This is a genomic window from Leclercia sp. UBA5076, assembly GCF_002416465.1.
In the GTDB taxonomy this organism is placed as follows: domain Bacteria; phylum Pseudomonadota; class Gammaproteobacteria; order Enterobacterales; family Enterobacteriaceae; genus Enterobacter.
Genome location: NZ_DIAO01000008.1, coordinates 280,022 through 336,413, shown reverse-complemented (window position 1 = coordinate 336,413; position 56,392 = coordinate 280,022). Strand labels below are relative to the sequence as shown.

Annotated in this window: 61 protein-coding genes (2 of these 61 cut by a window edge); 41 read left to right on the top strand and 20 right to left on the bottom strand. The window is 55.8% G+C overall.

Annotated elements, in window-relative coordinates; translation table 11 throughout:
* On the bottom strand, positions 1-566 hold the 5' portion of the coding sequence (gene mdtG / locus B3X29_RS09110; RefSeq protein ID WP_103179058.1) for a multidrug efflux MFS transporter MdtG. Its footprint begins 685 nt before the window's first position; only the first 566 of its 1,251 coding nucleotides appear in the window; it begins with the start codon at positions 564-566; the stop codon falls past the left edge of the window.
* Positions 567-712: 146 nt separating this feature from the next.
* Complete coding sequence (locus tag B3X29_RS09105) at positions 713-1,639, bottom strand: Kdo(2)-lipid IV(A) acyltransferase (RefSeq protein ID WP_103179059.1); 927 nt, start codon at positions 1,637-1,639, stop codon at positions 713-715.
* A gap of 220 nt (positions 1,640-1,859) precedes the next feature.
* Here B3X29_RS09105 and B3X29_RS09100 point away from each other — a divergent pair, with 220 nt between their 5' ends.
* Positions 1,860-2,909: a rhodanese-related sulfurtransferase gene (locus tag B3X29_RS09100; protein WP_290526730.1), complete on the top strand. Its 1,050-nt coding sequence runs from the start codon at positions 1,860-1,862 to the stop codon at positions 2,907-2,909.
* Positions 2,910-2,948: 39 nt separating this feature from the next.
* Here B3X29_RS09100 and B3X29_RS09095 read toward each other — a convergent pair whose 3' ends face one another.
* The 9 genes from B3X29_RS09095 to mdtH form a co-directional block, all read right to left on the bottom strand.
* Entirely contained in the window at positions 2,949-3,524 is a 576-nt protein-coding gene (locus B3X29_RS09095) for a YceI family protein (protein WP_103179061.1), read from the bottom strand.
* Position 3,525: 1 nt separating this feature from the next.
* A complete protein-coding gene (locus B3X29_RS09090; protein WP_103179062.1) occupies positions 3,526-4,092 on the bottom strand; it encodes a cytochrome b in 567 nt (188 codons plus the stop codon).
* A 261-nt stretch (positions 4,093-4,353) separates the two neighbouring features.
* Positions 4,354-4,467 (bottom strand): YceO family protein, encoded by a 114-nt coding sequence (locus tag B3X29_RS09085; RefSeq protein WP_103181065.1) that lies wholly within the window; start codon positions 4,465-4,467, stop codon positions 4,354-4,356.
* A 56-nt stretch (positions 4,468-4,523) separates the two neighbouring features.
* Entirely contained in the window at positions 4,524-5,642 is a 1,119-nt protein-coding gene (solA, locus tag B3X29_RS09080) for an N-methyl-L-tryptophan oxidase (RefSeq protein WP_159339151.1), read from the bottom strand.
* Between the two features lie 116 nt (positions 5,643-5,758).
* Positions 5,759-6,013, bottom strand: a complete 255-nt coding sequence (bssS, locus tag B3X29_RS09075) for a biofilm formation regulator BssS (protein WP_103179063.1) — start codon at positions 6,011-6,013, stop codon at positions 5,759-5,761.
* A 273-nt stretch (positions 6,014-6,286) separates the two neighbouring features.
* A complete protein-coding gene (gene dinI, locus B3X29_RS09070) occupies positions 6,287-6,532 on the bottom strand; it encodes a DNA damage-inducible protein I (RefSeq protein ID WP_103823692.1) in 246 nt (81 codons plus the stop codon).
* Between the two features lie 74 nt (positions 6,533-6,606).
* A complete protein-coding gene (gene pyrC, locus B3X29_RS09065) occupies positions 6,607-7,653 on the bottom strand; it encodes a dihydroorotase (RefSeq protein ID WP_159339150.1) in 1,047 nt (348 codons plus the stop codon).
* 109 nt (positions 7,654-7,762) lie between these two features.
* A complete protein-coding gene (locus tag B3X29_RS09060; protein WP_103179066.1) occupies positions 7,763-8,323 on the bottom strand; it encodes a lipoprotein in 561 nt (186 codons plus the stop codon).
* Between the two features lie 119 nt (positions 8,324-8,442).
* Entirely contained in the window at positions 8,443-9,651 is a 1,209-nt protein-coding gene (gene mdtH, locus B3X29_RS09055) for a multidrug efflux MFS transporter MdtH (RefSeq protein ID WP_103179067.1), read from the bottom strand.
* A gap of 358 nt (positions 9,652-10,009) precedes the next feature.
* Here mdtH and rimJ point away from each other — a divergent pair, with 358 nt between their 5' ends.
* The 4 genes from rimJ (at position 10,010) to murJ (ending at position 13,863) form a co-directional block, all read left to right on the top strand.
* Complete coding sequence (gene rimJ, locus B3X29_RS09050; RefSeq protein WP_103179068.1) at positions 10,010-10,594, top strand: ribosomal protein S5-alanine N-acetyltransferase; 585 nt, start codon at positions 10,010-10,012, stop codon at positions 10,592-10,594.
* Positions 10,595-10,603: 9 nt separating this feature from the next.
* Positions 10,604-11,251: a YceH family protein gene (locus B3X29_RS09045; protein WP_159339149.1), complete on the top strand. Its 648-nt coding sequence runs from the start codon at positions 10,604-10,606 to the stop codon at positions 11,249-11,251.
* Positions 11,252-11,253: 2 nt separating this feature from the next.
* Positions 11,254-12,177 (top strand): Gfo/Idh/MocA family protein, encoded by a 924-nt coding sequence (locus B3X29_RS09040; protein WP_159339148.1) that lies wholly within the window; start codon positions 11,254-11,256, stop codon positions 12,175-12,177.
* A gap of 150 nt (positions 12,178-12,327) precedes the next feature.
* Positions 12,328-13,863, top strand: coding sequence for a murein biosynthesis integral membrane protein MurJ (gene murJ, locus B3X29_RS09035; protein WP_103179071.1), 1,536 nt, complete (start codon positions 12,328-12,330; stop codon positions 13,861-13,863).
* Positions 13,864-13,918: 55 nt separating this feature from the next.
* Here the strand turns inward: murJ and flgN are convergent, their stop codons facing one another.
* The 3 genes from flgN to flgA form a co-directional block, all read right to left on the bottom strand.
* Positions 13,919-14,341, bottom strand: coding sequence for a flagella biosynthesis chaperone FlgN (flgN, locus tag B3X29_RS09030; RefSeq protein WP_103179072.1), 423 nt, complete (start codon positions 14,339-14,341; stop codon positions 13,919-13,921).
* A gap of 7 nt (positions 14,342-14,348) precedes the next feature.
* Positions 14,349-14,636: a flagellar biosynthesis anti-sigma factor FlgM gene (flgM, locus tag B3X29_RS09025; protein WP_103179073.1), complete on the bottom strand. Its 288-nt coding sequence runs from the start codon at positions 14,634-14,636 to the stop codon at positions 14,349-14,351.
* Positions 14,637-14,730: 94 nt separating this feature from the next.
* On the bottom strand, positions 14,731-15,387 hold the full coding sequence (flgA, locus tag B3X29_RS09020; RefSeq protein WP_156654274.1) for a flagellar basal body P-ring formation chaperone FlgA: 657 nt from the start codon (positions 15,385-15,387) through the stop codon (positions 14,731-14,733).
* Positions 15,388-15,547: 160 nt separating this feature from the next.
* Between flgA and flgB the strand changes: the two genes are divergently transcribed.
* The 11 genes from flgB to flgL all read left to right on the top strand — a co-directional run bounded on the left by flgB (position 15,548) and on the right by flgL (position 25,455).
* Positions 15,548-15,967: a flagellar basal body rod protein FlgB gene (gene flgB / locus B3X29_RS09015; protein WP_103179075.1), complete on the top strand. Its 420-nt coding sequence runs from the start codon at positions 15,548-15,550 to the stop codon at positions 15,965-15,967.
* Positions 15,967-16,371, top strand: coding sequence for a flagellar basal body rod protein FlgC (gene flgC, locus B3X29_RS09010; protein WP_103179076.1), 405 nt, complete (start codon positions 15,967-15,969; stop codon positions 16,369-16,371). The genes flgB and flgC overlap by 1 nt, the downstream gene beginning before the upstream one ends.
* A gap of 11 nt (positions 16,372-16,382) precedes the next feature.
* Positions 16,383-17,087, top strand: coding sequence for a flagellar hook assembly protein FlgD (gene flgD / locus B3X29_RS09005; RefSeq protein ID WP_103179077.1), 705 nt, complete (start codon positions 16,383-16,385; stop codon positions 17,085-17,087).
* A gap of 26 nt (positions 17,088-17,113) precedes the next feature.
* Positions 17,114-18,376 (top strand): flagellar hook protein FlgE, encoded by a 1,263-nt coding sequence (gene flgE, locus B3X29_RS09000; protein WP_156654275.1) that lies wholly within the window; start codon positions 17,114-17,116, stop codon positions 18,374-18,376.
* A gap of 20 nt (positions 18,377-18,396) precedes the next feature.
* Positions 18,397-19,152, top strand: coding sequence for a flagellar basal body rod protein FlgF (locus tag B3X29_RS08995; RefSeq protein WP_103179079.1), 756 nt, complete (start codon positions 18,397-18,399; stop codon positions 19,150-19,152).
* Between the two features lie 11 nt (positions 19,153-19,163).
* Positions 19,164-19,946: a flagellar basal-body rod protein FlgG gene (flgG, locus tag B3X29_RS08990; RefSeq protein ID WP_032617536.1), complete on the top strand. Its 783-nt coding sequence runs from the start codon at positions 19,164-19,166 to the stop codon at positions 19,944-19,946.
* Positions 19,947-20,003: 57 nt separating this feature from the next.
* Positions 20,004-20,702, top strand: coding sequence for a flagellar basal body L-ring protein FlgH (gene flgH / locus B3X29_RS08985; protein WP_039028917.1), 699 nt, complete (start codon positions 20,004-20,006; stop codon positions 20,700-20,702).
* A gap of 12 nt (positions 20,703-20,714) precedes the next feature.
* Positions 20,715-21,812 carry a flagellar basal body P-ring protein FlgI gene (locus tag B3X29_RS08980; protein ID WP_103179080.1) on the top strand — a complete coding sequence of 366 codons (1,098 nt, stop codon included), beginning with the start codon at positions 20,715-20,717 and terminating at the stop codon, positions 21,810-21,812.
* The gene (gene flgJ, locus B3X29_RS08975; RefSeq protein WP_103179081.1) at positions 21,812-22,765 is read left to right on the top strand and encodes a flagellar assembly peptidoglycan hydrolase FlgJ; all 954 of its coding nucleotides are present in this window, start codon (positions 21,812-21,814) and stop codon (positions 22,763-22,765) included. The genes B3X29_RS08980 and flgJ overlap by 1 nt, the downstream gene beginning before the upstream one ends.
* Before the next feature lie 75 nt (positions 22,766-22,840).
* Positions 22,841-24,487, top strand: a complete 1,647-nt coding sequence (flgK, locus tag B3X29_RS08970; RefSeq protein WP_156654276.1) for a flagellar hook-associated protein FlgK — start codon at positions 22,841-22,843, stop codon at positions 24,485-24,487.
* Between the two features lie 14 nt (positions 24,488-24,501).
* Entirely contained in the window at positions 24,502-25,455 is a 954-nt protein-coding gene (gene flgL, locus B3X29_RS08965) for a flagellar hook-associated protein FlgL (RefSeq protein WP_103179083.1), read from the top strand.
* A gap of 78 nt (positions 25,456-25,533) precedes the next feature.
* On the opposite strand, the gene B3X29_RS08960 is transcribed toward flgL, so the two are convergent.
* A complete protein-coding gene (locus B3X29_RS08960) occupies positions 25,534-26,748 on the bottom strand; it encodes an MFS transporter (protein ID WP_103179084.1) in 1,215 nt (404 codons plus the stop codon).
* 109 nt (positions 26,749-26,857) lie between these two features.
* Here B3X29_RS08960 and B3X29_RS08955 point away from each other — a divergent pair, with 109 nt between their 5' ends.
* A complete protein-coding gene (locus B3X29_RS08955) occupies positions 26,858-27,796 on the top strand; it encodes a LysR family transcriptional regulator (RefSeq protein ID WP_159339146.1) in 939 nt (312 codons plus the stop codon).
* Between the two features lie 40 nt (positions 27,797-27,836).
* On the opposite strand, the gene rne is transcribed toward B3X29_RS08955, so the two are convergent.
* Positions 27,837-31,052: a ribonuclease E gene (gene rne / locus B3X29_RS08950; RefSeq protein WP_103179086.1), complete on the bottom strand. Its 3,216-nt coding sequence runs from the start codon at positions 31,050-31,052 to the stop codon at positions 27,837-27,839.
* A gap of 571 nt (positions 31,053-31,623) precedes the next feature.
* On the opposite strand from rne, the gene rluC reads away from it, so the two are divergent.
* Positions 31,624-32,571, top strand: a complete 948-nt coding sequence (gene rluC, locus B3X29_RS08945) for a 23S rRNA pseudouridine(955/2504/2580) synthase RluC (RefSeq protein ID WP_103179087.1) — start codon at positions 31,624-31,626, stop codon at positions 32,569-32,571.
* Between the two features lie 80 nt (positions 32,572-32,651).
* Here rluC and B3X29_RS08940 read toward each other — a convergent pair whose 3' ends face one another.
* Positions 32,652-33,236 (bottom strand): Maf family protein, encoded by a 585-nt coding sequence (locus tag B3X29_RS08940; protein ID WP_156654281.1) that lies wholly within the window; start codon positions 33,234-33,236, stop codon positions 32,652-32,654.
* Between the two features lie 141 nt (positions 33,237-33,377).
* On the opposite strand from B3X29_RS08940, the gene yceD reads away from it, so the two are divergent.
* The 14 genes from yceD to ptsG all read left to right on the top strand — a co-directional run bounded on the left by yceD (position 33,378) and on the right by ptsG (position 45,705).
* Positions 33,378-33,899, top strand: a complete 522-nt coding sequence (yceD, locus tag B3X29_RS08935; RefSeq protein WP_103179089.1) for a 23S rRNA accumulation protein YceD — start codon at positions 33,378-33,380, stop codon at positions 33,897-33,899.
* Positions 33,900-33,915: 16 nt separating this feature from the next.
* Entirely contained in the window at positions 33,916-34,089 is a 174-nt protein-coding gene (gene rpmF, locus B3X29_RS08930; RefSeq protein ID WP_003857964.1) for a 50S ribosomal protein L32, read from the top strand.
* Positions 34,090-34,168: 79 nt separating this feature from the next.
* Positions 34,169-35,203 carry a phosphate acyltransferase PlsX gene (gene plsX, locus B3X29_RS08925; protein ID WP_201304714.1) on the top strand — a complete coding sequence of 345 codons (1,035 nt, stop codon included), beginning with the start codon at positions 34,169-34,171 and terminating at the stop codon, positions 35,201-35,203.
* 6 nt (positions 35,204-35,209) lie between these two features.
* Positions 35,210-36,163, top strand: a complete 954-nt coding sequence (locus B3X29_RS08920; protein ID WP_103179091.1) for a beta-ketoacyl-ACP synthase III — start codon at positions 35,210-35,212, stop codon at positions 36,161-36,163.
* Between the two features lie 14 nt (positions 36,164-36,177).
* Positions 36,178-37,107 carry an ACP S-malonyltransferase gene (gene fabD, locus B3X29_RS08915; RefSeq protein ID WP_103179092.1) on the top strand — a complete coding sequence of 310 codons (930 nt, stop codon included), beginning with the start codon at positions 36,178-36,180 and terminating at the stop codon, positions 37,105-37,107.
* 13 nt (positions 37,108-37,120) lie between these two features.
* Positions 37,121-37,855 carry a 3-oxoacyl-ACP reductase FabG gene (gene fabG, locus B3X29_RS08910; protein ID WP_103179093.1) on the top strand — a complete coding sequence of 245 codons (735 nt, stop codon included), beginning with the start codon at positions 37,121-37,123 and terminating at the stop codon, positions 37,853-37,855.
* Between the two features lie 154 nt (positions 37,856-38,009).
* Positions 38,010-38,246, top strand: coding sequence for an acyl carrier protein (acpP, locus tag B3X29_RS08905; RefSeq protein ID WP_000103754.1), 237 nt, complete (start codon positions 38,010-38,012; stop codon positions 38,244-38,246).
* Between the two features lie 91 nt (positions 38,247-38,337).
* A complete protein-coding gene (fabF, locus tag B3X29_RS08900) occupies positions 38,338-39,579 on the top strand; it encodes a beta-ketoacyl-ACP synthase II (RefSeq protein ID WP_103179094.1) in 1,242 nt (413 codons plus the stop codon).
* 123 nt (positions 39,580-39,702) lie between these two features.
* A complete protein-coding gene (pabC, locus tag B3X29_RS08895) occupies positions 39,703-40,512 on the top strand; it encodes an aminodeoxychorismate lyase (protein WP_103179095.1) in 810 nt (269 codons plus the stop codon).
* 2 nt (positions 40,513-40,514) lie between these two features.
* Positions 40,515-41,537, top strand: a complete 1,023-nt coding sequence (gene yceG, locus B3X29_RS08890) for a cell division protein YceG (RefSeq protein ID WP_103179096.1) — start codon at positions 40,515-40,517, stop codon at positions 41,535-41,537.
* Positions 41,527-42,168: a dTMP kinase gene (tmk, locus tag B3X29_RS08885; RefSeq protein ID WP_156654283.1), complete on the top strand. Its 642-nt coding sequence runs from the start codon at positions 41,527-41,529 to the stop codon at positions 42,166-42,168. Before yceG ends, tmk begins: the two co-directional genes overlap by 11 nt.
* Entirely contained in the window at positions 42,165-43,169 is a 1,005-nt protein-coding gene (gene holB / locus B3X29_RS08880; RefSeq protein WP_159339145.1) for a DNA polymerase III subunit delta', read from the top strand. The genes tmk and holB overlap by 4 nt, the downstream gene beginning before the upstream one ends.
* 10 nt (positions 43,170-43,179) lie before the next feature.
* Positions 43,180-43,974, top strand: coding sequence for a metal-dependent hydrolase (locus tag B3X29_RS08875; protein ID WP_103179099.1), 795 nt, complete (start codon positions 43,180-43,182; stop codon positions 43,972-43,974).
* 297 nt (positions 43,975-44,271) lie between these two features.
* Positions 44,272-45,705, top strand: a complete 1,434-nt coding sequence (ptsG, locus tag B3X29_RS08870) for a PTS glucose transporter subunit IIBC (protein WP_156654285.1) — start codon at positions 44,272-44,274, stop codon at positions 45,703-45,705.
* Positions 45,706-45,910: 205 nt separating this feature from the next.
* Here ptsG and fhuE read toward each other — a convergent pair whose 3' ends face one another.
* Positions 45,911-48,100, bottom strand: coding sequence for a ferric-rhodotorulic acid/ferric-coprogen receptor FhuE (fhuE, locus tag B3X29_RS08865; RefSeq protein ID WP_156654286.1), 2,190 nt, complete (start codon positions 48,098-48,100; stop codon positions 45,911-45,913).
* Positions 48,101-48,451: 351 nt separating this feature from the next.
* Between fhuE and hinT the strand changes: the two genes are divergently transcribed.
* The 8 genes from hinT (at position 48,452) to B3X29_RS08825 (ending at position 54,535) form a co-directional block, all read left to right on the top strand.
* Positions 48,452-48,811, top strand: a complete 360-nt coding sequence (gene hinT / locus B3X29_RS08860) for a purine nucleoside phosphoramidase (protein WP_139156331.1) — start codon at positions 48,452-48,454, stop codon at positions 48,809-48,811.
* Position 48,812: 1 nt separating this feature from the next.
* Positions 48,813-49,181, top strand: a complete 369-nt coding sequence (locus tag B3X29_RS08855; protein WP_103179104.1) for a YcfL family protein — start codon at positions 48,813-48,815, stop codon at positions 49,179-49,181.
* A gap of 10 nt (positions 49,182-49,191) precedes the next feature.
* Entirely contained in the window at positions 49,192-49,842 is a 651-nt protein-coding gene (lpoB, locus tag B3X29_RS08850; RefSeq protein WP_103179105.1) for a penicillin-binding protein activator LpoB, read from the top strand.
* On the top strand, positions 49,823-50,647 hold the full coding sequence (gene thiK, locus B3X29_RS08845) for a thiamine kinase (protein ID WP_159339329.1): 825 nt from the start codon (positions 49,823-49,825) through the stop codon (positions 50,645-50,647). Before lpoB ends, thiK begins: the two co-directional genes overlap by 20 nt.
* A gap of 11 nt (positions 50,648-50,658) precedes the next feature.
* The gene (gene nagZ / locus B3X29_RS08840) at positions 50,659-51,684 is read left to right on the top strand and encodes a beta-N-acetylhexosaminidase (protein ID WP_159339144.1); all 1,026 of its coding nucleotides are present in this window, start codon (positions 50,659-50,661) and stop codon (positions 51,682-51,684) included.
* Positions 51,685-51,718: 34 nt separating this feature from the next.
* Positions 51,719-52,261 carry an alpha/beta hydrolase YcfP gene (gene ycfP / locus B3X29_RS08835; protein WP_103179108.1) on the top strand — a complete coding sequence of 181 codons (543 nt, stop codon included), beginning with the start codon at positions 51,719-51,721 and terminating at the stop codon, positions 52,259-52,261.
* 233 nt (positions 52,262-52,494) lie between these two features.
* Positions 52,495-53,799 carry an NAD(P)/FAD-dependent oxidoreductase gene (locus B3X29_RS08830; protein WP_159339143.1) on the top strand — a complete coding sequence of 435 codons (1,305 nt, stop codon included), beginning with the start codon at positions 52,495-52,497 and terminating at the stop codon, positions 53,797-53,799.
* A gap of 196 nt (positions 53,800-53,995) precedes the next feature.
* Positions 53,996-54,535, top strand: coding sequence for a glycine zipper 2TM domain-containing protein (locus tag B3X29_RS08825; RefSeq protein ID WP_103179110.1), 540 nt, complete (start codon positions 53,996-53,998; stop codon positions 54,533-54,535).
* 489 nt (positions 54,536-55,024) lie between these two features.
* Here B3X29_RS08825 and B3X29_RS08820 read toward each other — a convergent pair whose 3' ends face one another.
* Positions 55,025-55,660 (bottom strand): TetR/AcrR family transcriptional regulator, encoded by a 636-nt coding sequence (locus B3X29_RS08820; RefSeq protein ID WP_156654288.1) that lies wholly within the window; start codon positions 55,658-55,660, stop codon positions 55,025-55,027.
* A gap of 242 nt (positions 55,661-55,902) precedes the next feature.
* On the opposite strand from B3X29_RS08820, the gene bhsA reads away from it, so the two are divergent.
* Complete coding sequence (bhsA, locus tag B3X29_RS08815) at positions 55,903-56,160, top strand: multiple stress resistance protein BhsA (protein WP_103179112.1); 258 nt, start codon at positions 55,903-55,905, stop codon at positions 56,158-56,160.
* A gap of 76 nt (positions 56,161-56,236) precedes the next feature.
* Here the strand turns inward: bhsA and ldtC are convergent, their stop codons facing one another.
* Positions 56,237-56,392 carry the end of a L,D-transpeptidase LdtC gene (gene ldtC / locus B3X29_RS08810; RefSeq protein ID WP_139156332.1) on the bottom strand. Its footprint extends 801 nt past the window's final position, so the window shows 156 of its 957 coding nt (coding positions 802-957); its start codon lies off the right edge, out of view — the gene reads right to left on this strand; its stop codon occupies positions 56,237-56,239.

Here is a 56,392-nt window from a genome sequence, read left to right as displayed (position 1 = left end):
AATAAGGTCACCAGGAAGCAGGCAAACAGTACCCCCGCGGTGATAAAAAATACTGGCCGCAAACCGTAGCTGTCCGCCATTAATCCCCCGGCCAGTGGGCCAAGCAGGGCGCCGCTTACCGCACCAGTAGAGAGTGTTCCCAGCGCCCAGCCGCTTTTATGGCGGGGGATCTGCGTGGCGATAAGCGCGTTGGCATTAGGCACAAAGCCGCCCAGCAGACCCAGTAGCGCGCGCAATACCAGAAACTGCCAGATGTTTTGCGCCAGCCCCATCAGCAGCATGATGATGGCCATTCCCAACGCCGAACGCAGCAGCATAATCTTGCGCCCTTTGCGGTCGGCCAGCCCGCCCCAGAAAGGGGAGGCGATAGCGGAGAAGAGAAACGTGATGCTGAATACTAGCCCGGACCACATATTGAGCGCGCTGTGGCCGCTGACGCCGAGTTGTTCTACGTAGAGCGGCAGAAAAGGCATCACCAGGCTAAAAGCGGCGCCCGTGAGAAAGCAGCCCAGCCAGGCAACCATAAGGTTCCGCTTCCAGTTTATTGGCGTTTCTGAGGGAGACATAGCTATCCGCGTTATGATGCGCGACGGCATCATTTATAAAAGAAGGTAATAAGCCTGCTAATTATGCGCCTGGGTGATGGTTGCTGCAATGACGGAGAGCATTATAAGCTTAAAGAGCAGTGCGGCCCGGAGGCCGCAGGGGAGGATTAATAGCGGGAAGGGACACCTTCCGGACGGGTTTTAAAGCGGCGATGTAGCCACATGTACTGTTCGGGCGCCAGCAGAATGCACTTTTCCACTACCTCATTCATCCACGCGGCAGTGGTTCTGGCATCATCCAACGGCGGGGAGCACTCCGGTTCCAGCATCATCAGCTCGTAGCCCTTGCCGTCAGGTTTGCGACGCGGCACAAAAGGAACAATCGCCGCGTTCGACAGACGGGCCAGCGTCCATGTGCCGGTGGTGGTAGCTGCCTCGTCGACCGCAAAGAAGGGCACAAAGACGCTGGCGGTTGGGCCGTAGTCATGATCTGGCGCGTACCAGATCACCTCCCCGGATTTCAGGGCGCGGATCATCCCCTTGAGATCTTTACGGTCGATCATGCTCTTGTTGGAGCGCATCCGCCCCCAGGTCTGCAGCCAGTCGATCACCGGGTTGTCGTTCGGGCGATAGACGCCAATACCGGGCGCCTGCATGCCAAACATCCGCGCGCCGATCTCCAGCGTCAGAAAATGGACGCCGATCAGCAGAACGCCAGTTTTATTGGCCTGCAGATTGTGCACCGGATCCATGCCGGTGCCGGTCACTTCCGTCCAGCGCGCCATACGCTTATTGGACCAGAACCAGGCCATTCCGGTCTCCATCAGCCCCATGCCAACGGATTCAAAATTTTTCACTACCATGGTGTCGCGCTCGTGCTCGCTCATCTCCGGGAAACAGAGTTCCAGATTACGGCGGGCAATGCGGGCGCGGCGGGACATAAAGCGCATCGCCAGTCGACCCAGACCGCAGCCAAGACGGTAGATCAGCGGGTAGGGCAGCTGCACCAGTAACCATAATAAACCGATGCCAGCCCAGGTCAGCCAGTAACGAGGATGTAGAAGCGCAATGGAAAATTTAGGGAGTTGAGTCATGTCGTTCCTGTTTGTGATACGTCCTGTTGGCGTAGTGTCGCATTTTTCCATTGATAACCAAAATGCATCGCTATGGAATGGTCATGAATAGAGCAAATGTTATACCCTCGGCATTTTAACGTGAGAAATGTAGCGCAAAATGAAGGGATGTAAATTCCCAATGTTTGCTATATGATGCCGACCGATTTTCATTCTCATACGATTGCAGGAACCGTACACCATGCCAGTGTTACACAACCTCATTTCGAACGAAGAGCTGAAAGCGCGCATGTTGGCTGAAACCGAGCCGCGCACGACGATCTCGTTCTATAAATATTTCACCATCGTTAACCCGCAGGCTACCCGCGACGCGCTGTACAAGGCGTTAACCGCGCTGAACGTCTTTGGCCGTATCTATCTGGCCCATGAGGGCATCAATGCTCAGATCAGCGTGCCTGAAAGCAGGCTCGATGAGCTGCGCAGCTTCCTCTATGGCTTCGATCCGGCTCTGGACGGCCTGCGCCTGAATATTGCGCTGGTCGATGATGGTAAATCCTTCTGGGTGCTGCGCATGAAGGTGCGGGAGCGCATTGTGGCGGACGGCATTGATGACCCGACCTTTGATGCCAGCGACGTGGGCGATTACCTGAAAGCGTCAGAAGTGAACGCCATGCTGGACGATCCTGACGCCGTGTTTATCGATATGCGTAACCACTATGAATATGAAGTGGGCCATTTCGAAAACGCACTGGAAATCCCGGCAGATACTTTCCGTGAGCAGCTGCCAAAAGCCGTTGAGATGATGCAGGAGCATAAGGACAAAAAAATTGTCATGTACTGCACCGGCGGGATCCGCTGCGAAAAAGCCAGCGCCTGGATGAAGCACAACGGCTTTAACAAGGTGTGGCATATCGAAGGCGGGATCATCGAGTATGCCCGTCGCGCCCGCGAGCAGGGGCTACCAGTGCGCTTTATCGGCAAGAACTTCGTCTTTGACGAGCGCATGGGTGAGCGCATCTCTGATGATGTGATTGCCCACTGTCATCAGTGCGGCACCGCCTGCGACACCCATACCAACTGCAAAAATGACGGTTGTCATCTGCTGTTTATTCAGTGTCCGGCCTGCGCTGAGAAGTTTAACGGCTGCTGCAGCGAGTTGTGTAGCGAAGAGAGCATGTTGCCTGAAGAGGAGCAGCGCCGCCGCCGTGCCGGGCGCGAAAATGGCAATAAGATCTTTAATAAGTCGCGGGGGCGTCTGAATACCCGCCTGGGCATTCCTGACCCGGAGTGACCCTGAAACCTTGCCCGGTCGCGTGACCGGGCGAGGGTATTATTTCTGCTGAACCCCTTCTACCGAAATGATCAGCTCTACGTCCTGCGACGCCGGGCCCAGATCGGTAGTGATGTTGAAGTCTTTCAGGTGAATTTTACCTGATGCCTCAAACCCGGCGCGTTTCCCGCCCCACGGATCGTCACCCTGACCAATCAGTTTTGCATCCAGCTTAACCGGTTTCGTTACGCCGTTCAGCGTCAGGTTGCCGGTAATATCCAGCCCGTCACCATCCTTTTTCACCTCGGTCGAGGTAAAGGTCGCCTGCGGGTATTTCGCCACGTTGAGGAAGTCTGCGCTGCGCAGATGCTTGTCGCGCTCGGCGTGGTTAGTATCGAGGCTGTTGGTGTTCAGGGTGACATTGACTTTATCATTCGCCGGATTGCTCTCATCAAAGGTAAATGAGCCATCGAAATCCTTGAATGTGCCGTACAGCCAGCTGTACCCCAGATGCTGAATACGGAAGTTCACAAAGGCGTGCTGGCCTTGTTTATCAATTTTGTAGTCCGCTGCCACGGCGGCGCCGGTTGTGAACAGCAGAGACGCTAAGGTTAATCCCAGCAGGCTTTTCTTCATTTTATGCTCCAGAGTCAGGGGACGCTTTGCCCAACATACGTGTCAGGGTGGCGTCTTTGTCGATAAAGTGATGTTTCATGGCGGCAAGTCCATGTAATACGGAGAGAATAACTACGCCCCAGGCCAGCCATAAATGCACGGATCCAGCCAGATCGGCCTGGGGGCCGGCATCGGCCAGCAGGGCGGGGACGTCAAACAGGCCGAAGACACTGATAGGTTTTCCGTCAGCGGTGGAGATCAAATAGCCGCTGATCAGGATGGCGAAAAGCAAGGCGTACAGGGCGATATGGGCGGCGGCAGCGCTAATACGTGTAAAGCGAGTCTGGCTTTTCAGCGCCGGCGGAACAGGGGAGATATGGCGCCACAGCAGCCGCACCACCAGCGCCAGCATCAGCATAAAGCCGATGCTTTTGTGCAGCTCCGGTGCCTGGTGATACCAGCCATCGTAATAGCTCAGGGTCACCATCCAGAGGCCAAGACCAAACATGCCGTAAACCGCAATCGCCATCAGCCAGTGCAGACTCATGGAAATAACGCCATAGCGTGTGGGGGAATTTCGCACCTGCATTTTGAGCACCATTATTAATTCGCAAGCGCTAAAAATGGCGTGAGCAAAACATTAATGCAAATGATATTTACACATATTCAATATTAATTTTATTTGTTCGATTATTTTGAATGAATATTAGAAATGATAGTCAATGGCGCTGTTAATGATTTGCCGGAGCGGCTGATTTTTGGCGGGTTGTGACATTTTTATGATGTTCAAATAATTTATGGGGAAATTATAGTTATTTTAAGAAATGTCAGTTTTTGTCAATGAATCTCATCAGAAAAATACAATGTAAAGAATATCGAGGACTGCTAACAGCGACCACAGCAAAATATAGAGCATCAGGTGCTCGCGAATATTATTGACCAGATAGTTAACGATACGACGCATGAGAAAACCGGTAAAAAGATGCATGAAAGGCTTCGGAAACCCGAAGCCTGACACCATTATCGGCTAAAGCGAGACAGGGAGAAAGGCGTGAGATCAAACGGCGGCGCGATATTCTGAGAGAATTGCGCGGCAATTTCACCCAGCACGCTGGCAAACTTGAACCCGTGCCCGCTCAGGCCGGTGATCAGCAGCGTATTATCATGACCCGGCAGGGTATCGATGATGAAATCTTCGTCCGGCGTGTTGTCATAGGTACAGGTTGCACCGTGTAACAGGCCGCCGATACCCGGCAGTACATTGCGCAGGAATTTGAATGCTTCAGAGCCATCTCCAGGATACGCGCCAAACGGCTTACGCTCTTCCGGCGAGTTAATCACCTGCCCGCCGTTATGTTTGCCGATCTTCAGGGCATCTTTTTCGGACGGGAAGCCGTAAAACTGGTCGCCGTCAGGCAGTTCGCCGGTAAAGGCAGGGAAGTGATTCTGATGGCTGTAGCGCCCGTCAGCCTGGAACCAGGAGAAAACTTTGCGTACCGGCTGCACCGGCAGGCCGGGAACCAGACGTGAAACCCAGGTGCCGGCGCTTACCAGCAGGCGGCTTGCGCTGTAGGGGCCTTCCGGGGTATCAACGGTGACGCCGTCCTCATGATGGGTAATGGCGCTCACCGGGCAGTTAAACAATTGGGCGCAACCGGCCTCTTTGGCCAGCGCAATCCAGGTTTTAATCGCCAGTTCGCTGCGCAGTACGCCCGACCCGGATTCATACAGGCCGATATAGTCCGCCGGGACGTTGATCTCAGGCCAGCGCTTCATGATCGCTGCCGCGTCCAGTCGTTCAAGATTGAGGCTGAACTGGCGGGCGCTCTGTTCAACGGTCGCCAGAAATGGCGAGTCGGAGGGCCCAAGATTGACTACCCCCGTGCGTTCAAAGACCGGCTCACCGCTGATTTGCACCAGTTCATCCCACAGCGCCTGCGCCCGTAACACCAGCGGCACATAGCGTTCACCTTCGCCGTAAGCGTGGCGCATCAGACGGGTATCACCGTGGTGGCTCCCTTCGGTGTGGGGCGGCATATGGGCATCGATCATCAGTACGTTCTGACCGGCTCGCGTTGCGTAATAGCCTGCCGCCGCGCCGACAGATCCGCTGCCAATAATAATAAGATCGTATTTCATGAGGCTCTCTTTACGCGTTTCGTTGGTTAGCAGGGTAATTAAGAAGGCAGGGTTATACAAGGGAGAAATAAACGAGGCACCGTGAGGTGCCTGTTGGGTGAAAAAGTGTCGTGACGCTAGTGTCGCCGGTACTCATTTTCCTGGTAGTCACTGGATTCTATTTTTGCAATACCGGCTTCTAAAATAGAAATAAACTGGCGTGCGACATCTGTGGTTAACCACAACGTCTGCCCAACTTCCGCTTCTTCAGTGTCAGGATGATTTGGAGTCTGGTAGTGCAAACGCAGCATCAGTGCGTCGTAGCTATCTACAGTGCTGATATCCCAGCCTACAAGCGGATGGGTCTGGATGACTTCATTATTCTTTTCCATCATAACCCCCTGAATACGTGTTAAAAAGACAACGACTGTGAGGTTCAATGCGTGTTTTTCTGAAGCAATTTCAGTATATCAATAAATAAGGCTTCTGAAGGGAAAAAGAAACAGGCAGTCCCAAATATTTATGCGTTTTAGGATTGTTTGAACATTAAAACGTCATCTTGCTGATGATTTTTGACGAAGTCAGTCAGATTATTCGTGCTTTCACATAAAAAGAGGAAAAAAAGCCGGGGCGACCCGGCAAAAAAACACAATGAAGGAGAAAATTTAATCGGTAATAAACCAGTCGTCAGCGCTCTCCCAGGTTTCCTGTAAAATTTCGCTGATACGCTCTTTATCATCTTTTGCGCCACCGATGACCGAGAGATTGTTTGACCCCGCATAACGCACGGTGACGGCACCTTCGCGTTCGGGAAAGGAGTTGTTTATACGGCGGGATAATTCACCCGCCAGTGCGTCCAGCGCACCAGCAGGCAAAGGCGTTGTTCTGGCAATGGTCACTTCAATACGCATAATTGCCCCCTGTGTTATATACTGTGTATTTATACAGTCATATTGTTGAATTTACAACAGGGGGCAAACAATTTTTAACGCTTCACTGTCCACTGAACGGTTTCACCCGCGAGGAAGGGGATCAGGGTGTCGTCAGTCAGGGGGATGGATTCCACGACGCTGCTCTCTTCGCGCACCAGCTCAACAACGCCCTCATTCACCGGCAGACCGTAGAAACGCGGCCCGTTCAGGGAGCAGAACGCCTCGAAATGTTGCAGGGCATTCATCTCGTCAAAAACCTGCGCGTAGCTGGCAAGGGCGGTCGGGGCATTAAAGCAGCCTGCACAGCCACAGCTGGCCTCTTTACGATGACGGGCATGGGGCGCGGAGTCGGTGCCGAGGAAGACGCGCGCAAAGCCGCTGGCAACCAGCTCGCGCAGCGCTTGCTGGTGGACATTGCGTTTGAGGATTGGCAGGCAGTAGAGGTGCGGACGCACGCCACCTACCAGCATATGGTTGCGGTTGAACATCAGGTGCTGCGGGGTGATGGTGGCCGCCAGGAGCTCGTTGCCATCGCGCACGTACTCCGCGGCATCTTTGGTGGTGATGTGTTCAAACACCACTTTCAGACCCGGCAGGCGCTGGCGCAGCGGCTCCATCACGGTTTCGATGAAACGCGCTTCACGGTCGAAAATGTCGATGTCGGCATGAGTCACTTCGCCGTGGACCAGCAGGGGCATCCCCAGTTTTTCCATGCGCTCGAGCACCGGCATAATCGCGTCAATGCTGGTGACACCGTGGCTGGAGTTGGTGGTGGCGTTGGCCGGATAGAGTTTGGCGGCGGTAAAGACCCCTTCGCTAAAGCCGCGCTCAATCTCATTCGCATCGAGCGTGTCGGTCAGATAACAGGTCATCAGCGGGGTAAAATCGTGACCGGCAGGCACGGCATCAAGAATGCGCTGGCGATAGGCGATCGCCGCATCGACCGTGGTGACCGGCGGCACCAGGTTTGGCATGACAATCGCGCGGCCATAAATTTCACTGGTATACGGCACGACGGTTTTCAGCATATCGCCATCGCGAAGATGGATATGCCAGTCGTCTGGGCGGCGGATTTTCAAAACCTGGGATTGTGCAGTCATGGATAGGCTCCGGCTGAGTGAGATGATTTTTGCCGGACACAAAGAATAGGGGGAAACGTTTTCGTTTGCACTCTTTTCTGTAAAAAAAGGCGCCGAAGCGCCTCACGGGTTAATCGACGAAGGGGATGACAATCTCACCCGGCTTCACTTCGATACCTTTTGCATATTTTTTCGCCAGCGCTTCGCCCTTGCTGTTGTCTTCGCTCAGGATATAAGCCGGCTGGTGATTAAAGTAGTTTTGCAGGGACTGATTCAGGTATGGCATCAGCGTCTGCAGAACCGGTTTCATCTTCTCCGGCGAGACCACGGCGTCGGTGATCTCCATCTGTTGCAGGTAGATGGCGCCCTGATCCTTATTGAAGACCGGCAACGCTTTTAACTTCAGCTTAATATTGGCTTTCTGGCTGCCGAACAGCGAATTCATGTCCAGACTGGCGTCGCCGGAGAGCATCACTTTGTTCGGCTCTTCGCGGCCAATCTGGCTGGCAAGATTGCTCAGGACGATATGCGCATCGGCGACGCCGGGCACACCGATATCTTTCGCAAAGTTATTGCGCTTCTGCAGGGCCTGGTTAATCTCCTGTTCACTGACCGTGTACTGGGTGAGCTGATTACAACCAACCAGCAGACCGCTGATGATCAACGCAGTGGCAATAACAATCTTTTTCATGGTTTTCCTCGACATACTGGCGCTTCAATCCTGACGCGCCAGTATGTCAGGGGAGTGTCCCTCAGACCAGCAGAATAAACTGATAACGGCGAAGAACAGGAATAGTGCCTGAGTCCCGGTCAGGCTCCGGGCTCCAGCACGCCGGGTGCAGCGCGCTTGTGGCTGAACTGCCAGCCCAGCGCGAAGAAAGTAGTTACCCCAATCAAAGTCAGCATCACCCACGGCAGTTCAGGCTGGTTAAAGGCTTTCCCGGCATCGAACAGCCAGCCGCCCCCGGCATAGCCCAGCGCGCCACCAATCGCCAGACCGAGACGGCTGAAGCCCATATAGCTGCCCCGCGCGCGCGGATCGGCCAGCTCGGCGCTCAGCGTTTCACGGGCGGGTTCGGCGATGATGGAGCCGATATAGAAGGTACAAATCAGCATAAACAGCTGTTGCAGGGAGCTCACCATCCCAATGGGCAGCATACTCAGGGACATCAGCAGCAGGCCCGCCATCAAGCGATGCTCGAGGCGGAAGCGTTTTTCGCTCCAGCGAGCAATAGGGTAGAGGAGGGTGAGGGAGAGGCAGGCCTCAATGGCGTACATCCACTTCACCGCCGCCGGCGATCCGGCGATATCGTTAACCATGATCGGCAGCATCAGCATCACCTGTACGCCCAACATGTAATAGCCCGCCAGCGTCAGCACGTAGGTAATGAAACGTTTATCGCGCCAGACGCGGTCGAGTCCCTCCCGTACCGGCGCTTTGACGGTGGAGAGCTTCCAGGCGGGCAGCAGCCAGGCGTTAAAGGCCGCACACAGAATAAACAGCACCGCCCCAGTGGCGCAGACCAGCCGAAAATCGTACTGCAACAGCCAGCTTCCCAGCAGCGCACCCACCACCGCGCCCGCGCTGTCCTGCATCATCAGCAGCGAGAAAAAACGCCCGCGATGCCGGGGACGGATCAGCTTCACGACGAGCGCCGTGCGCGGCGGATCGAACAGCGTGCCGCCAAGCCCGGAAACAATACAGGAGACCCATAGCAGCCAGGGTTCATGGGCAATCGCCATCGTGGCAAAACCCGCCGCCCGCAGCAGCATGCCGGTGACAATCATCGGTTTCGCGCCAAAGCGGTCGGCAATCGCGCCGCCAAACACTCCCAGCCCCTGCTGGACAAACTGGCGCAGCCCCAGCGCAATGCCGACCATCAACGCTGCCCAGCCCATCTGATCGACAAAGCGAATAGAGATGAGGGGGAAAACGACAAAAAAGCCGAGTACAACCAGCATGTTATCAACAAGCAGGAAATATTTACCCAGGCTCCGGGCCTGTGAGATATGGGACATTTCCCCTCCAGGGAAATATACCCGTCATACTTCAGGTTGCCGGTGCGTTGGCCTCCTCGCTCACCCCTGTCACTTACCGGAGTAAGCTCCAGGGGATTCGCTGCGTCGCCGCCTTCCTGCAACTCGAATTATTTAGGGTATCAAGATAATGAGCGCGCTAATATTCTGCGGTGTCGGCAGGTTTTTTCCCACTACGCAGGCGACAATATTTTTTTATCAAAAAGGGGTTTTGATTGAGGGTTTTAATCGAAAAATGTGAAAAGTCTTCAAAATGGTATGTCACTGTTTTCCCAGAAGGCAGCGGCGCAGGTATAGTAAAGCTAACGGGTCAAAGTTGTAACATGAAGGAGTAGTATCCATGTTTGGCTATCGCAGTAATGTGCCGAAAGTACGCCTGACGACCGACCGGCTGGTGGTTCGCCTCGTGCATGAGCGTGATGCCTGGCGTCTGGCGGACTACTACGCTGAGAATCGTCAGTTTTTAAAACCCTGGGAACCCGTGCGGGATGAGAGCCACTGCTATCCTTCCGGCTGGCAGGCCCGGCTGAGCATGATCGCCGAGTTTCACAAGCAGGGCTCAGCGTTCTACTTTGCCCTGCTGGACCCCGATGAAAAAGAGATCATTGGCATCGCCAACTTCTCTAACGTGGTGCGGGGCTCGTTTCATGCCTGCTATCTGGGGTACTCCATCGGGCAAAAATGGCAGGGGCAGGGGCTGATGTTTGAAGCGCTGACCTCGGCAATCCGCTATATGCAACGTACCCAGCACATGCACCGCATTATGGCCAACTATATGCCGCACAATCAGCGCAGCGGCGGTCTGCTGGCGCGCCTCGGATTTGAAAAGGAGGGCTACGCCAAAGATTACCTGCTGATTGACGGCGAATGGCGCGATCATGTCCTGACGGCGCTGACAACCAAAGAGTGGAGCGCGGGGCGCTAAGGAACAGAGATGAAATATCAGTTAAGCGCCACTGAAGCGCGCGTCATTGGCTGCCTGCTGGAGAAGCAGGTCACGACGCCGGAGCAGTATCCGCTCTCGGTAAATGCGGTCACCCTGGCCTGCAACCAAAAAACCAACCGTGAACCGGTGATGAACCTTGCCGAACATGAGGTACAGGATCTGCTGGATGCGCTGGTGAAACGCCACTACCTGCGCACCGTCAGCGGCTTTGGCAATCGCGTCACCAAATATGAGCAGCGTTTTTGCAACTCCGAGTTTGGCGCCCTGAAGCTAAACTCCGCCGAAGTGGCGCTGATCGCCACCCTGCTGCTGCGCGGGGCACAGACCCCGGGCGAGCTGCGCACCCGGGCGGCGCGCATGCATGAATTCGCCGATATGCAGGAGGTGGAACAGACCCTCGAAGGCCTGGCGGCAAGAGAGGATGGCCCGTTTGTCCTGCGCCTGGCGCGGGAGCCGGGCAAGCGTGAAAGCCGCTATATGCATCTCTTCAGCGGAGAGGTTGAAACTACCGCCGCCGCTGAGACAGTGGCTCCCGCCACGGAAGAAACCTTACTGGCCCGCGTTGAAGCGTTGGAAAACGAAGTCGAAGAACTGAAGCAGCGCCTCGATTCGCTGCTGGCACATCTGGGAGATTAACGGTGACAAAATTACGAGTGGGCGTGGTAGGGCTGGGGGGGATCGCCCAGAAAGCCTGGCTGCCGGTGCTGAGCGCCGCGTCAGACTGGACATTGCAGGGGGCCTGGTCACCCTCTCGGGATAAGGCGATCAGGATCTGTGAATCGCTGCGTATGCCTTACTATGAGTCGTTGCAGGAGCTGGCCCGCGCCTGTGATGCAGTCTTTGTCCATACTTCCACCGCCACCCATTACCAGGTGGTTAGCGAGCTACTGCATGCCGGGGTGCATGTCTGTGTTGATAAACCACTGGCGGACAATCTGGCCGACGCCGAGCGCCTGATTGAGCTCGCTGCACAGAAAAAACGCACCCTGATGGTCGGTTTCAACCGTCGCTTTGCGCCGCTCTATCAGCAGCTGAAAAATGGGCTTCAGGAGGCGGCATCCCTGCGGATGGATAAGCATCGCGCCGACAGCGTCGGCCCCAACGATCTGCGTTTTACCCTGCTGGATGATTATCTGCACGTGGTGGACACCGCGCTGTGGCTGGCGGGAGATAATGCGCGTCTCACCGGCGGCACGCTGCAAACCAACGAGCAGGGGGCGATGATCTATGCTGAGCACCATTTCAGCACGGGCAATATGCAGATCACCACCTCCATGCACCGCCGGGCAGGCAGCCAGCGGGAGTGGGTCCAGGCGGTGACGGACGGCGCGCTGCTGGACGTGACCGATATGCGCGAGTGGCGCGAAGAGCGGGGCGCTGGAGTGGTTACGCCGGCTATTCCTGGCTGGCAGAGCACCCTGGAGCAGCGTGGTTTTGTGGGCTGCGCGCGCCACTTTATTGAATGCGTGCAAAATCAGACGGTTCCTGAAACCTCGGGTGAACAGGCGATCCGTGCCCAGCGCATCGTGGAGAAGCTCTGGCGCGATGCCATGAGCGAATAACCCTCTGTAACATCTGCCCATAGCAATTCCTGTTTTTACGAGTAGACTAGGCGCGTTTTGCGTTTTCCAGGCCGGGTAAGCATAGCGATACCCGGCGAAATGACGCCTGCTTTGCAGGCGTTTTGTTTCAGGTAGTGGAAGCTCACGTTAATGAACCTATTAAAATCGCTGGCCGCCGTCAGCTCGATGACCATGTTTTCGCGCGTGCTGGGTTTTGCGCGCGACGCCATTGTGGCGCGGGTCTTTGGCGCAGGGATGGCCACTGACGCCTTTTTTGTCGCGTTCAAACTGCCCAACCTGCTGCGTCGAATTTTTGCCGAAGGCGCCTTTTCCCAGGCGTTCGTGCCTATCCTCGCGGAATATAAAAGTAAGGAGGGTGAAGACGCCACCAGGGTCTTTGTCGCGTATGTGTCGGGGCTGTTGACCCTCGCGCTGGCCATCGTCACCGTGATTGGGATGCTGGCGGCGCCCTGGGTGATCATGGTGACCGCCCCCGGCTTTGCCGATACCGCCGACAAGTTTGCCCTGACTACGCAGTTGCTGCGCATCACCTTTCCTTATATACTGCTGATCTCCCTGGCGTCGCTGGTCGGAGCCATCCTCAACACCTGGAACCGCTTCTCGGTACCGGCCTTTGCGCCCACCTTCCTTAACGTCAGCATGATCGGCTTTGCGCTGTTTGCCGCGCCGCATTTCCATCCGCCAGTACTGGCGCTGGCCTGGGCTGTGACGGTAGGGGGGGTACTCCAGCTGGCGTATCAGCTGCCGCACCTAAAGAAAATCGGCATGCTGGTCCTGCCGCGCATTAACCTGCGCGATGCCGGCGCGATGCGCGTGGTGAAGCAGATGGGGCCGGCGATCCTTGGCGTGTCGGTGAGCCAGATTTCACTCATCATCAACACCATCTTCGCCTCCTTCCTCGTCTCCGGGTCGGTTTCCTGGATGTACTACGCCGATCGCCTGATGGAGTTTCCCTCCGGGGTGCTGGGGGTGGCGCTGGGCACCATTTTACTGCCTTCACTCTCCCGCAGTTTCGCCAGTGGCAACCATGACGAATATTGCCGCCTGATGGACTGGGGGTTACGCCTCTGCTTCCTGCTGGCGCTGCCAAGCGCTGTAGCGCTGGGGATCCTGGCGAAACCGCTCACCGTCTCCCTGTTCCAGTACGGTAAATTTACCGCCTTTGATGCTGCCATGACCCAGCGGGCGCTGATCGCCTATTCCGTGGGACTGATGGGCCTTATCGTGGTGAAAGTGCTGGCCCCGGGCTTCTATTCGCGCCAGGACATCAAAACCCCGGTGAAGATCGCCATTGTGACGCTGATTATGACCCAGGTGATGAACCTCGCATTTATCGGTCCGCTGAAGCATGCCGGTCTGTCGTTATCCATCGGTCTGGCGGCCTGTCTCAACGCCGGGCTGCTCTACTGGCAGCTGCGTAAGCAGCAGATCTTTACCCCGCAGCCGGGCTGGTCGCGCTTCCTGCTGCGTCTGGTGATTGCGGTGCTGGTAATGGCGGCCGCGCTGGTGGGGATGCTCTACGTAATGCCGGACTGGTCGCTGGGCACCATGCCATATCGTCTGCTGCGCCTGATGGCGGTCGTGCTGGTGGGGGTAGTGGCCTACTTTGCCACCCTCGCGGTGCTGGGCTTTAAGGTGAAAGAGTTTGCCCGCCGCACGGCGTAATGCAAAAAAAGGGGAGCGCCTGTCGGTGCTCCCCATTCCTGTGGCTATCGCCTGATTAAATCGAAATTTTCTTTCCGCCGCTGCGTGAGCTGGCTGTCTGGCCATCGGCGCCATACAGTCCTGTCTCCTGATGCGGCTTAAGCACGGCAAGCGCCTGCTGGTTACGGAGGATCTGCCCTTCCAGTAACCACCCGTTGTGCTGATTCAGATCGCGCAGATGCTGCGTTTTTTCAGTAATAGTTTGCCAGCGTTCGACGACATCATCATTTGCACTATGGCGCGCGGATTGCTCGCTGCGTCGCTGCTGTTCAAGGTAGTCCAGCGTGGCCAGCAGTGAGCTTTTATCTTCTGTAATGCGCTGCAGCGCGCTGCCATGAACATTTCCGGCAGAGAGCTGCTGCTGTTCGGCGTCCATGACCGTTTTCAGGTCGTTCAACACGACCGTCATTTGATCCATTATTTCCGTCAGACGACTCATACAGTGGTTACTCTAAGAAACTTTGCGCATCCTGGATCAGCGCATCAGCGATTTTACTGGTATCCATTTTCAGCTCGCCATTGCGGATGGCGGTTTTCAGCGCTTCAACACGCTCCATGTTGATATCGTTGCTACCAGGCTGCATCAGTTTCGCCTGGGCATCGCTCAGCGTGACGCTGGTGCTGTTGGCGGTCGCCGATTTTTGCGGGCGAGTCTTTGCAGTGGCAGTGTCATTCATTTCGCGCGGTTGAACTGGGCTAACCGGCTTCAGGGGCGATGTACGATCAATGCTCATTATATTGTCCTCATCGAGGGTTCGCGGCGTTGGCGCCTGACATCATCATTAAGTTACTTCTATATCGGCAGCCGCCGCATAATCTTTAAAAAGATTATAGGTTAATCAGAATATTCCCATCAGAATCCACCGTTCCACTCACCACCTGGCCCGAAGACATTCTCACCCGGGCGTTTTGCGCAACCGCCGCATTGTTTAGCGCCTGACCTTCACCGTTAACGCTAAAGCCGTCGCCGCTGGCGATAACCATCACCCGCTGCCCCGCTTTGATCCGCCAGGACTGACGCAGCATCGATAGCTGTAAAGGCTGCCCTGGCACCAGATCGCGCAGGCTGACGGCATTCTGCACCTGGTTAATGTCCAGGATGGCCCGGGGCGGAAGCTGATCCAGCCTGCCGCGCTTTAGCGTAACGCTGTCCGGCTGCAGGGCGGCACCCCGGGGGATACTCCGGGACGCGACAACATAATCGCCCGTGGCCTGAACTGCAACCTGTATAAATCGTTTTTCATTGCCACATCGGGCGGTAACGCTGACGTTGCCCCACAGCTTCGTATTGCCGAGAACGCTGAATGCAGGCGTCTCGCACGAAGGACGCATGTTGGCTGGCGTGCGAACCTGCACCGAAACCTCATCGCTGAACCCCGCCAGCCGCTGGGCAAAAAATGTTGTCAGCTGGGCATCAAGATCCTGCGCCTGCGTGAGGGCGCTCCAGAGGAGCAGGGTTGCGGTGAAACCACGTTTGAGTGCCATATCGCCCGTTACCGTCGGTTTAATGATGAGCAGAATTCTACCTGTAGGGGTTTGCCATCAACGCAATAAATAGCGACGCATTTTGTGCTTATTCCGTCGATGAAGTAGACGGGGTGAGATTTAAGCTATCCACTGAAATTTTGCCATCAGCGGAGGAGACATGCTCGATAAACTCGACGCCGCGCTACGTTTTCAGCAGGAAGCGCTCAACTTACGCGCCCAGCGTCAGGAGATTCTGGCCGCCAATATCGCTAACGCCGACACCCCCGGGTTTCAGGCGCGCGATATCGATTTTTCCAGTGAATTAAAGAAAGTGATGGAGCGCGGTCGGGCCGAAAATAGCGGTGTCGCCCTTGCGCTGACGTCTGCACGCCACATTCCCGCACAGACCGTGACCACCCCGAGTATCGATTTACTTTATCGCATTCCCGATCAGCCATCCCTGGACGGTAACACCGTCGATATGGACCGGGAGCGTACGCAGTTCGCCGATAACAGCCTGCAGTACCAGATGGGGCTGACCGTTCTCGGCGGGCAGATTAAAGGCATGATGAATGTTCTGCAGGGAGGCAATGGTTAATGGCCTTACTCAATATCTTTGATATCGCGGGTTCAGCCCTGACCGCGCAATCGCAACGACTGAACGTCGCCGCCAGTAACCTGGCGAACGCCGACAGCGTGGCGGGTCCGGACGGGCAACCTTATCGCGCCAAACAGGTGGTGTTCCAGGTCGATGCGGCACCGGGCGCCGCAACCGGCGGGGTAAAAGTCGCCAGCGTAATTGAGAGCCAGGCACCGGACAAACTGGTCTACGAGCCGGGCAACCCGCTGGCCGACGCCAACGGCTACGTCAAAATGCCGAACGTGGATGTAGTGGGCGAGATGGTGAACACCATGTCAGCGTCCCGCAGCTACCAGGCCAACGTTGAAGTACTGAACACCGTGAAGAGCATGATGCTTAAAACGCTCACTCTGGGCCAGTAAAGGAGAGATCAATGTCCATTGCAGTCAATGTCAATGACAGGTCGAGTGCCACAGGCGTCAGCGGCACCACCGGCAACAGTTCGCTTACCGGCAGCAACGCGTCCGATCTGCAAAGCAGCTTCCTGACGCTGCTGGTCGCACAGCTGAAAAACCAGGATCCAACCAACCCGATGCAGAACAACGAACTGACCACGCAGCTTGCGCAGATCAGTACGGTGAGCGGCATCGAGAAACTGAACACCACGTTGGGTTCTATTTCCGGGCAGCTCGACAGCAGCCAGTCGATGCAGGCCAGCACGCTGATTGGGCATGGCGTGATGATCCCGGGCTCCACCATTCTGGCAGGCAGTAGCAGCACCGACGGCACCAGCACCACCTCCACCACGCCGTTTGGTGTTGAGCTGCAGCAGAGCGCCGATAAAGTGACCGCCACCATCACCGACAGGAACGGTGCGGTGGTTCGTACCATTGATATCGGCGAACTGAAAGCGGGAGTACACACCTTTACCTGGGACGGCACGATGACCGACGGCAGCAGTGCGCCAAATGGTTCCTATAACGTTGCCATCTCCGCCAGCAGCGGCAGTACGCAGCTGGTGGCCCAGCCACTGCAGTTCGCGATGGTGCAGGGTGTGATCCGCAGCAGCAACGGTAACACGCTGGATCTGGGGACTTACGGTACAACTACGCTCGACGAAGTTCGGCAGATTATATAAGCCTTAACCTTTATCAGGAGTAACAAATGGCCTTTTCACAAGCGGTCAGCGGCCTGAATGCTGCAGCCACTAACCTCGACGTCATTGGTAACAACATTGCCAACTCCGCGACCTATGGCTTTAAGTCTGGTAGCGCGTCGTTCGCAGATATGTTCGCCGGTTCCAAAGTCGGTCTGGGCGTAAAAGTCGCCGGGATCACTCAGGACTTCAGCGACGGTACCACCACTAATACCGGTCGTGGTCTGGACGTGGCGATCAGCCAGAACGGTTTCTTCCGTATGCTCGACAGCAACGGTTCCGTCTATTACAGCCGTAACGGCCAGTTCAGCCTGGACGAAAACCGCAACCTGGTAAACATGCAGGGTCTGCAGGTGACCGGCTATCCGGCAGCGGGTAGCCCGCCAACGGTACAGACCGGCGCGAACCCGCAGCCGATCACCATTCCTAACAATCTGATGGCCGCTAAAGCGACCAGCACCGCAGCCCAGCAGATCAACCTGAACTCCACGGACAGCGTGCCTAACATCCCGTTTGACGTGACCAGTGCCAACCCGGATTCAGACAGCTTCAACAAGAAAGGCACCATCACCGTCTATGACAACCAGGGTAACGCCCACAACATGTATGTCTACTACGTGAAAACGGCGGACAACAAGTGGGATCTCTACACCCAGGACGGTAGCGCCGCGAACGGCCAGATCACCAAATCTGCCCAGATGAGCTTCGACCCCAACGGCAACCTGGAAGGGATCTATAACTACAGCCCAGCCGGTGTTTTGAGTGCGACGCCAAACGCCAATCCGGCCATTAACGTGACCACCGATCCGCTGAGCGGCGCGCTGCCGGTGACCTTCTCCCTGAGCTTCCTGAACTCCATGCAGCAGAACACCGGGGCGAACAACATCGTGGCGACCAACCAGAACGGCTACAAGCCGGGCGACCTGGTGAGCTATCAGATCAACGACGACGGTACCGTGGTAGGTAACTACTCCAACGAACAGAACCAGGTGCTGGGTCAGATCGTACTGGCAAACTTCGCCAACAACGAAGGTCTGCAGTCTGAGGGGAACAACGTCTGGTCTGCCACGCAGTCTTCAGGCGTGGCGCTGCTGGGCACCGCCGGTTCCGGTAACTTCGGTACCCTGACCAACGGCGCGCTGGAAGCCTCCAACGTCGACCTGAGTAAAGAGCTGGTCAATATGATCGTCGCGCAGCGTAACTATCAGTCGAACGCGCAGACCATCAAAACCCAGGATCAGATCCTCAACACGCTGGTTAACCTCCGCTAAGTGGCTGACGGGATAGCTTAATGGATCACGCAATATATACCGCGATGGGCGCCGCCAGTCAGACGCTCAATCAGCAGGCCGTCACCGCCAGCAACCTGGCGAACGCTTCGACGCCGGGCTTTCGCGCGCAGCTCAATGCGATGCGCGCCGTCCCGGTGGAAGGGCTCTCCCTGCCGACGCGTACGCTGGTGACCGCCTCCACCCCGGGAGCCGATATGACGCCCGGGCAGATGGATTACACCTCGCGCCCGCTTGATGTGGCGCTGCAGCAGGACGGCTGGCTGGCGGTTCAGACCGCAGACGGCGGCGAAGGCTACACCCGTAACGGGAACATCCAGGTGGACGCGGTCGGGCAACTGACCATCCAGGGACGTCCGGTTATTGGTGAAGGTGGCCCGATCACCGTGCCGGAAGGCTCGGAGATCACCATCGCGGCCGACGGCACCATCTCCGCCCTGAACCCGGGCGATCCGCCAAACACCGTCGCGCCGGTTGGCCGCCTGAAGCTGGTAAAAGCCGAAGGTTTTGAAGTGCAGCGTGGCGACGACGGCATGTTCCGTCTGACCCAGGCGGCGCAGGCTACCCGTGGCGCAACGTTACAGGCTGACCCGACCATTCGCGTCATGTCTGGCGTGCTGGAAGGCAGTAACGTTAAGCCAGTAACCGCGATGACCGACATGATCGCCAGCGCCCGCCGTTTTGAAATGCAGATGAAGGTGATTTCCAGCGTTGATGAAAACGCCAGTCGCGCCAACCAACTGCTGTCAATGAGTTAACAGGACTACTTATGATCAGTTCTTTATGGATCGCGAAAACCGGCCTCGACGCGCAGCAAACCAATATGGATGTCATCGCCAACAACCTGGCGAACGTCAGCACCAATGGGTTTAAGCGTCAGCGTGCGGTTTTCGAAGATTTGCTTTATCAAACCATTCGCCAGCCAGGGGCACAGTCGTCTGAACAGACTACGCTGCCTTCCGGTCTGCAGATTGGTACCGGTGTTCGCCCGGTAGCGACTGAACGTCTGCACAGCCAGGGCAACCTCTCCCAGACCAACAACAGCAAAGACGTGGCGATCAAGGGCCAGGGCTTCTTCCAGGTTCAGCTCCCGGACGGGACCTCTGCCTATACCCGTGACGGTTCGTTCCAGGTGGATCAGAACGGCCAGCTGGTGACCGCGGGCGGTTTCCAGGTGCAGCCGGCGATCACCATTCCGGCGAACGCCCTGAGCATTACCATCGGGCGTGACGGGATCGTGAGCGTGACCCAGCAGGGCCAGGCTGCGCCGGTGCAGGTTGGCCAGCTTAACCTGACCACCTTTATGAACGACACCGGTCTGGAAAGTATCGGTGAAAACCTGTACATCGAAACCCAGTCCTCCGGCGCACCGAACGAGAGCACGCCGGGTCTGAACGGTTCAGGTCTGCTGTATCAGGGGTATGTGGAAACCTCAAACGTCAACGTCGCGGAAGAGCTGGTGAATATGATCCAGGTTCAACGCGCGTACGAAATTAACAGTAAAGCAGTGTCGACGACCGACCAGATGCTGCAGAAACTGACGCAACTCTAAGGTGTAGCCCGGTGCGGTTCACGCCGCACCGGCTCCCTGTTTTCGAAGATGAAGGCAATGCAAAAACACGCGGCGATTCGTTATCCCATAGTGACTCTCCTGGCCGTTACCCTCAGCGGTTGCGCCTGGGTTCCGTCTCAACCTTTGGTGCAGGGTGCGACTTCCGCCCAACCCATTCCTGGCCCGACGCCGGTAGTGAATGGCTCAATTTTCCAGACCGCGCAGCCGATTAACTACGGTTATCAGCCGCTGTTTGAAGACCGTCGCCCACGTAATATCGGCGATACGCTGACCATCCAGCTACAGGAAAACGTCAGCGCCAGTAAGAGCTCGTCGGCGAATGCCAGCCGCGACGGGAAAACCAATTTTGGCTTCGACACTGTGCCACGCTATCTCGAAGGACTCTTCGGTAACGCGCGCGCCGATGCCGAGGCGTCTGGCGGCAACTCCTTTAACGGTAAAGGCGGCGCCAATGCCAGCAACACCTTTAGCGGCACGTTGACGGTAACCGTCGACCAGGTGCTGGCGAACGGCAATTTACATGTAGTGGGTGAAAAACAGATCGCCATCAACCAGGGCACGGAATTCATTCGCTTCTCCGGTGTGGTTAACCCTCGCACCATCAGTGGCTCCAACACCGTACCGTCCACTCAGGTGGCCGATGCGCGCATTGAGTATGTCGGCAACGGCTACATCAATGAGGCGCAGAATATGGGCTGGTTGCAGCGTTTCTTCCTTAACTTATCACCGATGTAATCGAGGTGACCTATGTTTAAATCCCTCTTCGGGTTCCTGCTGGTGCTGGTGGCAACATGTGCCCAGGCCGACCGTATTCGCGATCTCACAAGCGTACAGGGTGTGCGGGAAAACTCACTGATCGGTTACGGTCTGGTTGTGGGGCTTGACGGGACGGGTGACCAGACCACCCAGACGCCGTTCACGACCCAGAGTCTGAATAATATGCTCTCCCAGCTCGGCATCACGGTGCCCGCCGGGACCAACATGCAGCTGAAAAACGTGGCGGCGGTAATGGTCACCGCCTCTTTCCCGGCCTTTGCGCGCCAGGGGCAAACCATCGACGTGGTGGTCTCCTCCATGGGGAATGCGAAAAGCCTGCGCGGCGGGACTCTGCTGATGACCCCCCTGAAAGGGGTAGATAGCCAGGTGTATGCCCTGGCGCAGGGTAACATCCTTGTCGGCGGGGCGGGTGCCTCCGCAGGCGGCAGCAGCGTGCAGGTCAACCAGCTTAACGGCGGCCGTATTACCAACGGGGCGGTTATTGAGCGTGAACTGCCGACCCAGTTCGGCAGCGGCAACACCATTAACCTGCAGCTGAATAATGACGACTTCACTATGGCGCAGCAGATTGCGGACACCATCAACCGCAACCGCGGCTACGGCAGCGCTACCGCGCTGGATGCCCGCACCGTGCAGATCCGCGTCTCCAGCGGCGGCAGTAACCAGGTGCGTCTGCTGGCGGATATCCAGAATATGGAAGTGAACGTCACGCCGCAGGATGCCAAAGTGATCATCAACTCCCGCACCGGCTCGGTGGTGATGAACCGTGAGGTGACGCTGGATAGCTGCGCCGTGGCGCAGGGCAACCTGTCGGTGACCGTCAACCGCTCGGCTAACGTCAGCCAGCCAGATACGCCGTTTGGCGGCGGTGAAACGGTGGTGACGCCGCAGACCCAAATCGATTTGCGTCAGAGCGGCGGCTCGCTGCAGAGCGTGCGCTCCAGCGCCAACCTGAACAACGTGGTACGTGCCCTGAACGCGCTGGGCGCCACCCCGATGGATCTGATGTCGATTCTGCAATCCATGCAGAGCGCGGGCTGCCTGCGCGCCAAACTGGAAATTATCTGATGCTGACCGATAGCAAACTGCTGAGCAGCGCGGCCTGGGATACCCAGTCGCTCAACGAACTGAAGTCTAAAGCGGGTAAAGATCCGGCGGGCAATATCCGCCCGGTTGCCCGCCAGGTGGAGGGGATGTTTGTCCAGATGATGCTGAAAAGCATGCGTGAAGCCCTGCCAAAAGATGGCATCTTCAGCAGCGATTCCACGCGTCTGTACACCAGCATGTATGACCAGCAGATTTCGCAGCAGATGACTGCCGGTAAAGGGTTAGGACTTGCCGATGTGATCGTTAAGCAGATGGCGGCCGCGCAGGGCGTGCCGCCAGAAGAGGCACCGCAGCAGGTGCCGATGAAGTTCGATCTGGAAAGGGTCACCAGCTATCAAAACCAGGCTCTGACGCAGATGGTGCGTAAAGCGGTGCCGAAGGTGCCTGAGAGCAATGATGAACCCCTTACCGGCGACAGCAAAGACTTCCTGGCGCAGCTCTCCCTGCCGGCGCGTCTCGCCAGCCAGCAGAGCGGGGTGCCGCATCACCTGATCCTCGCCCAGGCGGCGCTGGAGTCGGGCTGGGGGCAACGGCAGATCCGTCGTGAGAACGGTGAGCCGAGCTTTAACATCTTTGGGGTGAAGGCCTCGGGGAGCTGGAAAGGGCCGACTACCGAGATCACCACCACCGAGTATGAAAACGGCGAAGCGAAGAAGATCAAAGCCAAATTCCGCGTCTACAGCTCCTATCTCGAGGCACTTTCAGACTATGTCGGCCTGTTGAGTCGTAACCCGCGCTATGCGGCAGTGACCCAGGCCGCGACGGCAGAGCAGGGTGCGCAGGCGTTGCAGAACGCGGGCTATGCCACCGATCCACAGTATGCCCGCAAGCTGACCAGCATGATCCAGCAGCTGAAAGCGATGGGTGAAAAAGTCAGCAAAGCCTACAGCAACGATATCGAAAATCTGTTCTGAAAGTTCTCAAGTCCGGCTGGGGCCTGCCGATAATCTCCAGCAGGACTCGTGTCTGAAAGTATAAAAGGAACCCCCATGTCCAGTTTGATCAACAGCGCCATGAGTGGCCTCAGTGCAGCACAGGCTGCGCTGAATACCGCCAGTAATAACATTTCGAGCTACAACGTGACGGGCTATACCCGTCAGACGACGGTGCTGAGTGCCTCAAACAGCACGCTGACGGGCGGCGGTTGGGTTGGCAACGGCGTGTATGTCTCTGGGGTACAACGCGAATATGATGCATTCATTACCAATCAGCTGCGCACCGCGCAGAACCAGAGCAGTGCCCTGACGACCCGCTACCAGCAGATGTCCAAAATTGACGACATTCTCTCTGGCAGCACCAACAGCCTGGCGACCACCCTGCAGGGTTTCTTTACCAGTCTGCAGACTCTGGTGAGCAACGCCGAAGATCCGGCGGCGCGCCAGACGGTACTGGGCAAGGCTGATGGTCTGGTGAACCAGTTCAAGGTGAACGATCAGTATCTGCGGGATCAGGATAAGCAGATCAACACCGCCATCGGTACCAGCGTTGATCAGATCAACAACTACGCTAAACAGATTGCCAACCTGAACGATCAGATTTCCCGCCTGACCGGCGTGGGTGCGGGCGCATCCCCGAACAATCTGCTCGACCAGCGTGACCAGCTGGTGAGCGAGCTGAACCAGATCGTGGGGGTTGAAGTCTCCGTTCAGGATAGCGGCACCTATAACGTCTCCTTTGGCAATGGCTACAACCTGGTTCAGGGCAGCACCGCTAATCAGCTGGCGGCCGTGAAGTCGAGCGCCGATCCATCCCGCACTACGGTGGCGTTTGTTGACGGCACCTCGGGCCCCGTAGAGATCCCGGAAAAACTGCTGACCAGCGGCTCTCTGGGCGGCATGTTGACTTTCCGTACCCAAGAGCTCGACGCGGCACGTAACACTCTTAACCAGCTGGCGCTCTCTTTCGCTAACGAGATGAACAGCCAACACGCAAAGGGCTTTGATCCAGAAGGTAACGCTGGCGGTGAGTTTTTTAAAATTGGTGCTCCCGCGGTACTGGGAAACACCAAAAATACCGGCTCGGCCTCCGTCACTGCCGCCATTAACGTGGCAGACAGCGCTAAAGTACAGGCTACCGACTACAAGATGGAGTTTGACGGCGGCAGCTGGAAGATCACCCGCCTCTCGGATAAAACCACGGTTAAGCCAGTTGATGACGGCAAAGGTAACTTGTCCTTTGATGGCCTGACGGTGAACGTATCGGGCACGGCGAATAACAAAGACAGCTTTATCGTTAAGCCTGTCGTCAATGCCATCGTCAATATGGATGTGGCGATTAGCGATGAGTCTAAACTGGCGCTGGCGTCTGACGCCACCGGCGGTGAAAGCGATAACCGCAACGGCCAGGCGCTGCTGGATCTGCAAAGTAGCAAAGTGGTCGGCGGCAATAAAACCTTTAATGATGCCTACGCCTCGCTGGTCAGTACCGTCGGCAGCAAAACCGCGACGCTGAAAACCAGCAGCACCACCCAGGCAAACGTGACGACGCAGCTGAGCAACCAGCAGCAGTCGATCTCCGGGGTTAACCTCGATGAAGAGTATGGCAACCTCCAGCGCTACCAGCAGTACTACCTGGCCAATGCCCAGGTGCTGCAAACTGCCAGCACGCTCTTTGACGCGTTAATCAATATTCGCTAAGGCCGAGGTGAACGATGCGTATTAGCACCCAGATGATGTACCAGCAGAACATGCGTGGGATCACCGACTCCCAGAGCAAGTGGCTGAGCTACGGTGAGCAGATGTCCACCGGTAAACGTGTTAACCGTCCTTCTGACGATCCTATCGCTGCGTCTCAGGCGGTAGTATTGTCCCAGGCGCAGGCGCAAAACAGCCAGTATACGCTGGCCCGCTCTTTTGCCTCCCAGCGAGTCGGGCTGGAAGAGAGCGTTCTGGGCCAGGTGACCACTGCGCTGCAATCAGCACAGGATAAAATTGTTTATGCCGGAAACGGCTCTCTGAGTGATAACGACCGCAGTTCCATTGCCACCGATTTGCAGGGTATCCGCGATCAGCTGTTGAACCTGGCAAACAGTACCGATGGCAACGGACGCTATATTTTTGCCGGTTATAAAACGGATGCTCCGGCATTCGATCAGGCAACCGGAAAGTATGATGGCGGCGACACGCCGATCAGGCAGCAGGTCGATTCCGCGCGTAACATGCAGATCAGCCATACCGGCCTGGAAGTGTTTGAATCTTTCACCAGCAATGCCGCGCCAGAACCTGATGGCTCTGCCCCGGAAAAGAATTTGTTCAAAATCCTGGATAACGTGATTGCGGCTTTGAAAACGCCAGTCAGCGGCGATCAGGGCAAGAGTGATCAACTGACTCTGGACATTGATAAAGCAAACCGCGGATTACGTAATTCCCTTGATAACGTGCTGACAGTGCGCGCTGACCTGGGCACCAAACTGACTGAACTCGATGCACTCGATACGCTGGGCAGTGACCGGGCGTTAGGCCAGACCCAGCAGATGAGCGACCTGGTGGACGTTGACTGGAACTCGGCTATCTCATCTTATGTGATGCAGCAGGCGGCGCTTCAGGCATCTTATAAAGCATTCAGCGATATGCAGGGTATGTCTCTGTTCCAGTTGAATAAATAACTGACTTGACCTTTAGAACATGGCTTGAAACTGGTTATGTTCTGTATGCCCAATCCGTTTTGCGGATTGGGCTTTTTTTCAGGAATTTTGCAGGGCCGATGAGCGGGTGCGGACGTTTTCAGTCATACGGATAATCAGCGCCACGCCTGCTGTAAGGGTCGCCAGCGCAATAACGCCCGGCCAACCGGCCATGGTATAGAGCTGACTGCCGAGCGCGGAACCTAACGCCATCCCGATAAACACACCGGTAAAGAGCAGAGCGTTCAGACGGCCACGGGCCTGGGGCTCAAGGCTATAAACCAGGTTCTGGTGAGCCACCAGACTCGACTGCAGACCGAGATCAAAACCTACCGCGGCAACGGCAATCAGGATCAGCTGGCCCTGTACACCTAATGCCGGCATGAAAAACATCAGGGCGAAGGAGACGGTTACCAGCGCGGCACCCAGCTGAGTGACTTTACCAGCGCCCAGTTTATCCGCCAGACCGCCAGCGAGTGGCGCGGCCAGAGCGCCTGCGGCACCGGCAATGCCATAGCCACCGGCAACGGCGCTGCCAAGACCGTAGTGTTCCATCAGCATCACCGCGAGGGTAGACCAGAAGGCGCTAAAGGCGATGGAGAGAAAACCCTGTGCCAGTGCGGCGCGGCGCAGAGCGGGGTAGCGACGCCACAGGTGTGCCATGGAGCGCATCAACTGCGGATAACGCAGGTTCGACGGCACCGCGAAGCGGGGCAGAATAAACCACATTACGGCGGCGAGGATCGCAATACTGCCTGCCGCCAGCTGGTACATCACGCGCCAGCCAAAAGCTTCACCTACCACGCCGCTCACCGTACGGGAAAGCAGGATCCCCAGTAACAGGCCGGTCATCACCGTACCGACGGTTTTCCCCTGTTTACCCTCCGGGGCGAGGATCGCCGCAGCCGGAACGATATCCTGCGCCATGGTGGCGGTCATCCCAATCAGCAGGCTGACCAGCAGCAGGGAATGCATCTGAGCCGTCAGGCTACAGGCCAAAAGTAGCAATGCCAGCGCGATGCTTTTCACCACAATCAGGGTGCGGCGGTCATAGCGATCGCCAAGCGGCAGCAGGAAGAGGATCCCCAGCGCATAGCCTGCCTGCGTCAGGGTGGGCACCATCCCCATCCCTTCAATACTGAGATGCAAATCTGCGCCCATCAGCGGCAGTAGCGGCTGAGCATAATAGATGGCGGCGACGCTAAAGCCCGCGCCGATGGCAAGGATGAAAATTACCCAACGGCTGACGGCTGGGCTCAGGGTACTGGAGTTCATATGCAGTTCCTCATTTCGGGTGTGTCGCTATTCTTTATCACCACGCCTTGCGGTGGTAGCGGGCCCGGTGTTAAAACACTTATACGTGTAACGTATAACCGGATTAAAAATGAAACGTTCGGAACGTATAGACCGGGTAGAGCTGATGCGTACTTTTGTGCGCATCGTGGAGACGGGCTCTCTTTCTGCCGCAGCGGTGCAGATGGCGACCAGCCAGGCCACCGTCAGCCGTCGTCTGCAATCACTGGAGACGCTGCTGGGCGTGCGCCTGATCCTGCGAACGACACACGCCATGAAGCTGACGGATGACGGCGAACGCTGCTATCAACATGCCCGGCGGGTCATTGACAGCTGGTACGCGCTGGAGGATGAAGTCGGGCAAACAGAAGATGAGCCGGTCGGGGTGCTTCGCGTGCGTGCGCCGCATGCCTTTGGACAGGAGCAGTTGCTGGAGCCATTAACGGCGTTCCTGCTGCGCTATCCACGACTCAATGTGGAGTGGATGCTCAACGACCGCTCGGCTGATTTTTTAAGTGACAATATCGACTGCGCTATCCGGGTAGGGGCGGAGATCGACCCGGCTACGGTGTCGGTATTGCTGGCCGAGGTGCCGCGCAGCATTGTGGCGTCACCCGAGCTGCTGGCACGGTTTGCGCCAGTAGAAAAACCGGAAGATCTCTCCGCACTGCCCTGGGTGGCGCTCAATACTTTTTATCGTCAGCATGTTGAACTGTTCAGTGCGGAAGCCGCACAACCGCTGCGGGTGGCTATCTCCCCGCGCTTGAGTACCGACAGCCTCTACGTAGCGCGTAAAAGCGCGCTCACCGGGCTGGGTGTTGCCGTGGTCTCAAGCTGGACTGTCGAAGCGGATATCCGTGAGGGCAGGCTGATTCATCTGGTGCCTGACTGGCAGCCCGCCGCGTTGCCGGTTCATCTTGTCTATCCCTGGTCTCGCTACTATCCGGCGCGACTGCGTCGTTTTCTGGAGATGATGAGAGAGGTGATGCCTGAAATCGCAGGGATGCGCAGGCCAGAACAGAGGCAATAAAAAAGCCGACCCGAAGGTCGGCTTTTGCGCTTAAGCAGGCTTATTCAGCCGGCTGTGGGCGCGTGGCTGGCGCAGTGGCGTGATGGGTGGCGCTGTGCCCCCCCGCAGAGCCTTTACCGTCAAATTCAAATGCCGGACGTACCCAGTCACTCTGGCGCGGCGCTTCCGGAACATATTCCGGTGCCGGCGCACGGGTCATCGGAGCCGTCGCGTGATGGGCTTCAGCGTGAACCTGAGCGGCTGGCGCTGGCTTCACTGCAGGAACCGGCTTCACTTCTGGCTCGTCGACGTGAGCGACGTCAGTGACTTCAGGTTCCACTTCAGCGGCCTCAACCGGTTCAACATCGATTTCAATCTCAGGTTGAACTTCCGTTTCTACTTCAACTTCCACGACCGGCTGCGGCTCGACGGCTGCTTCGGTGGTTTCAGTCGTTTCAACGGCAGCGGCTTGTTCGACAGCAGGTTCAGCTACGGCAGCGTCCTCTGCAATCTGCTTCGCGACGACCGCATCGTCAGGAGTGACGATCTGCGGCTGTTCTGTCACTGGCGCAGCAATCACTTCCGGATGTGAAGTTTCAACTTCAGCCACCTGCGGCTCTGGGATCACAACGGCAGCAGCGTCAGCGATCGCTTCAACTTCGACTGGCGCAACAGGGAGCGCAGTTTCCTGAGCGACGGTCTGCTCTTCAAACTGTGGCTCCTGAGGGCGAGCTACCGGATAACGGATCCAGGCTTTACCTGATGCCATTTCTGGGGAGGCACAGGCAATAGCCAGCGGCATTGGCGACTGCAGCGGATAACGCTCGTCACGATAACGACGGCGACGCTGACCACTCACGCGCAGGTGACGCGGAGAGCGGCGTGAACGGCGAGGCATGCCGGCGTTTTCACGGCCTTCAGCATTTTCTTCCTGCTCAGGTGCGTTTTCAATCACCGCAGGCAGATCAACTTTAGCCAGCTCGGTACGCTGTGCAGGCTCGGCCTGTGGTGCGATCGCTTCAACCGCAGCTTCTTCAGCCTGAGACTGGAAACGCACTTTCTGGTTCATCTGACGCTGCTTACGGCGCGGCATCACCTGAACGCGTTCTTCCTGTTCAGTATCCTGAGCGGTCTCTTCGTCGCGATTCAGCGCTTTAACTTCCTGCTGGGCCTGACGTTTGTCATCGTTACGACGACGGTTACGTTCGCGGCGCGGCTGCTGCTCATCACGCTGTCTGCCTTTGTCAGACTCTTCGCTGACCGGCTGGCGAATTTCACGCTCTTCCGCGTTCTGCTGCGGCTTCTCGCGGCGGTTGCGACGGTTTTCGTCACGTCCTTCACGGCGCTCGCGACCTTCGCGGTTATCACGATTGTCACGGCTTTCGCTGCCTTCACGGCCTTCGTTGCTCTCTGAACGGTTATCGCGGCGCTCATTGCGGTCACGACGGTTGTTCTGACGCTTACGACGATCCGGGGAACGCTCCTGTTTCTCTTCTTTCTTCTCAACCGGTGCCGGGGCAGGCTGCGGCTCTTCACCCGCGAACATCTTCTTCAGCGCACTGAGGAAGCGGCTCAGCAGACCAGGCTGTTCAGCCGGTTGGCTCACTTCTGCCGCCGGTTTGGCTGCAGGTTTAGCCGCCACGGTCTCCTGCGCTGGCGCAGGCGGCGCTTCTGGCATCACAAACGCTGCCAGTGCAGGCTGTTCAGGCAGTTTACGCTCTGAGTACTCTTCCTCGGACGGCAGCGCCATCGCCTCTTCATGCAGCTTAGGCAGCATGTAGCTCAGGGTGGAGGTCTCTTCGCCTTTGCGCACGCGCAGCACGGAGTAGTGCGGGGTCTGCATCTGATCGTTAGGCACGATCACGCAGCGTACACCGCCCAGACGGGCTTCGATCGCACTTACCGCGGCACGTTTTTCGTTCAGCAGGTAGGAGGCAATCGGCACAGGCACAATGGCGTGAACTTCTTTGGTGTTCTCTTTCAGCGCCTCTTCTTCGATAAGACGCAGGATAGAGAGGGACAGCGATTCGTTGTCACGCACGGTGCCGGTACCGCTACAGCGTGGGCAGACGTGGTGGCTGGATTCACCCAGTGACGGGCTCAGACGCTGGCGGGACATCTCCAGCAGGCCAAAACGGGAAATATGGCTGATCTGGATACGTGCACGATCCTGACGCACCGCTTCACGCAGGCGGTTTTCCACCGCGCGCTGGTGACGTACCGGCGTCATGTCGATGAAGTCGATAACGATCAGGCCGCCCAGGTCACGCAGACGCAGCTGGCGGGCAATCTCATCGGCCGCTTCCAGGTTGGTGTTGAAGGCCGTCTCTTCGATATCGCCACCGCGGGTTGCACGGGCGGAGTTGATGTCGATGGCGGTCAGCGCTTCGGTGCTGTCGATAACGATAGAACCACCGGATGGCAGACGGACTTCACGCTGGAAGGCGGATTCAATCTGCGATTCAATCTGGTAGTGGCTGAACAGCGGGATCTCACCGGTGTACAGTTTGATTTTGCTGGTGAAATCGGGACGACCCAGCGCAGCGATATGCTGGCGGGCCAGCTCAAGCACTTTCGGGTTATCAATCAGAATTTCGCCAATGTCCTGACGCAGATAGTCGCGGAAGGCACGCACGATAACGTTGCTTTCCTGGTGGATCAGGAACGGAGCAGGGCGGCTTTCAGCGGCTTTCTGAATCGCTTCCCAGTGCTTCAGACGGAAGCCCAGGTCCCACTGCAGCGCTTCGGCAGATTTGCCCACGCCTGCGGTACGGACAATCAGACCCATGCCGTCTGGCAGCTCCAGGCTTGCCAGCGCCTCTTTCAGTTCGGTACGGTCGTCCCCTTCGATACGGCGAGAGATACCTCCCGCACGCGGGTTGTTTGGCATCAGCACGAGGTAGCTGCCTGCCAGGCTGATAAAGGTAGTCAGTGCAGCGCCTTTGTTGCCGCGCTCTTCTTTATCAATCTGGACAATAACTTCCTGACCTTCGCGCAGAACATCTTTGATGTTAGGACGGCCATGGGCATTATAGTTGGAAGGGAAGTACTCGCGAGCGATCTCTTTCAGCGGGAGGAAACCATGACGCTCGGCACCGTAATCGACAAATGCGGCTTCAAGGCTGGGTTCAATGCGGGTGATTTTGCCTTTGTAAATGTTCGCTTTTTTCTGTTCGTGTCCGGGACTTTCGATATCCAGATCGTACAGACGCTGCCCATCCACAAGGGCGACACGCAACTCTTCTTGCTGAGTTGCGTTGATTAACATTCTTTTCATCGTAACTTACTCATTATTCTTACATTGACGACTAAGCTGCGGGCAAGGTGACGCTTTCCGGGGTATGAACCGATGGCCTCGTGTCTATTCACGTCGCCAACCTCACGGTTGTCGCTCGCTTAAGAGGCGCAAAGTGTCGGTTGCCTGTATTTCATACGGAAATACAGCGCGATTATCAGGGGAATAGCCTGGGTAAAACTCTCCAGAGAAGATTCCATTTACCGGTAAGTACTGCAACCCGCAGCCCGCTAACTGTCTGAAAGATCAATACGTCTTACGCCATTGCTGCGTGGATGATCGGTCAGACAAAATTGGTCATTCCGTCGAGATCCTTACAAAACCCGGATTTAACGCGGAAAACAGCAGCATTATTCCATTGCTAACCGGGTTATAGCAAGATGACTTTTGCCAATTATCACCCGGTTACTCACAGTTTTTTCACTTCTCTCATACGATTGGTTTAATAACCATCAAATCGATTGCGTGAATGAAACAGTAACCGGGTAAAACTAAATATAAGCATAGAAAAATGAGTGGCGCTAATGGCTGCCGATAATTAGAATCGCCCCCCATGAAAACAGAGACTCCAGCCGTAAAAATGGTTGCCATTACCGATGATGAAGCGGGGCAACGTATCGACAACTTTTTGCGCACCCAACTGAAGGGTGTGCCAAAGAGTATGATTTATCGCATCTTGCGTAAGGGTGAGGTGCGTGTGAATAAGAAGCGCATCAAACCCGAGTACAAACTGGAAGCGGGTGATGAAGTGCGCATCCCGCCCGTGCGCGTAGCTGAGCGGGAAGAGGAGGCGGTGTCGCCGCATCTGAATAAAGTCGCCGCGCTGACGGAGGTGATCTTATATGAAGACGATCATATCCTGGTGCTCAACAAACCCTCCGGCATAGCCGTTCACGGCGGCAGCGGATTGAGCTTCGGCGTGATCGAAGGCCTACGCGCGCTGCGTCCCGAAGCCCGCTTCCTTGAACTGGTTCATCGCCTTGACCGCGACACCTCCGGCGTACTGCTGGTGGCGAAAAAGCGTTCGGCGCTGCGTTCGCTGCATGAACAGCTGCGTGAGAAGGGGATGCAGAAGGATTACCTCGCGCTGGTGCGCGGCCAGTGGCAGTCCCATGTCAAAGTGGTCCAGGCGCCGCTACTGAAAAACATTCTGCAAAGCGGTGAGCGTATCGTTCGCGTGAGTCAGGAAGGCAAACCGTCTGAAACCCGCTTCAAAGTCGAAGAGCGTTATGAATTCGCTACCCTGGTGCGCTGCAGTCCTGTGACCGGTCGTACTCATCAGATCCGTGTTCACACCCTGCATGCAGGTCACCCCATCGCCTTCGACGATCGCTATGGCGACCGTGAGTTTGATAAGCAGCTGGCGGGTACGGGCTTGTCTCGTCTGTTTCTGCATGCCGCCGCGCTGAAGTTTACCCATCCGGGTACCGGCGAGGTGATGCGTATCGAAGCGCCTATGGATGAGCATCTGAAGCGCTGCCTTAAAGTTCTGCGCGGTTAATTGCCGGGTGGCGCTGCGCTTACCCGGCCTGGGAAACCGTAGGCCCGTGCAAGCGTAGCGCCGCCGGGCGAAGCAGTAGGCTAGGCCATTAACGGGTTGTAATGCTCCCGACGCAGCATCTGGCACAGCGCAATCAGCGGTAATCCCACCAGCGTGTTCGGGTCGCGCCCGTCCAGCCTCTCAAACAATGCAATCCCCAGCCCTTCGCTCTTAAAGCTGCCCGCGCAGTTTAACGGACGCTCTTTACGGACGTAGTCATCAATCTCTTGTTCGCTGAGATGGCGGAAGTGCACGTCGAAGGGCTCACATTCCGTCTGCAAATGGCCTGTTGAGCTGTTATAGAGAGCAAGGCCGGTATAGAACGTGACGATATTGCCGCGGGCTTTCAACAGCTGCTGACGCGCCTTCTCTTCGGTATGCGGTTTACCCGTGATAGCGCCATCCAGGACGCAAACCTGATCGGAACCTATAATAAGATGGTCAGGAAATTGCGCTGCCAGGCTTTTTGCTTTTTCCTGCGCCAGACGTACCACCAGATGCCGTGGCGATTCACCGGGTTGTGGGCTTTCATCCACGTTCGGCGCGGCGCATTCAAAGGGTACGCCAAGCTTTTCCAGCAACACGCGGCGGTAGGGTGAAGTCGAGGCGAGAATAAGATTTGGCATATTTTTTTCACCAGATATAGCGTATCGATGCCAGCCATTTTAAACTACAGGCCGCAATGTGTGCGAATAATTGGCAAAAGGCAGCCTGAGGTTGCCTTTTTCTTTGACTCTATGACGTTACAAAGTTAATATGCGCGCCCTATGCAAAAGGTAAAATTACCCCTGACTCTTGATCCGGTTCGTACGGCTCAAAAACGCCTCGATTACGAAGGTATTTATACCCGTGACCAGGCTGAACGTATTGCCGAATCCGTAGTCAGTGTGGACAGTGATGTGGAATGCTCCATGTCGTTCGCTATCGATAACCAGCGCCTCGCCGTATTAACCGGTGATGCAAAGGTTTCGGTTACGCTCGAGTGTCAGCGTTGCGGGAAACCGTTCCCACTTCATGTTCACACAACATATTGTTTCAGTCCGGTTCGTTCAGACGAACAGGCTGAAGCACTCCCGGAAGCGTATGAGCCGATTGAGGTTAACGAATTCGGTGAAATCGATCTGCTGGCGTTAGTTGAAGATGAAATCATCCTCGCTCTGCCAGTGGTTCCGGTGCATGATTCTGAACACTGTGAAGTGTCCGAGGCGGACATGGTCTTTGGGGAACTGCCTGATGAAGCGCAAAAACCAAACCCATTTGCCGTATTAGCCAGCTTAAAGCGTAAGTAATTAAGGAGTAAGGTCCATGGCCGTACAACAGAATAAACCAACCCGTTCCAAACGTGGCATGCGTCGTTCCCATGACGCGCTGACCGCAGTTACCAGCCTGTCTGTAGACAAGACTTCTGGTGAAAAACACCTGCGTCACCACATCACTGCTGACGGTTTCTACCGCGGCCGCAAGGTTATCACTAAGTAATCACGCGTTTGCGTGATTAGGCTTAGTGAGGGTTTCCCCGTGCAAACGGGGATATACCGAACCAGGCTGCGACGATACCTTGACACGTCTAACCCTGGCGTTAGATGTCATGGGGGGCGATTTTGGCCCTTCCGTGACAGTGCCTGCAGCATTGCAGGCACTGAACTCTAATTCGCAACTCGCTCTCCTTTTAGTCGGTAATCCCGACGCTATCACGCCATTACTCGCAAAAGCTGACTTTGAACAACGTTCACGTCTGCAGATTATTCCTGCCCAGTCAGTTATTGCCAGTGATGTCCGGGCCTCACAGGCGATCCGCAGCAGCCGCGGAAGTTCAATGCGCATCGCGCTTGAACTGGTTAAAGAGGGCCGCGCACAAGCCTGCGTCAGCGCCGGCAATACCGGCGCGTTGATGGGGTTAGCAAAATTACTGCTCAAACCGATTGAAGGTATTGAGCGTCCCGCGCTGGTGACGGTACTGCCGCATCAGCAGAAGGGCAAAACGGTAGTGCTGGATTTAGGCGCGAACGTCGATTGCGACAGCGTTATGCTGGCGCAGTTTGCCGTCATGGGCTCGGTGCTGGCAGAGGAAGTGGTGGGGATTTCTCATCCCCGCGTTGCCTTATTAAATATTGGCGAAGAAGAGACCAAGGGTCTCGACAGCATCCGTGATGCAGCGGAGTGGCTAAAAAAAGAGCACTCCATCAACTATATTGGATATCTCGAAGCCAACGAATTATTGACCGGGAAGACGGATGTACTGGTGTGTGACGGCTTTACAGGAAACGTTACATTAAAAACCATGGAAGGGGTGGTGAGGATGTTTCTTTCTCTGCTTAAATCGCAGGGAGAGGGTAAAAAAAGGTCATGGTGGCTGATTTTATTAAAGCGTTGGTTACAAAAGAGCCTGGCGCGGCGATTCAGTCACCTCAACCCCGACCAGTATAATGGCGCCTGTCTGTTAGGATTGCGCGGCATTGTGATTAAGAGTCACGGTGCGGCCAATCAGCGAGCGTTTACCGTCGCCATTGAACAGGCAGTGCAGGCGGTGCAGCGACAAGTCCCACAGCGGATTGCCGCTCGCCTGGGATCTGTATTAGCAAAAAGTGACTGAGCGTACATGTATACGAAGATTTTAGGTACCGGCAGCTATCTGCCAAAGCAAGTGCGAACCAACGCCGATCTGGAAAAAATGGTAGATACGTCTGACGAGTGGATCGTCACACGTACAGGTATCCGCGAACGTCGTATTGCCGCGCCAGATGAAACAGTTTCCACCATGGGCTATGAAGCCGCCCAGCGCGCGCTGGAAATGGCGGGTGTCGATAAAGACGACATCGGTCTGATTATCGTTGCGACCACTTCCGCCACGCATGCCTTCCCAAGCGCTGCGTGCCAGGTGCAAAACATGCTGGGCATTAAAGGCTGCCCGGCGTTTGACGTTGCCGCTGCCTGCGCAGGCTTTACCTATGCGCTGAGCATTGCCGATCAATATGTAAAATCTGGCGCAGTGAAATATGCGCTGGTCATCGGCGCGGATGTTCTGGCTCGCACCTGCGATCCAAACGATCGCGGGACGATCATTATTTTTGGTGATGGTGCGGGGGCTGTCCTGTTAGGACAATCTGAAGAGCCGGGCATCATCTCAACGCATCTGCATGCTGACGGTCGCTACGGCGAACTGTTAACGCTGCCAAATGCGGATCGTGTCAACCCGGACAGCGCCATCTACCTGACTATGGCAGGTAACGAAGTCTTCAAAGTGGCAGTGACCGAACTGGCACACATCGTTGACGAGACGCTGGAAGCCAATAATCTGGAGCGTTCCGCTCTTGACTGGCTGGTGCCGCATCAGGCTAACCTGCGCATTATCAGCGCCACAGCCAAGAAACTCGGCATGTCGATGGATAACGTTGTGGTGACGCTGGATCGTCATGGCAATACGTCTGCAGCATCAGTACCGTGCGCGTTTGACGAAGCGGTGCGCGATGGACGAATTCAACGGGGCCAACTGGTCTTGCTCGAGGCCTTCGGTGGCGGTTTCACCTGGGGTTCTGCGCTGGTTCGTTTCTAGAAAGGATAAAAAAAATGACGCAATTTGCTTTTGTATTCCCCGGCCAGGGTTCTCAGGCCGTGGGAATGTTATCTGGATTGGCGGAGCAGTTTCCGGTAATCGAAGAGACTTTTCGTGAAGCTTCTGATGCGCTGGGCTACGACCTTTGGGCGCTGACCCAGCAAGGGCCAGCCGAAGAGCTGAATAAAACCTGGCAGACGCAGCCTGCGTTGCTGACCGCATCGGTCGCACTGTGGCGCGTATGGCAGCAGCAGGGTGGCAAAACGCCAGCGCTGTTGGCCGGTCACAGCCTGGGTGAGTATTCTGCGCTGGTTTGTGCGGGTGTGATTGCGTTTGCGGATGCTGTGCGTCTGGTTGAGATGCGCGGCAAATTCATGCAGGAAGCGGTGCCGGAAGGCACGGGCGGCATGTCAGCCATTATTGGTCTGGATGATGCTTCTATCGCAAAAGCGTGTGAAGAATCCGCAGAAGGCCAGGTCGTTTCACCGGTGAACTTCAACTCCCCGGGCCAGGTGGTTATCGCCGGCCATAAAGAGGCGGTTGAGCGTGCAGGCGCAGCCTGTAAAGCCGCGGGCGCCAAACGTGCGCTGCCGCTGCCGGTGAGCGTACCGTCCCACTGCGCGCTGATGAAGCCTGCTGCAGACAAGCTGGCCGTTGAGCTGGAAAAAATCACCTTCAGCGCACCGACCATTTCAGTGGTCAATAACGTTGATGTGCAATGTGAAACCGCGCCTGAGGCCATCCGCCACGCGCTGGTTCGCCAGCTCTACAGCCCGGTTCAGTGGACGAAAACCGTTGAATTTATGGCAGCGCAGGGCGTAGAGCATCTGTATGAAGTGGGCCCGGGTAAGGTCCTCACCGGTCTGACTAAACGTATTGTTGATACCCTGACTGCATCGGCGATTAACGAGCCTGAAGCACTGTCAGCGGCACTTGCGCAGTAAGAAGAGGAATACCATGAGTTTTGAAGGAAAAATCGCACTGGTCACCGGCGCAAGCCGTGGTATTGGTCGTGCTATCGCTGAAACCCTCGTCGCGCGTGGCGCGACAGTGATCGGCACCGCTACCAGCGAAAATGGCGCGCAGGCTATTAGTGACTATCTGGGAGCGAACGGTAAAGGTCTGATGTTGAATGTGACCGATCCGGCATCTATCGAATCTGTTCTGGGAAATATTCGCGCAGAATTTGGCGAAGTGGATATTCTGGTCAATAATGCCGGAATCACTCGTGACAACTTACTGATGCGAATGAAAGATGATGAGTGGAACGATATTATCGAAACCAACCTGTCATCTGTGTTCCGTCTGTCAAAAGCGGTAATGCGAGCTATGATGAAGAAGCGTCATGGGCGTATTATCACTGTCGGTTCTGTGGTTGGTACCATGGGAAATGCTGGTCAGGCAAACTACGCTGCGGCGAAAGCAGGCCTGATCGGTTTCAGTAAGTCGCTGGCGCGCGAAGTTGCGTCCCGCGGAATTACTGTAAACGTTGTTGCTCCGGGCTTTATTGAAACGGACATGACGCGTGCGCTGACCGATGAGCAGCGTGCGGGTACGCTGGCGGCAGTTCCAGCGGGTCGTTTAGGCGACCCTAAAGAAATCGCCAGCGCGGTTGCATTTTTAGCCTCTGACGAAGCGAGTTACATCACTGGTGAGACTCTCCACGTCAACGGCGGAATGTACATGGTTTAATCACGATCGAAAATATTTGCGTTATTGGGGGCATTGGCCTCAAAATAACGTAAAATCGTGGTAAGACCTGCCGGGATTTAGTTGCAAATTTTTCAACATTTTATACACTACGAAAACCATCGCGAAAGCGAGTTTTGATAGGAAATTTAAGAGTATGAGCACTATCGAAGAACGCGTTAAGAAAATTATCGGCGAACAGCTGGGCGTTAAGCAGGAAGAAGTGACCAACAATGCTTCTTTCGTTGAAGACCTGGGCGCAGATTCTCTTGACACCGTTGAGCTGGTAATGGCTCTGGAAGAAGAGTTTGATACTGAGATTCCGGACGAAGAAGCTGAGAAAATCACCACCGTTCAGGCTGCCATTGATTACATCAACGGTCACCAGGCGTAAGTGAACATCTCCAGGCGGTCATTCGACCGCCTGAGTTTTTTCTTTTGTAGTCCCTCGTTTTTCTTTTTTTATCCCTCCCTGGAGGACAAGCGTGTCTAAGCGTCGTGTAGTTGTGACCGGACTTGGCATGTTATCTCCTGTCGGCAATACCGTAGAGTCCACCTGGAAAGCTCTCCTTGCCGGTCAGAGTGGCATTAGCCTAATCGACCATTTCGATACTAGCGCCTATGCAACGAAATTTGCTGGCTTAGTAAAGGATTTTAACTGTGAAGAGATCATCTCGCGCAAAGAACAGCGCAAGATGGATGCCTTCATTCAATATGGAATTGTCGCTGGCGTTCAGGCCATGCAGGATTCTGGCCTTGAAATTACGGAAGAGAACGCAACCCGTATTGGCGCCGCTATTGGCTCCGGGATTGGCGGCCTTGGCTTAATTGAGGAAAACCATAGCTCTTTAGTCAATGGTGGCCCACGTAAGATTAGCCCGTTCTTCGTTCCGTCAACGATTGTTAACATGGTGGCAGGTCACCTGACCATCATGTATGGCCTGCGCGGTCCAAGCATTTCGATTGCAACTGCCTGTACGTCTGGTGTGCACAACATCGGCCAGGCGGCGCGTATGATTGCCTATGGCGATGCTGACGCGATGGTTGCTGGTGGGGCAGAAAAAGCCAGCACCCCATTGGGTGTGGGCGGTTTCGGTGCAGCGCGTGCGCTGTCTACCCGCAACGATAATCCTCAGGCGGCTAGCCGTCCGTGGGATAAAGACCGTGATGGTTTTGTGCTGGGTGACGGTGCCGGTATGGTCGTACTTGAAGAGTACGAGCATGCGAAGAAACGCGGCGCGAAAATTTATGCAGAAGTCGTTGGCTTCGGCATGAGCAGCGATGCCTATCACATGACCTCTCCGCCGGAGAATGGCGCAGGTGCTGCGCTGGCCATGGTTAACGCTATCCGTGATGCGGGTATCGAGCCGGGTCAGATTGGCTATGTGAACGCGCACGGTACCTCAACGCCTGCGGGCGATATCGCTGAAGCGCAGGCCGTTAAGTCTGTGTTTGGCGATGCAGCCCGCCGCGTCATGGTCAGCTCAACCAAATCCATGACCGGTCACCTGCTGGGTGCGGCGGGTGCAGTAGAGTCTATCTACTCCATCCTTGCGCTGCGCGACCAGGCTGTTCCGCCAACCATCAACCTGGATAATCCGGATGAAGGTTGCGATCTGGACTTCGTTCCGCACGAAGCGCGTCAGGTCAGCGGTATGGAGTACACCCTGTGTAACTCCTTCGGCTTTGGCGGCACCAACGGCTCTCTGATCTTTAAAAAGGTCTGACGCTAACCAGTCGTTAGTGCAGTAAAAAAAGGTCCGCTTGTCGGGCCTTTTTTATTCAGTTTTCTTCCCTTGTCCAGAGCCATCCTTCCTGCCAGACTATTCGACCATCTTAAAGGAGCCACCATGTTCTTGATAAATGGTATAAAGCAGGCACAGCTTCCGGCGAGTGACCGGGCGATTCAGTTTGGTGACGGCTGCTTCACGACGGCCCGCATTGTCGAAGGCAGGGTCTGTTTACTTGAGGCACATCTGCAACGATTGCGGACGGCCTGTGAAAAACTGTTCATTCCCTTTGTCCAGTGGGCAGCGTTAGAAGATGAAATGACAGGCCAGGCGCAGGGCGTCGATCGGGGCGTATTAAAAGTCATTATTACCCGGGGAAGCGGCGGAAGAGGATACAGCGCGTCTGGCTGCCTGGATCCGGCTCGCATTCTGTCGGTATCAGCCTGGCCTGCCCATTACGATCGCTGGCGCAAGGAAGGCATTACCCTGGCATTAAGCCCGGTGAGGCTGGGACGTAATCCGCAGCTTGCGGGGATAAAACACCTCAACCGGCTTGAGCAAGTGCTGATTCGCTCCCATCTTGAACAGACCGACGCCGATGAAGCGCTGGTTCTTGACAGCGAAGGGTTCATTACGGAATGCTGTGCGGCGAATTTATTCTGGCGGCAGGGTAAGGATGTGTTTACCCCCTGTCTGGATCAGGCTGGCGTTAACGGCCTGATGCGGCAGTTTTGTCTGCGGCAACTGGCGCACTCCGGATTTCGCGTGGTCGAAGTGCAGGCGCGCGAGGCTGCGCTGACCGATGCTGACGAGATCGTCGTATGCAATGCGCTGATGCCTGTTGTGCCGGTGCGCCAGTATGGTTCTCACCATTTTACATCGCGTGAGTTGTACTCGTTTTTAGCCCCTCTGTGTGAGCAAACCAGATAGTCATGAAGAAAATGTTGCGCTTTATTCTCCTCGTCGTTGTCGTGCTGGGCATTGCCGCTGGCGTGGGGATGTGGAAAGTTCGCCAGCTGGCGGAGAGCAAAATCCTGATCGCCGACGAGACGGTATTTACCCTGAAACCCGGTACCGGACGGCTGGCGCTGGGTGAGCAGCTGTACGGCGACAAGATCATTAACCGCCCGCGGGTATTCCAGTGGTTATTACGCGTGCAGCCGGAGCTGTCGCATTTTAAAGCCGGTACGTACCGCTTTACGCCAGGAATGACTGTGAAGGAGATGCTGGAGCTGCTTGAAAGCGGTAAAGAGGCGCAGTTCCCGCTGCGTTTTGTCGAAGGGATGCGTCTTAGCGACTACCTGAAGCAGCTGCGCGATGCGCCCTACATCAAGCATACGTTGCCGGACGACAGCTATGCCGCCGTCGCCGAGGCCCTGAAATTTGAGCATCCTGACAGGATAGAGGGTTGGTTCTGGCCCGATACCTGGATGTACACCGCGGGCACCACCGATGTAGCACTCTTGCAGCGTGCGCATAAAAAGATGGTTGCAGCCGTGGATAAAGCCTGGGAAGGGCGGATGGAAAACCTGCCGTATAAAGATCAGAACCAGTTCGTGACCATGGCCTCTATCGTCGAGAAAGAGACGGCGGTCGCCAGCGAACGCGATCAGGTGGCCTCTGTGTTTATCAATCGTCTGCGTATCGGTATGCGGCTGCAGACTGACCCTACGGTGATTTACGGGATGGGTGAGAACTACAAGGGCAACATTTCGCGTAAAGATCTCGAAACCCCAACGGATTATAATACCTATGTCATTAGCGGATTACCCCCGGGGCCGATCGCCACGCCGGGTCAGGCATCGCTGAATGCCGCCGCGCATCCGGCCAAAACGCCGTATCTCTATTTCGTCGCTGACGGAAAGGGTGGACATACTTTTAACACCAATCTTGCCGGTCATAATCGTTCGGTCCAGGACTATCTGAAGGCACTTAAGGAAAAAAATGCGCAGTAACTACATCGTCATTGAGGGGCTGGAAGGCGCCGGGAAAACCACCGCACGCGATACGGTCGTCGAGACGCTAAAACAGTGCGGCATCGAAGAGATGATCTTCACCCGCGAACCGGGCGGCACACAGCTGGCGGAAAAACTGCGTAGTCTGGTGCTGGACATTAAATCGGTCGGCGATGAAGTCATTACGGATAAAGCCGAAGTCATGATGTTCTACGCCGCGCGTGTCCAGCTGGTCGAAACCGTCATCAAACCTGCGCTGGCGCGTGGGTGCTGGGTCATCGGCGACCGCCACGATCTCTCCACCCAGGCTTACCAGGGCGGTGGCCGCGGCATTGACCAGACGATGCTCGCCACGCTGCGCGATGCGGTGCTGGGGGATTTCCGCCCGAACCTGACGCTCTATCTCGACGTGACGCCAGAAGTGGGCCTGAAGCGCGCCCGCGCCCGTGGCGAACTGGATCGTATTGAGCAGGAGTCGCTGGACTTCTTCAACCGTACCCGCGCCCGCTATCTTGAGCTGGCCGCGCAGGACAGCACCATCCGCACCATCGACGCCACCCAGCCACTGGAAGCGGTGATGGACGCCATTCGTAAAACGGTCACCGACTGGCTGAAGGAACAACAGGCATGAAATGGTATCCATGGTTGCGCCCGCACTTAGAACAGCTGGTGAACAGCTATCAGTCCGGTCGGGGGCATCATGCGTTACTGATCCAGTCGCTGCCGGGAATGGGCGATGATGCGCTGATCTACGCTATCAGCCGTTTTCTGATGTGCCAGCAACCCCAGGGGCATAAAAGCTGTGGCCAGTGCCGCGGCTGTCAGTTGATGCAGGCGCAGACGCACCCGGATTATTACGCGCTTGAGCCAGAGAAGGGCAAAACGACGCTGGGTATTGATGCGGTTCGCGCGGTCAGCGAGAAGCTCTACGAGCGCGCGCGGCTTGGCGGGGCGAAAGTGGTCTGGGTCAAGGATGCCGCCCAGCTGACCGAAGCTGCGGCCAACGCGCTGTTAAAAACCCTGGAAGAGCCGCCGGAAAATACCTGGTTCCTGATGGCCTGCCGTGAGCCCGGACGGTTGCTGGCGACTCTCCGAAGCCGCTGTCGCTTGCATCATCTCAACGTGCCGCAGGAGGCGTGGGCTATCAGCTGGCTTGCGCGAGAAGTGACAACGTCACAAGAAGCTGCGCTCAGCGCGCTGCGTTTGTGCGGCGGCGCGCCTGCAGCCGCGCTGGCGCTGTTGCAGCCCAACGTCTGGGTACAACGCGAACAGCTTTGCCAGGCGCTTGGGGCTGTACCTGACAGTGGTGACTGGATGAGTCTGCTGCCGGTGCTCAATCATGAACAGGCGCCCGATCGTCTGCACTGGCTGGCGGCATTGTTGCTGGATGCCCTTAAAATTCAGCAGGGGGCGACCTTGATCAGCAATGCCGATGCCTGGCAGCTGGTAAACAGCCTCGCCCGGCGCCTGCCAGGAGTGGCATTACGGGCTATCCTTCATGACGTATGCCAGTGTCGCGAACAATTACTCAGCGTAACGGGGCTGAATCGGGAGCTTGTGCTGACCGACCTGTTACTCACTATCGAGCATTACCTGCAACCGGGCACAACGCTGCCTGTATCCCATCTCTGAGAGAGACATTATGTTTTTAGTCGACTCACACTGCCATCTTGATGGCCTGGATTATCAATCCCTGCATAAAAACGTCGATGACGTGCTGGAAAAAGCCGCAGCCCGCGATGTGAAATTTTGTCTGGCGGTCGCCACGACGTTACCGGGCTACCGCACCATGCGTGAGCTGGTGGGCGTGCGCGACAATGTCGTTTTCTCCTGCGGCGTGCATCCGCTGAACCAGGATGAGGCCTATGATGTCGAGGATTTACGCCGTCTGGCGGCGGAAGAGGGCGTCGTCGCGATGGGTGAAACCGGGCTGGACTATTTTTACACTCCGGAAACGAAAGCCCGTCAGCAGGAATCATTCCGCGATCATATCCGTATTGGCCGGGAGCTGAACAAGCCAGTGATTGTCCACACCCGCGATGCCCGTGCCGATACGCTGGCGATCCTGTCAGAAGAAAAGGTGACGGATTGTGGTGGCGTACTACACTGTTTCACTGAAGACAGAGAAACAGCGGGCAAACTGCTGGATTTGGGTTTTTATATCTCGTTTTCCGGGATCGTGACGTTCCGTAACGCAGAGCAGCTTCGCGACGCTGCGCGATACGTCCCGCTCGATCGCCTGCTGGTGGAGACAGATTCCCCTTATCTGGCACCGGTACCGCACCGCGGTAAAGAGAACCAACCCGCGATGGTACGGGATGTGGCCGAGTATATGGCCGTTTTGAAAGGCGTCGATGTTGAAGAACTGGCACGCATTACCACTCATAACTTCGCCAGTCTGTTTCACATTGACCCCTCCCGCCTGCAATCAGTATGATTCGTCAGTTTTTTTTGGGCTCGTAATTAATAGCTAAAGCGAGTAAAGTTCACCGCCCAAACAGGGGCGGTGAATGCGTTTCTGGTAACATTTAGACATCTATTTTGTAAAAATCTGAAAGTTTTTCAGGTAACGAACGCTGAAACGTGATAGCCGTCAAACAAAGATCCGCAGATTTATTTTACTCTGCGTAATAAATAAAGGGCGCTTAGATGTCCTGTCCACGGCACGGTTCTCCCCCCGGGCCAATGCGTGAAAACGTAAAAAAAGCACAAATACTCAGGAGCACTCTCAATTATGTTTAAGAATGCATTTGCTAACCTGCAGAAGGTCGGTAAATCGCTGATGCTGCCGGTATCCGTACTGCCTATCGCAGGTATTCTGCTGGGCGTCGGTTCTGCAAACTTCAGCTGGCTGCCAGCCGTAGTTTCTCATGTGATGGCGGAAGCAGGCGGTTCTGTTTTTGCTAATATGCCACTGATCTTCGCCATCGGCGTTGCGCTTGGCTTCACCAATAACGACGGCGTATCTGCGCTGGCCTCTGTCGTTGCCTACGGCATCATGGTTAAAACCATGGCTGTGGTTGCACCTCTGGTGCTGCACTTACCACCGGAAGAGATCGCTGCTAAACACCTGGCTGACACCGGGGTTCTGGGCGGTATCATCTCGGGTGCTATTGCGGCGTATATGTTTAACCGCTTCTATCGCATCAAGCTCCCTGAGTATCTGGGCTTCTTTGCCGGTAAGCGTTTTGTTCCAATCATCTCTGGCCTGGCGGCGATCTTCACGGGTGTGATCCTCTCCTTCATCTGGCCACCGATTGGTTCCGCTATCCAGACCTTCTCTCAGTGGGCGGCTTACCAGAACCCGGTTGTGGCGTTTGGTATCTACGGCTTCATCGAGCGTTGCCTGGTGCCGTTTGGTCTGCACCACATCTGGAACGTTCCTTTCCAGATGCAGATCGGCGAATTCACCAACGCTGCGGGTCAGGTCTTCCACGGCGATATCCCACGCTACATGGCAGGCGACCCAACCGCAGGCAAACTGTCTGGCGGCTTCCTGTTCAAAATGTACGGCCTGCCGGCTGCTGCGATTGCAATCTGGCACTCTGCTAAACCAGAGAACCGTGCAAAAGTGGGCGGTATCATGATCTCCGCAGCGCTGACCTCGTTCCTGACCGGTATCACCGAGCCGATCGAGTTCTCCTTCATGTTCGTTGCGCCGATCCTGTACATTATCCACGCGATTCTGGCTGGCCTGGCGTTCCCAATCTGTATCCTGCTGGGTATGCGTGACGGTACTTCCTTCTCGCACGGTCTGATCGACTTTATCGTCCTGTCCGGTAACAGCAGCAAACTGTGGCTGTTCCCAATCGTTGGTGCGGGCTACGCGGTGCTGTACTACACCATCTTCCGTGTGCTGATCAAAGCGCTGGACCTGAAAACACCAGGTCGTGAAGATGCAACAGAAGACAGCAAAGCGGGTGCGACCAGCGAAATGGCTCCGGCACTGGTTGCAGCCTTCGGCGGTAAAGAGAACATCACTAACCTGGACGCATGTATCACTCGTCTGCGTGTTAGCGTTGCCGATGTTGCGAAAGTTGACCAGCCGGGTCTGAAAAAACTGGGCGCAGCTGGCGTAGTTGTTGCAGGTTCCGGTGTACAGGCTATCTTCGGTACTAAATCCGATAACCTGAAAACCGAAATGGATGAGTACATCCGCAGCAACTAAGTTGTGACCTGGGGAGACTAAGGCAGCCGAATGGCTGCCTTTTTTATATCTGTAGTTTGTGGCATGCCGGGTGGCGCTACACTTACCCGGCCTACAAAGGCAACAACCGCACGAACCGTAGGCCGGGTAAGGCGCAGCCGCCACCCGGCGAACAGCGCGCACAAAAAAGGGAGCCATTTGGCTCCCTTAGACGCTGCATGCTTTATCAGAACTGATAGCTTGCGGTCAGGCTCACGTTACGCGGTTCGCCATAGACAATTTCGCCCTCAATGTTAGTGTCGTATGTCTTATCAAAGAGGTTATTCACATTACCCTGCAGGGAGAAGTTCTTTGTGACCTGATAACGGGTAAAGAGATCCACCAGCGCATAGCTGCCCTGCGATGCACGCCAGGTGCCATAAGGGGTGTCCTGATAGGTGTAGACGCTGTTTTGCCAGTTAACGCCGCCGCCAACGGTCAGCTCAGGCATCGCCGGCAGGCGGTAGCTGGTGAAGAGTTTCACCGTGGTCCGCGGCAGTTGCGGGTTTACCGCCTTGCCATCGTTATCTTCCGCCACGTAACGCGTTGCGCCAAAGGTCATCTGCCAGTTATCGGTCAGCGCGCCGTTGATTTCAAACTCCACGCCTTTACTCACGGTACCGTCTACGCTCTCGTAAGCTGTATCCGTTGATCCCTGAATCGTCCGGCCGGTGCTTTGGCCCAGATTATCCTGCTCAATGCGGAAGACAGAGAGCGTGGTGGTCAGACGGCTGTTCATCCAGTCAGATTTCAGGCCCGCTTCGTAGTTATTCCCGGTGATCGGATCAAGATACTTGCCCGAGCTGTCGCGGTAGTTCTGCGGCTGGAAGATAGAGGTATAGCTGGCGTAGGCTGACCAGTTGTCATTGATGTCGTAGACCAGACCGGCATAAGGGGTGGTATGGTTCTTCTCCATGCCGTAGGTCAGGGTTTCAATGCTCCAGTTGGTATAACGGGCGCCAAGAATTAAATGCAGAGGATCGGCCAGGGAAATGCGCGTCGCGGCGTACAGCGATTTCATATTCGTGGTGTCATCCTGGGCCAGCGACTGCGATCCCCAGTTGGTTTCCGGGAAGTAACCGTTGTAGTCGTAGAAACTGCCGAACTCCTCCGGGTAGACGTTGGCCCACGAGTTAGTGTAGCGGTTCGTCTGACGGCTGAAGCTGCCGCCGATCATCATGGTGTGCTGGCGACCCAATAGCTCGTAGCCGCCGTCAGCGAAGAGATCCACTGCGTCTACTTTACGCTTGCCGCTGTTCCAGCCGGTGCCGCCAATGTAGCCGTAGTCCGGACCGTAGTTCACGTAAGGGCCTTCCAGCATACCGGTGCTTTTATTGACGTAAGCATCGAGATACATCGCTTTACTGTCGAATTTCGCCTCGGTATGGGTCGCATTCAACGTGGCCTGCCAGTTGTCGGCAAAGCGCTGCTTCAGCGTGAAGAAGACCTTGTTGAACTCTTTGTCGTTGTAAGCCCAGTCAGGTGAGGTGCTGTGCGCGCGATCGTAATGTCTGACGCTGCCATCGGTGTTCCAGCGCGGCAAACCACCCCACGTCTGGTTATTGATGTCGATACGCTGGTATTCGTAGCCTGCCGACAGTGAAGTGCTGGTGGCCAGGTCCGCGTCCAGGATCCCGGAGAAGAAGGTGCGCTTCTGATTGTAGTTGTCGAGCCAGGAGTCGCTGTCCTGATAACCCGCCACAATACGCGCCCGTAGGTTGCCATCTTCCGTCAGTGGACTTTGCATGTCCATCACGTAACGTTGCTTGTTCCAGCTGCCGTACTCTGCAGACAGGTTGCCTTTAAATTCACGGCTGGTGGCATGCTTGCGCACCATATTGATGGCCGCCGACGGGTTACCCGTCCCGGTCATCAGCCCGGTGGCGCCGCGCACGACTTCGACGCGTTCAAACAGCGCCATATCTGACTGGGAATCACCCAGATTCCAGCGTGACTCAAAATAGGTTGGGATGCCATCGACCATGTAGTTGTCGATTTCGAAACCACGGGAGTAATAGTTGCTGCGATCGGAGTCAGTCGTGCTTTTGCTGATCCCCATCGTGCTGTCCATCACTTCGCCCAGGGTCTGAAGCTGCTGGTCTTCCATACGTTGTTCGCTGACGATGGTGACCGACTGCGGGATGTCACGTTGGATCATCTGCATTTTGGTGCCCACGGACGTGGCTTTTACGCTGTAGTCCTGGCTGTCATCAGCGGAGGCGTCCGACTGAGAAGAACCATCAACAATGACGGTATCTTCGGTGGAGGCGGCGAAAGCGGTGGTTGGCATCAATGCCATAGCAATGCAGGCTGCCAGCAACGAAGGTGTTGCGACAGACCGGGATTGCCCTTCCCTGGATTGAATGGTGAAAGACATCATTAAACCCTTATGAACGGTGAATGGTGTGCATCAGTCCCGTATCGACGGACTGAAATCATTTTTCTAGGTATAAATTGCGCATGAAAATGCAAATGCGAAATATACGCATTCGATTTATCACTGTAAACAGATGTTGCGGCGGTAAGTGAAATAATGTTTCAGAGCGGGTGGAGGGGAGGTGGTTACTCCGCGAGCAAATCGGGCCGCACACGCAAAGAATTCGTGGGATAAGGTTGAAAGGACAGGAGAAAGTCGCTCATACTCTTTAGTCTTGCCACAAAATATTGCGCCTGCACCGGGCGGGTTGTTTCCGGGCTCGTCGCCAGACTAATGAATAAGGAAAACCTCATGGCTGAAGAAACCATTTTCAGTAAAATTGTCCGCCGCGAGATCCCGGCAGATATCATCTATCAGGATGAACTGGTTACCGCTTTTCGCGACATCTCCCCCCAGGCGCCTACGCACATCCTCATTATTCCTAATATTCTGATTCCGACGGTTAATGACGTGAAAACTGAGCATGAACTGGCATTAGGCCGTATGCTGACAGTAGCAGCGAAAATTGCTGAGCAGGAAGGCATTGCCGAGGACGGTTACCGTTTGATCATGAACTGCAACCGCCACGGTGGTCAGGAAGTTTATCACATTCATATGCATCTGCTGGGCGGTCGTCCGCTGGGCCCGATGCTGGCGCATAAAGGTCTTTAAGATGCAAAGAGGATGGATGGCGGCGCTGGTGATAGCGTTGGCGGGATGCAGTTCGCAACCGTCGATTCCCGTTAATGACGATCAAACGCTGGTTATGGAGTCATCGGTGCTGGCGGCAGGGATTACCGCCGATCAGCCTTCGCTGTCGGTCAGCGAAATTCAACCGTCCGCCTCCTCTGTGCTGTTCAATGAAAGAGATGCGCCAGTTACCGTACACTACCGTTTTTTCTGGTATGACGCCCGCGGCCTGGAAATGCATCCACTTGAGGCGCCGCGCAGCGTAACCATTCCGGCAAAATCGTCGGTTAAGCTATATGGCAGCGCAAATTATCTGGGTGCGCATAAGGTCAGACTTTATTTATATCTCTGAGGGGTGAATTTTGATTAAACAGATCGGTCGTTACGCGCTTGTCACGGCTTTTGCACTGTTCCTGTCGGGCTGTATTAGCCGCACTGAGCAACCACCAGCACCGGTGGAAGAGGTCAAACCGGGCGTCGAGCAGCCGGTTCAGCCAACCCAGCCGGTTCCTGTTGTTCCTACCGTGCCGAGCGTTCCCGCGCAGCCTGGTCCGATAGAGCATCAGGAAGAGCCCGCCCAGCCTGCACCGCGTGAACGTCACTACGACTGGAACGGCGCAATGCAGCCTATGGTCGGTAAGATGCTCCAGGCGCAGGGCGTTAACGCAGGCAGCGTGCTGCTGGTGGACAGCGTCAACAACCGCACTAACGGCAGCCTGAATGCTGGTGAGGCGACCGAAACGCTGCGTAATGCGCTGGCCAATAACGGCAAATTTACGCTGGTGTCTGCGCAGCAGCTTGCTGTCGCCAAGCAGCAGTTGGGCCTTTCCCCGCAGGACAGCCTGGGCTCACGCAGTAAAGCCATCGGCATTGCCCGTAACGTGGGCGCGCAGTATGTGCTTTACTCCAGCGCAACCGGCAACGTCAATTCCCCGGCGCTGCAAATGCAGCTGATGCTGGTTCAGACAGGTGAGATTATCTGGTCGGGTAAAGGTGCAGTTCAGCAACAGTAACCTGACGCGCGACACGCTGCTGTCGCGCTATTTTCCGCAGTTTCGCATCGTCGCGCCGCCGTCCCATACCGGGTTGAGCGGCGCGAGCTGCATTATTGAGCATGCTGCGCGTCGTCTGGTGCTACGCCAGCGTCATGATGCCCTGGCAACGCCTGCTCATTTTCGCCGTCAGTACCATGCCCTGCGCCATCTTCCCGCCGACATTGCTCCTCAGCCGCACTTTTACAGTCCGGGCTGGATAGCGGTGGACTATCTGGCGGGGGAGGTCAAAACCAGGTTGCCCGCTGCACCCGCACTGGCCTGGATGCTGTATCATCTCCATCAACAGCCCGTGTTTGGCTGGCGTATCACCCTGATGCCGCTACTGGAGCAGTACTGGCTCCAGGCCTCGCCCACCCGGCGCACGCCGCTATGGCTGCGATGGCACAAACGTCTGCAAAAACGGGGGGAGCCGCGCCCACTGCGGCTGGCGCCGCTGCACATGGACGTTCATGCCGGTAATATCGTGCATACGGATGCCGGTATCCGGCTGCTGGACTGGGAGTACGCGGGTGACGGAGATGTGGCCCTGGAGCTGGCAAGCGTCTGGACGGACAGTGACGCAGAGCGTCAGCAGCTGCTCGCCGCTTACGCCCATGCTGCTCAGCTTGACCTGACGCAGTTGCAACGCCAGGTGAAGCGCTGGCGTCCCTGGGTACTGATGCTGATGGCAGGCTGGTTTGAGCTACGCTGGCAGCAATCACAAGATAAACAATTTATGACGCTGGCCGATGAGATCTGGCGCCAGTTAGAAACAACAGAATAAGGGAGGTTCGTGTGGGTCCGGTCATGTTGGATGTGGAAGGTTATGAGCTGGATGCGGAGGAGCGCGAAATTCTGGCGCACCCGCTGGTAGGCGGCTTGATCCTGTTTACGCGTAATTATCACGATCCGGCGCAGCTGCGCGAGCTGGTTCGCCAGATCCGGGAGGCCTCCCGTCACCGGCTGGTGGTGGCGGTGGATCAGGAGGGAGGCCGCGTGCAGCGATTCCGCGACGGCTTTACCCGTCTGCCCGCTGCCCAGTCGTTTGCCGCGCTGCTTGGGCTGGAAGAGGGGGGCAAGCTGGCGCAGGAGGCGGGCTGGCTGATGGCAAGCGAGATGATTGCCATGGATATTGATATCAGCTTTGCCCCGGTGCTGGACGTCGGCCATATCAGCGCCGCCATCGGTGAGCGTGCATACCATGACGAACCGCAGAAGGCGCTGCAAATGGCGACCCGCTTTATCGACGGCATGCACGAAGCCGGGATGAAAACCACGGGGAAACACTTTCCGGGTCATGGCGCCGTTACGGCAGATTCCCACAAAGAGACCCCGCGTGACCCACGGCCACAGGCGGAGATCCGCGCCAGGGATATGTCGATTTTTAAATCGCTTATCAGCGACAATAAGCTTGATGCCATCATGCCCGCGCACGTGATCTATGCCGACGTCGATCCGCGTCCGGCCAGCGGCTCGCCGCACTGGCTAAAAACCGTCCTGCGCCAGGAACTCGGTTTTAATGGCGTGATTTTTTCCGACGATCTGTCGATGGAAGGGGCGGCGATCATGGGGAGCTACGCTGAACGCGGTCAGGCATCGCTGGATGCAGGTTGCGATATGATCCTGGTCTGCAATAATCGTAAAGGCGCAGTAAGCGTGTTAGATAACCTGTCGCCGATCAAGGCTGAACGTGTTACACAATTGTATCATAAAGGTTCTTTTAGCCGTCAGGAACTGCGGGATTCAGCACGCTGGAAAGCCGTCAATGCTCAACTTGAAGCGCTTCATGAGCGCTGGGAAGCGCATAAAGCGGGGCAATGATCCCTCCTGACAAGCGTAGTGTGACGAGGATACGATGATCATCTATTTGCACGGTTTTGATTCGAACAGTCCCGGGAATCACGAGAAGGTCCTGCAACTGCAGTTTATCGATCCGGATGTGCGGCTGATTAGCTACAGTACGCGCCATCCGAAACATGATATGCAGCATCTGCTGAAAGAAGTGGACAAGATGCTGCAGCTGAACGTTGACGAGCGCCCGTTGATCTGTGGTGTCGGTCTGGGAGGCTACTGGGCGGAGCGCATAGGGTTCTTGTGTGATATCCGCCAGGTGGTGTTCAACCCTAACCTGTTCCCGAACGAGAACATGGAAGGCAAGATCGACCGGCCGGAAGAGTACGTTGATATCGCCACCAAGTGCGTGAGCAACTTTCGCGAGAAGAACCGCGATCGCTGTCTGGTGATCCTCTCCCGCAACGATGAGGCGCTGAACAGCCCGCGAGCCGCGGAGCTGCTGCACCACTACTACGAAATTGTCTGGGATGAAGAGCAGACCCACAAGTTCAAAAATATCGCCCCTCATCTGCAGCGGATCAAAGCGTTCAAGACTTTAGGATAAGGCTCATTTTTTCAACTAAGCCCGGCCACGCAGGTGAGCCGGGCTTTCTTTTTGCTAAGCTTGGGTGAATTTTAAGCGGCAAAACTTGATGCATATCAATTTTGGTATGACCAATGCACCGAACATGTTATTCTCATGTCCATTGAACGGTTTCAGCGATGTAACCTGTTGTTAATTAAAGGTTATTTTCATAACTTTTAGTTAACAATTGGTTAATAATTTAGGGGGTCACGTTGACTACGCCATTGAAAAAGATAGTGATTGTGGGTGGTGGTGCTGGCGGTCTGGAACTGGCTACGCAGCTGGGTAAGAAGCTCGGACGCGGTAAAAAAGCCAAAGTTACGCTTGTCGATCGCAACCACAGCCACCTGTGGAAACCGCTGCTGCATGAAGTGGCGACCGGTTCTCTGGATGAGGGCGTTGACGCCCTGAGCTATCTGGCGCATGCACGCAACCACGGTTTCCAGTTCCAGCTGGGCTCGGTGATGGATATCAACCGTGAAAGCAAAACCATTACCCTGGCAGAGCTGCGCGATGAGAAGGGCGAGCTGCTGGTGCCGGAGCGCAAGCTGGCGTATGACACGCTGGTGATGGCGCTGGGCAGTACCTCCAACGACTTTAACACGCCGGGCGTGAAAGAGCACTGCATCTTCCTGGATAACCCGCATCAGGCGCGTCGTTTCCATCAGGAGATGCTGAACCTGTTCCTGAAGTATTCCAATAACCTCGGCGCAAGCGGCAAGGTGAATATCGCTATCGTCGGCGGTGGCGCGACGGGCGTTGAGCTCTCTGCGGAGCTGCACAACGCGGTGAAACAGCTGCACAGCTATGGCTACAAAGGCTTAACCAACGACGCGCTGAACGTGACGCTGGTGGAAGCGGGCGAACGTATTCTGCCTGCGCTGCCGCCGCGTATCTCCGGCGCGGCGCACAACGAGCTGACCAAACTGGGCGTGCGTGTTCTGACTCAGACGATGGTCACCAGTGCCGATGAACAGGGTCTGAACACCAAAGATGGCGAACATATCAAAGCCGATCTGATGGTCTGGGCGGCAGGCATTAAAGCCCCTGATTTCATGAAAGAGATCGGTGGACTGGAGACCAACCGCATTAACCAGCTGGTGGTTGAGCCGACGCTGCAAACCACCCGCGACCCGGATATCTTTGCCATTGGCGACTGCGCCTCCTGTGCCCGTCCGGAAGGTGGGTTCGTGCCACCGCGCGCCCAGGCCGCACACCAGATGGCCAGCCTGGCGCTGCACAATATTCTGGCGCAGGCGAAGGGCAAGCCTCTGAAGAACTATGTCTATAAAGATCATGGTTCACTGGTGTCGCTCTCGAACTTCTCCACCGTCGGTAGCCTGATGGGTAACCTGATGCGCGGTTCGATGATGGTAGAAGGACGTATTGCCCGCTTCGTCTACATTTCGCTGTACCGTATGCACCAGATTGCGCTGCACGGCTATTTCAAAACCGGGCTGATGATGCTGGTAGGTAGCATCAACCGCGTCATCCGACCGCGACTTAAGCTGCACTAACGGCTTTGCCCCTTCGCTCTCGCGAAGGGGCTTTTTCAGCATATCGTTCTGTAAATCGCCCTCACAGGGTCTAAGAGTCCTCCTAAACCGGCTCATTTTGCGCTTGTTCCCACATTTTTAATCCTTTCTCTGATTTGCCTGCACACACCTTTAGTCGCAGAATTGTTACCAATAGCAATACAAAGGAGAACGTCACATGAATAAATCCATGGTGGCAGGTATAGGGATTGGCGTGGTCGCCGCATTAGGTGTGGCGGCAGTTGCCAGTCTTAATGTTTTTGATCGTGGCCCACAATATGCGCAGGTGGTTTCGGCTACGCCTATTAAAGAGACGGTGAAAACACCGCGTCAGGAGTGCCGCAATGTGACCGTAACGCATCGCCGTCCTGTACAGGATGAAAACCGCATTGCCGGTTCTGTACTGGGTGCGGTGGCCGGTGGGGTGATTGGTCATCAGTTTGGCGGCGGACGGGGTAAAGATGTCGCGACGGTCGTGGGCGCACTGGGTGGCGGTTACGCGGGGAACCAGGCGCAGGGTGCCCTGCAGGAGCGTGATACCTACACCACCACCGAGCAGCGCTGTAAGACGGTCTATGACAAGTCAGAAAAAATGCTCGGCTACGATGTAACCTACAAAATTGGCGATCAGCAGGGCAAGATCCGTATGGATAAAGATCCCGGTACGCAGATCCCCCTTAATGGCGACGGTCAGCTGGTACTGAATAACAAAGCATAAAAAAATCTGTTCTCTGCATTTAGCTCCCCATTCGCTCAGGCTGGGGAGCTTTTTTTGCGCATAAAAAAGACCTTAACAGCGGGGCGACTTGCGCCAGAAGTAAGGTCTTTCCTGGAGATGCTGCTGGGTGACGGGGTCAAAGGTCGAATTCATTATACTGGCGCAGTAACATAAATCCCGTTATCAGGACGGAAAGAAAAGCAAATAAAACTGACCCACCACATAAAACCCAGAGACCGAATAACAATGTAATGCCTATTAACACCTTAAAAAAAGGTAACAGCAAAACCATTATATTCTCCTTCTGAATGTGAATAGCCAGAACGCCTTCACCATAACTAATGCAACTAATCATTAGTACATCAATAATCACTGGTTAAGCATAGCAAGCGGTGAAGCCGTGGTGATAGTTTTTAACTATCTTTCTACGAAGTATAGCGGAAGCTGCGGCGAGAAAAGGGGGAGCAGGGCGGCAGGCCGCCCTGAAAATCAGACTTTCAGCAGTTCAGGCCATAACCGCAGGGTTATCTGGGTGACAGTCAGCAGTTTTTCCAGGCTGGCCCCTTCGCGGGCACTGATGGACATACCCTGCAAAATGCAGCTCAGATATTGGGCAAGTTTCTTCGGATCGCACTGCGCCGGGATCTCACCGCGCTGCTGACGCTGCTGTAAAAACTGGCACAGCGTCTCTTCCTGCATGGCATGGCGAGATTTAACCGTATGGGCAATCTCTTCAGAAGAGGCTGCAAGCGTGGCCGACGTGTTAATCATAAAACAGCCCGCAGGGGTCTCTTTGCTGGTAAAGCAGGTCGCCACCGCGGTGAAATAGTCTTCCAGCGCCCGTTCAACGGGCTTCTCCTCGCAAAACAGCTGCGCTTCATGGCGGGCGGCAAAACGGCTGATATAGCGATCCAGCACCGCCCGGAACAGCCCCTCTTTATTGGTAAATTCTGCATACAGCGTAGGCGCTTTCGCCCCCGTCGCGGCAACCAGGTCAGCCAGTGATGTGGCTTCATACCCATGCTGCCAGAACAGCGTCATGGCCTTGTCCAGCGCCGCTTCCCTGTCGAACACTTTTGGTCGGCCACGGCTTTTCTTTTCGCAACGCGTGTCATCGGTTGTCATGAGCCGTTGTACCTCTGTTGGATTGTTGAACGACCATTATAAAAATAATCCCTTTCCGCAGCCAGCGCCGCATGAATAAAAATTTATTCATCATATCAATATGAATTTAAACGCTTTTAAAATTATTTTAATGATCGTTATAAAAATAAATTGACGTGTGATGTAGATCACATCTATCATTTTGTTATCGATCGTTAAGTTAATGCTTACGACATCCCGTTCACTTGCAAAAGGTCCTTATCATGAAAAACGTAAAAACAATCATCGCCGCTGCAGTACTCAGCTCACTCTCATTTGCCAGCTTCGCTGCGGTTGAAGTTCAGTCTACCCCTGCCGATCAACAAAAGGTGGGCACCATCTCTGCGAACGCCGGGACTAACCTGAGCTCTCTTGAAAGCCAGTTAGCGCAAAAAGCGGATGAAATGGGGGCGAAATCTTTCCGTATTACTTCCGTAACCGGCCCGAACACCCTGCACGGTACCGCAGTGATCTACAAATAAGCATGGCTTAACCCTCATTAATGCCACTGCGAAAAAAACGCTCTGCCTGTGCAGAGCGTTTTTTTATCTGTTAAGGCTACAGCGCCTGGGTAGCGGGGTGAGGCGTCACATCTACCGGCATACCCGAACGCGCTTCCATGGCGCGCTCCATAACGACCTCGTCAGCGCTGGCTTTAAAGCCCTGCTGCGCAGCATTCAGGACAATCGGTAGGGTCTGGGGATCGTCATTCAG

Bases quoted from the DNA above. Each gene is read 5' to 3' on its own strand.
- B3X29_RS09105 (WP_103179059.1), bottom strand. From the start codon at position 1,639: ATGACTCAACTCCCTAAATTTTCCATTGCGCTTCTACATCCTCGTTAC.
- B3X29_RS09100 (WP_290526730.1), top strand. From the start codon at position 1,860: ATGCCAGTGTTACACAACCTCATTTCGAACGAAGAGCTGAAAGCGCGC.
- B3X29_RS09095 (WP_103179061.1), bottom strand. From the start codon at position 3,524: ATGAAGAAAAGCCTGCTGGGATTAACCTTAGCGTCTCTGCTGTTCACA.
- B3X29_RS09090 (WP_103179062.1), bottom strand. From the start codon at position 4,092: ATGCAGGTGCGAAATTCCCCCACACGCTATGGCGTTATTTCCATGAGT.
- B3X29_RS09085 (WP_103181065.1), bottom strand. From the start codon at position 4,467: ATGCGTCGTATCGTTAACTATCTGGTCAATAATATTCGCGAGCACCTG.
- solA (WP_159339151.1), bottom strand. From the start codon at position 5,642: ATGAAATACGATCTTATTATTATTGGCAGCGGATCTGTCGGCGCGGCG.
- bssS (WP_103179063.1), bottom strand. From the start codon at position 6,013: ATGGAAAAGAATAATGAAGTCATCCAGACCCATCCGCTTGTAGGCTGG.
- dinI (WP_103823692.1), bottom strand. From the start codon at position 6,532: ATGCGTATTGAAGTGACCATTGCCAGAACAACGCCTTTGCCTGCTGGT.
- pyrC (WP_159339150.1), bottom strand. From the start codon at position 7,653: ATGACTGCACAATCCCAGGTTTTGAAAATCCGCCGCCCAGACGACTGG.
- B3X29_RS09060 (WP_103179066.1), bottom strand. From the start codon at position 8,323: ATGAAAAAGATTGTTATTGCCACTGCGTTGATCATCAGCGGTCTGCTG.
- mdtH (WP_103179067.1), bottom strand. From the start codon at position 9,651: ATGTCCCATATCTCACAGGCCCGGAGCCTGGGTAAATATTTCCTGCTT.
- rimJ (WP_103179068.1), top strand. From the start codon at position 10,010: ATGTTTGGCTATCGCAGTAATGTGCCGAAAGTACGCCTGACGACCGAC.
- B3X29_RS09045 (WP_159339149.1), top strand. From the start codon at position 10,604: ATGAAATATCAGTTAAGCGCCACTGAAGCGCGCGTCATTGGCTGCCTG.
- murJ (WP_103179071.1), top strand. From the start codon at position 12,328: ATGAACCTATTAAAATCGCTGGCCGCCGTCAGCTCGATGACCATGTTT.
- flgN (WP_103179072.1), bottom strand. From the start codon at position 14,341: ATGAGTCGTCTGACGGAAATAATGGATCAAATGACGGTCGTGTTGAAC.
- flgM (WP_103179073.1), bottom strand. From the start codon at position 14,636: ATGAGCATTGATCGTACATCGCCCCTGAAGCCGGTTAGCCCAGTTCAA.
- flgA (WP_156654274.1), bottom strand. From the start codon at position 15,387: ATGGCACTCAAACGTGGTTTCACCGCAACCCTGCTCCTCTGGAGCGCC.
- flgB (WP_103179075.1), top strand. From the start codon at position 15,548: ATGCTCGATAAACTCGACGCCGCGCTACGTTTTCAGCAGGAAGCGCTC.
- flgC (WP_103179076.1), top strand. From the start codon at position 15,967: ATGGCCTTACTCAATATCTTTGATATCGCGGGTTCAGCCCTGACCGCG.
- flgD (WP_103179077.1), top strand. From the start codon at position 16,383: ATGTCCATTGCAGTCAATGTCAATGACAGGTCGAGTGCCACAGGCGTC.
- flgE (WP_156654275.1), top strand. From the start codon at position 17,114: ATGGCCTTTTCACAAGCGGTCAGCGGCCTGAATGCTGCAGCCACTAAC.
- B3X29_RS08995 (WP_103179079.1), top strand. From the start codon at position 18,397: ATGGATCACGCAATATATACCGCGATGGGCGCCGCCAGTCAGACGCTC.
- flgG (WP_032617536.1), top strand. From the start codon at position 19,164: ATGATCAGTTCTTTATGGATCGCGAAAACCGGCCTCGACGCGCAGCAA.
- flgH (WP_039028917.1), top strand. From the start codon at position 20,004: ATGCAAAAACACGCGGCGATTCGTTATCCCATAGTGACTCTCCTGGCC.
- B3X29_RS08980 (WP_103179080.1), top strand. From the start codon at position 20,715: ATGTTTAAATCCCTCTTCGGGTTCCTGCTGGTGCTGGTGGCAACATGT.
- flgJ (WP_103179081.1), top strand. From the start codon at position 21,812: ATGCTGACCGATAGCAAACTGCTGAGCAGCGCGGCCTGGGATACCCAG.
- flgK (WP_156654276.1), top strand. From the start codon at position 22,841: ATGTCCAGTTTGATCAACAGCGCCATGAGTGGCCTCAGTGCAGCACAG.
- flgL (WP_103179083.1), top strand. From the start codon at position 24,502: ATGCGTATTAGCACCCAGATGATGTACCAGCAGAACATGCGTGGGATC.
- B3X29_RS08960 (WP_103179084.1), bottom strand. From the start codon at position 26,748: ATGAACTCCAGTACCCTGAGCCCAGCCGTCAGCCGTTGGGTAATTTTC.
- B3X29_RS08955 (WP_159339146.1), top strand. From the start codon at position 26,858: ATGAAACGTTCGGAACGTATAGACCGGGTAGAGCTGATGCGTACTTTT.
- rne (WP_103179086.1), bottom strand. From the start codon at position 31,052: ATGAAAAGAATGTTAATCAACGCAACTCAGCAAGAAGAGTTGCGTGTC.
- rluC (WP_103179087.1), top strand. From the start codon at position 31,624: ATGAAAACAGAGACTCCAGCCGTAAAAATGGTTGCCATTACCGATGAT.
- B3X29_RS08940 (WP_156654281.1), bottom strand. From the start codon at position 33,236: ATGCCAAATCTTATTCTCGCCTCGACTTCACCCTACCGCCGCGTGTTG.
- yceD (WP_103179089.1), top strand. From the start codon at position 33,378: ATGCAAAAGGTAAAATTACCCCTGACTCTTGATCCGGTTCGTACGGCT.
- rpmF (WP_003857964.1), top strand. From the start codon at position 33,916: ATGGCCGTACAACAGAATAAACCAACCCGTTCCAAACGTGGCATGCGT.
- B3X29_RS08920 (WP_103179091.1), top strand. From the start codon at position 35,210: ATGTATACGAAGATTTTAGGTACCGGCAGCTATCTGCCAAAGCAAGTG.
- fabD (WP_103179092.1), top strand. From the start codon at position 36,178: ATGACGCAATTTGCTTTTGTATTCCCCGGCCAGGGTTCTCAGGCCGTG.
- fabG (WP_103179093.1), top strand. From the start codon at position 37,121: ATGAGTTTTGAAGGAAAAATCGCACTGGTCACCGGCGCAAGCCGTGGT.
- acpP (WP_000103754.1), top strand. From the start codon at position 38,010: ATGAGCACTATCGAAGAACGCGTTAAGAAAATTATCGGCGAACAGCTG.
- pabC (WP_103179095.1), top strand. From the start codon at position 39,703: ATGTTCTTGATAAATGGTATAAAGCAGGCACAGCTTCCGGCGAGTGAC.
- yceG (WP_103179096.1), top strand. From the start codon at position 40,515: ATGAAGAAAATGTTGCGCTTTATTCTCCTCGTCGTTGTCGTGCTGGGC.
- tmk (WP_156654283.1), top strand. From the start codon at position 41,527: ATGCGCAGTAACTACATCGTCATTGAGGGGCTGGAAGGCGCCGGGAAA.
- holB (WP_159339145.1), top strand. From the start codon at position 42,165: ATGAAATGGTATCCATGGTTGCGCCCGCACTTAGAACAGCTGGTGAAC.
- B3X29_RS08875 (WP_103179099.1), top strand. From the start codon at position 43,180: ATGTTTTTAGTCGACTCACACTGCCATCTTGATGGCCTGGATTATCAA.
- ptsG (WP_156654285.1), top strand. From the start codon at position 44,272: ATGTTTAAGAATGCATTTGCTAACCTGCAGAAGGTCGGTAAATCGCTG.
- fhuE (WP_156654286.1), bottom strand. From the start codon at position 48,100: ATGTCTTTCACCATTCAATCCAGGGAAGGGCAATCCCGGTCTGTCGCA.
- hinT (WP_139156331.1), top strand. From the start codon at position 48,452: ATGGCTGAAGAAACCATTTTCAGTAAAATTGTCCGCCGCGAGATCCCG.
- B3X29_RS08855 (WP_103179104.1), top strand. From the start codon at position 48,813: ATGCAAAGAGGATGGATGGCGGCGCTGGTGATAGCGTTGGCGGGATGC.
- ycfP (WP_103179108.1), top strand. From the start codon at position 51,719: ATGATCATCTATTTGCACGGTTTTGATTCGAACAGTCCCGGGAATCAC.
- B3X29_RS08825 (WP_103179110.1), top strand. From the start codon at position 53,996: ATGAATAAATCCATGGTGGCAGGTATAGGGATTGGCGTGGTCGCCGCA.
- B3X29_RS08820 (WP_156654288.1), bottom strand. From the start codon at position 55,660: ATGACAACCGATGACACGCGTTGCGAAAAGAAAAGCCGTGGCCGACCA.
- bhsA (WP_103179112.1), top strand. From the start codon at position 55,903: ATGAAAAACGTAAAAACAATCATCGCCGCTGCAGTACTCAGCTCACTC.